The sequence below is a fragment of the Rhizobium sp. BT04 genome, assembly GCF_030053135.1.
Taxonomy (GTDB): Bacteria; Pseudomonadota; Alphaproteobacteria; order Rhizobiales; family Rhizobiaceae; genus Rhizobium; species Rhizobium binxianense.
Genome location: NZ_CP125652.1, coordinates 2,192,090 through 2,247,521, shown reverse-complemented (window position 1 = coordinate 2,247,521; position 55,432 = coordinate 2,192,090). Strand labels below are relative to the sequence as shown.

56 protein-coding genes and 1 pseudogene (2 of these 57 cut by a window edge) are annotated in these 55,432 nt (G+C 62.0%); 25 read left to right on the top strand and 32 right to left on the bottom strand.

The genetic code is table 11. The annotated features are described in order from the left end of the window. A protein-coding gene (locus QMO82_RS19555) for an SGNH family hydrolase (protein ID WP_183609524.1) crosses the window boundary here: on the bottom strand, positions 1 to 39 show its start. It extends 1,197 nt beyond the left edge of the window; only the first 39 of its 1,236 coding nucleotides appear in the window; it begins with the start codon at positions 37 to 39; the stop codon falls past the left edge of the window. Between the two features lie 92 nt (positions 40 to 131). After that, positions 132 to 1,355, bottom strand: a complete 1,224-nt coding sequence (locus QMO82_RS19550) for a lytic murein transglycosylase (protein ID WP_183609525.1) — start codon at positions 1,353 to 1,355, stop codon at positions 132 to 134. Positions 1,356 to 1,559: 204 nt separating this feature from the next. Between QMO82_RS19550 and galU the strand changes: the two genes are divergently transcribed. Beyond that, positions 1,560 to 2,447, top strand: a complete 888-nt coding sequence (gene galU / locus QMO82_RS19545; RefSeq protein ID WP_183609526.1) for a UTP--glucose-1-phosphate uridylyltransferase GalU — start codon at positions 1,560 to 1,562, stop codon at positions 2,445 to 2,447. 121 nt (positions 2,448 to 2,568) lie between these two features. Here galU and QMO82_RS19540 read toward each other — a convergent pair whose 3' ends face one another. After that, a complete protein-coding gene (locus QMO82_RS19540; RefSeq protein WP_183609527.1) occupies positions 2,569 to 4,107 on the bottom strand; it encodes an outer membrane beta-barrel protein in 1,539 nt (512 codons plus the stop codon). Positions 4,108 to 4,250: 143 nt separating this feature from the next. Between QMO82_RS19540 and QMO82_RS19535 the strand changes: the two genes are divergently transcribed. Continuing rightward, the gene (locus tag QMO82_RS19535) at positions 4,251 to 5,246 is read left to right on the top strand and encodes an SIS domain-containing protein (RefSeq protein ID WP_183609528.1); all 996 of its coding nucleotides are present in this window, start codon (positions 4,251 to 4,253) and stop codon (positions 5,244 to 5,246) included. Between the two features lie 14 nt (positions 5,247 to 5,260). Here the strand turns inward: QMO82_RS19535 and QMO82_RS19530 are convergent, their stop codons facing one another. From QMO82_RS19530 to QMO82_RS19480, 11 genes and pseudogenes are all read right to left on the bottom strand, one after another. Next, the gene (locus QMO82_RS19530; protein ID WP_126827131.1) at positions 5,261 to 5,716 is read right to left on the bottom strand and encodes an NfeD family protein; all 456 of its coding nucleotides are present in this window, start codon (positions 5,714 to 5,716) and stop codon (positions 5,261 to 5,263) included. A 3-nt stretch (positions 5,717 to 5,719) separates the two neighbouring features. Further along, positions 5,720 to 6,760, bottom strand: coding sequence for an SPFH domain-containing protein (locus tag QMO82_RS19525; protein ID WP_183609529.1), 1,041 nt, complete (start codon positions 6,758 to 6,760; stop codon positions 5,720 to 5,722). A gap of 181 nt (positions 6,761 to 6,941) precedes the next feature. After that, a complete protein-coding gene (hemH, locus tag QMO82_RS19520; protein WP_183609530.1) occupies positions 6,942 to 7,976 on the bottom strand; it encodes a ferrochelatase in 1,035 nt (344 codons plus the stop codon). A gap of 124 nt (positions 7,977 to 8,100) precedes the next feature. Further along, the gene (locus QMO82_RS19515) at positions 8,101 to 10,044 is read right to left on the bottom strand and encodes a bifunctional UDP-sugar hydrolase/5'-nucleotidase (protein ID WP_183609531.1); all 1,944 of its coding nucleotides are present in this window, start codon (positions 10,042 to 10,044) and stop codon (positions 8,101 to 8,103) included. Positions 10,045 to 10,216: 172 nt separating this feature from the next. After that, a pseudogene (locus QMO82_RS19510) lies at positions 10,217 to 10,536 on the bottom strand (hypothetical protein). Positions 10,537 to 10,574: 38 nt separating this feature from the next. After that, complete coding sequence (locus tag QMO82_RS19505; RefSeq protein ID WP_183609532.1) at positions 10,575 to 10,949, bottom strand: hypothetical protein; 375 nt, start codon at positions 10,947 to 10,949, stop codon at positions 10,575 to 10,577. A gap of 171 nt (positions 10,950 to 11,120) precedes the next feature. Further along, entirely contained in the window at positions 11,121 to 12,572 is a 1,452-nt protein-coding gene (locus tag QMO82_RS19500; protein WP_183609533.1) for a homospermidine synthase, read from the bottom strand. Between the two features lie 172 nt (positions 12,573 to 12,744). Then, positions 12,745 to 13,029: a YciI family protein gene (locus QMO82_RS19495; protein WP_183609534.1), complete on the bottom strand. Its 285-nt coding sequence runs from the start codon at positions 13,027 to 13,029 to the stop codon at positions 12,745 to 12,747. Between the two features lie 2 nt (positions 13,030 to 13,031). Next, positions 13,032 to 13,661 (bottom strand): aminotransferase class IV family protein, encoded by a 630-nt coding sequence (locus QMO82_RS19490; RefSeq protein WP_183609535.1) that lies wholly within the window; start codon positions 13,659 to 13,661, stop codon positions 13,032 to 13,034. Continuing rightward, positions 13,658 to 14,764 (bottom strand): aminodeoxychorismate synthase component I, encoded by a 1,107-nt coding sequence (locus tag QMO82_RS19485; RefSeq protein ID WP_210305865.1) that lies wholly within the window; start codon positions 14,762 to 14,764, stop codon positions 13,658 to 13,660. The genes QMO82_RS19490 and QMO82_RS19485 overlap by 4 nt, the downstream gene beginning before the upstream one ends. A gap of 266 nt (positions 14,765 to 15,030) precedes the next feature. Then, positions 15,031 to 16,884 carry a M3 family oligoendopeptidase gene (locus QMO82_RS19480; RefSeq protein WP_183609537.1) on the bottom strand — a complete coding sequence of 618 codons (1,854 nt, stop codon included), beginning with the start codon at positions 16,882 to 16,884 and terminating at the stop codon, positions 15,031 to 15,033. A gap of 207 nt (positions 16,885 to 17,091) precedes the next feature. Here QMO82_RS19480 and QMO82_RS19475 point away from each other — a divergent pair, with 207 nt between their 5' ends. Next, positions 17,092 to 18,636, top strand: a complete 1,545-nt coding sequence (locus QMO82_RS19475) for a sigma-54 dependent transcriptional regulator (RefSeq protein ID WP_183610899.1) — start codon at positions 17,092 to 17,094, stop codon at positions 18,634 to 18,636. A gap of 178 nt (positions 18,637 to 18,814) precedes the next feature. After that, positions 18,815 to 20,677, top strand: a complete 1,863-nt coding sequence (locus QMO82_RS19470; RefSeq protein WP_183609539.1) for a DUF882 domain-containing protein — start codon at positions 18,815 to 18,817, stop codon at positions 20,675 to 20,677. Between the two features lie 138 nt (positions 20,678 to 20,815). On the opposite strand, the gene QMO82_RS19465 is transcribed toward QMO82_RS19470, so the two are convergent. The 3 genes from QMO82_RS19465 to QMO82_RS19455 all read right to left on the bottom strand — a co-directional run bounded on the left by QMO82_RS19465 (position 20,816) and on the right by QMO82_RS19455 (position 22,297). Further along, on the bottom strand, positions 20,816 to 21,079 hold the full coding sequence (locus QMO82_RS19465; RefSeq protein WP_003585771.1) for a DUF2312 domain-containing protein: 264 nt from the start codon (positions 21,077 to 21,079) through the stop codon (positions 20,816 to 20,818). A 91-nt stretch (positions 21,080 to 21,170) separates the two neighbouring features. Then, positions 21,171 to 21,476, bottom strand: coding sequence for a DUF1244 domain-containing protein (locus QMO82_RS19460; protein WP_183609540.1), 306 nt, complete (start codon positions 21,474 to 21,476; stop codon positions 21,171 to 21,173). Between the two features lie 32 nt (positions 21,477 to 21,508). Continuing rightward, a complete protein-coding gene (locus QMO82_RS19455; protein ID WP_183609541.1) occupies positions 21,509 to 22,297 on the bottom strand; it encodes an N-formylglutamate amidohydrolase in 789 nt (262 codons plus the stop codon). 200 nt (positions 22,298 to 22,497) lie between these two features. On the opposite strand from QMO82_RS19455, the gene QMO82_RS19450 reads away from it, so the two are divergent. The 3 genes from QMO82_RS19450 (at position 22,498) to QMO82_RS19440 (ending at position 25,243) form a co-directional block, all read left to right on the top strand. After that, on the top strand, positions 22,498 to 22,983 hold the full coding sequence (locus QMO82_RS19450; RefSeq protein WP_089152718.1) for a DUF1036 domain-containing protein: 486 nt from the start codon (positions 22,498 to 22,500) through the stop codon (positions 22,981 to 22,983). Beyond that, positions 22,983 to 24,422, top strand: a complete 1,440-nt coding sequence (gene pyk, locus QMO82_RS19445; protein ID WP_183609542.1) for a pyruvate kinase — start codon at positions 22,983 to 22,985, stop codon at positions 24,420 to 24,422. Before QMO82_RS19450 ends, pyk begins: the two co-directional genes overlap by 1 nt. Before the next feature lie 185 nt (positions 24,423 to 24,607). Next, complete coding sequence (locus tag QMO82_RS19440; protein WP_183609543.1) at positions 24,608 to 25,243, top strand: LysE family translocator; 636 nt, start codon at positions 24,608 to 24,610, stop codon at positions 25,241 to 25,243. 2 nt (positions 25,244 to 25,245) lie between these two features. Here QMO82_RS19440 and QMO82_RS19435 read toward each other — a convergent pair whose 3' ends face one another. Genes QMO82_RS19435 through QMO82_RS19425 form a run of 3 tightly spaced genes read right to left on the bottom strand, consistent with a single transcriptional unit; the run spans position 25,246 to position 26,617 of the window. Further along, positions 25,246 to 25,803 (bottom strand): DUF4865 family protein, encoded by a 558-nt coding sequence (locus QMO82_RS19435; RefSeq protein ID WP_183609544.1) that lies wholly within the window; start codon positions 25,801 to 25,803, stop codon positions 25,246 to 25,248. Beyond that, complete coding sequence (locus QMO82_RS19430) at positions 25,800 to 26,201, bottom strand: cupin domain-containing protein (protein ID WP_183609545.1); 402 nt, start codon at positions 26,199 to 26,201, stop codon at positions 25,800 to 25,802. Before QMO82_RS19430 ends, QMO82_RS19435 begins: the two co-directional genes overlap by 4 nt. Then, positions 26,198 to 26,617, bottom strand: a complete 420-nt coding sequence (locus tag QMO82_RS19425) for a tautomerase family protein (RefSeq protein ID WP_183609546.1) — start codon at positions 26,615 to 26,617, stop codon at positions 26,198 to 26,200. Before QMO82_RS19425 ends, QMO82_RS19430 begins: the two co-directional genes overlap by 4 nt. 117 nt (positions 26,618 to 26,734) lie before the next feature. Here QMO82_RS19425 and QMO82_RS19420 point away from each other — a divergent pair, with 117 nt between their 5' ends. Then, positions 26,735 to 27,631 (top strand): LysR substrate-binding domain-containing protein, encoded by an 897-nt coding sequence (locus QMO82_RS19420; RefSeq protein WP_183609547.1) that lies wholly within the window; start codon positions 26,735 to 26,737, stop codon positions 27,629 to 27,631. 230 nt (positions 27,632 to 27,861) lie between these two features. Beyond that, positions 27,862 to 28,668, top strand: coding sequence for a phytanoyl-CoA dioxygenase family protein (locus QMO82_RS19415; protein WP_183609548.1), 807 nt, complete (start codon positions 27,862 to 27,864; stop codon positions 28,666 to 28,668). Positions 28,669 to 28,705: 37 nt separating this feature from the next. Here QMO82_RS19415 and QMO82_RS19410 read toward each other — a convergent pair whose 3' ends face one another. Beyond that, the gene (locus tag QMO82_RS19410; protein WP_183609549.1) at positions 28,706 to 29,641 is read right to left on the bottom strand and encodes a GlxA family transcriptional regulator; all 936 of its coding nucleotides are present in this window, start codon (positions 29,639 to 29,641) and stop codon (positions 28,706 to 28,708) included. Between the two features lie 116 nt (positions 29,642 to 29,757). Here QMO82_RS19410 and QMO82_RS19405 point away from each other — a divergent pair, with 116 nt between their 5' ends. After that, positions 29,758 to 30,555, top strand: coding sequence for an SDR family oxidoreductase (locus tag QMO82_RS19405; protein ID WP_183609550.1), 798 nt, complete (start codon positions 29,758 to 29,760; stop codon positions 30,553 to 30,555). 57 nt (positions 30,556 to 30,612) lie between these two features. Here QMO82_RS19405 and QMO82_RS19400 read toward each other — a convergent pair whose 3' ends face one another. The 8 genes from QMO82_RS19400 to QMO82_RS19365 form a co-directional block, all read right to left on the bottom strand. Next, positions 30,613 to 31,587: a threonine/serine dehydratase gene (locus QMO82_RS19400; protein WP_183609551.1), complete on the bottom strand. Its 975-nt coding sequence runs from the start codon at positions 31,585 to 31,587 to the stop codon at positions 30,613 to 30,615. A 108-nt stretch (positions 31,588 to 31,695) separates the two neighbouring features. Continuing rightward, positions 31,696 to 33,432, bottom strand: coding sequence for a gamma-glutamyltransferase (ggt, locus tag QMO82_RS19395; RefSeq protein ID WP_183609552.1), 1,737 nt, complete (start codon positions 33,430 to 33,432; stop codon positions 31,696 to 31,698). A gap of 107 nt (positions 33,433 to 33,539) precedes the next feature. Continuing rightward, positions 33,540 to 34,592: an alpha/beta fold hydrolase gene (locus QMO82_RS19390; RefSeq protein ID WP_183609553.1), complete on the bottom strand. Its 1,053-nt coding sequence runs from the start codon at positions 34,590 to 34,592 to the stop codon at positions 33,540 to 33,542. A gap of 116 nt (positions 34,593 to 34,708) precedes the next feature. Then, positions 34,709 to 35,323 carry a hypothetical protein gene (locus QMO82_RS19385; protein WP_183609554.1) on the bottom strand — a complete coding sequence of 205 codons (615 nt, stop codon included), beginning with the start codon at positions 35,321 to 35,323 and terminating at the stop codon, positions 34,709 to 34,711. 111 nt (positions 35,324 to 35,434) lie between these two features. Next, positions 35,435 to 35,560, bottom strand: a complete 126-nt coding sequence (gene ykgO / locus QMO82_RS19380) for a type B 50S ribosomal protein L36 (protein ID WP_003582204.1) — start codon at positions 35,558 to 35,560, stop codon at positions 35,435 to 35,437. Between the two features lie 163 nt (positions 35,561 to 35,723). Beyond that, a complete protein-coding gene (locus QMO82_RS19375) occupies positions 35,724 to 36,800 on the bottom strand; it encodes a 5-(carboxyamino)imidazole ribonucleotide synthase (RefSeq protein WP_183609555.1) in 1,077 nt (358 codons plus the stop codon). Next, positions 36,797 to 37,291: a 5-(carboxyamino)imidazole ribonucleotide mutase gene (purE, locus tag QMO82_RS19370; protein ID WP_097618312.1), complete on the bottom strand. Its 495-nt coding sequence runs from the start codon at positions 37,289 to 37,291 to the stop codon at positions 36,797 to 36,799. Before purE ends, QMO82_RS19375 begins: the two co-directional genes overlap by 4 nt. Before the next feature lie 17 nt (positions 37,292 to 37,308). Continuing rightward, complete coding sequence (locus QMO82_RS19365; protein WP_003566445.1) at positions 37,309 to 37,512, bottom strand: YdcH family protein; 204 nt, start codon at positions 37,510 to 37,512, stop codon at positions 37,309 to 37,311. A 227-nt stretch (positions 37,513 to 37,739) separates the two neighbouring features. Between QMO82_RS19365 and QMO82_RS19360 the strand changes: the two genes are divergently transcribed. Then, the gene (locus tag QMO82_RS19360) at positions 37,740 to 37,913 is read left to right on the top strand and encodes a YdcH family protein (protein ID WP_097618313.1); all 174 of its coding nucleotides are present in this window, start codon (positions 37,740 to 37,742) and stop codon (positions 37,911 to 37,913) included. Between the two features lie 207 nt (positions 37,914 to 38,120). On the opposite strand, the gene QMO82_RS19355 is transcribed toward QMO82_RS19360, so the two are convergent. Together QMO82_RS19355 and QMO82_RS19350 are read right to left on the bottom strand one after the other, a co-directional pair. Continuing rightward, the gene (locus QMO82_RS19355) at positions 38,121 to 38,381 is read right to left on the bottom strand and encodes a helix-turn-helix transcriptional regulator (RefSeq protein WP_003542830.1); all 261 of its coding nucleotides are present in this window, start codon (positions 38,379 to 38,381) and stop codon (positions 38,121 to 38,123) included. Positions 38,382 to 38,448: 67 nt separating this feature from the next. Then, the gene (locus QMO82_RS19350) at positions 38,449 to 39,213 is read right to left on the bottom strand and encodes a sulfite exporter TauE/SafE family protein (RefSeq protein ID WP_183609556.1); all 765 of its coding nucleotides are present in this window, start codon (positions 39,211 to 39,213) and stop codon (positions 38,449 to 38,451) included. A gap of 107 nt (positions 39,214 to 39,320) precedes the next feature. Here QMO82_RS19350 and QMO82_RS19345 point away from each other — a divergent pair, with 107 nt between their 5' ends. Together QMO82_RS19345 and QMO82_RS19340 are read left to right on the top strand one after the other, a co-directional pair. Next, positions 39,321 to 39,974, top strand: coding sequence for a thiamine phosphate synthase (locus QMO82_RS19345; RefSeq protein ID WP_183609557.1), 654 nt, complete (start codon positions 39,321 to 39,323; stop codon positions 39,972 to 39,974). 10 nt (positions 39,975 to 39,984) lie between these two features. Further along, complete coding sequence (locus tag QMO82_RS19340; RefSeq protein ID WP_183609558.1) at positions 39,985 to 41,067, top strand: tetratricopeptide repeat protein; 1,083 nt, start codon at positions 39,985 to 39,987, stop codon at positions 41,065 to 41,067. A 32-nt stretch (positions 41,068 to 41,099) separates the two neighbouring features. Here the strand turns inward: QMO82_RS19340 and QMO82_RS19335 are convergent, their stop codons facing one another. Beyond that, entirely contained in the window at positions 41,100 to 42,842 is a 1,743-nt protein-coding gene (locus QMO82_RS19335) for a chemotaxis protein (RefSeq protein WP_183609660.1), read from the bottom strand. A gap of 342 nt (positions 42,843 to 43,184) precedes the next feature. Between QMO82_RS19335 and QMO82_RS19330 the strand changes: the two genes are divergently transcribed. The 12 genes from QMO82_RS19330 to QMO82_RS19275 form a co-directional block, all read left to right on the top strand. After that, the gene (locus QMO82_RS19330; RefSeq protein ID WP_183609559.1) at positions 43,185 to 43,514 is read left to right on the top strand and encodes an STAS domain-containing protein; all 330 of its coding nucleotides are present in this window, start codon (positions 43,185 to 43,187) and stop codon (positions 43,512 to 43,514) included. Next, complete coding sequence (locus QMO82_RS19325) at positions 43,511 to 43,879, top strand: response regulator (protein ID WP_183609560.1); 369 nt, start codon at positions 43,511 to 43,513, stop codon at positions 43,877 to 43,879. Before QMO82_RS19330 ends, QMO82_RS19325 begins: the two co-directional genes overlap by 4 nt. Next, entirely contained in the window at positions 43,876 to 45,927 is a 2,052-nt protein-coding gene (locus tag QMO82_RS19320) for a chemotaxis protein CheA (RefSeq protein WP_183609561.1), read from the top strand. The genes QMO82_RS19325 and QMO82_RS19320 overlap by 4 nt, the downstream gene beginning before the upstream one ends. Next, the gene (locus tag QMO82_RS19315; RefSeq protein WP_183609562.1) at positions 45,924 to 46,433 is read left to right on the top strand and encodes a chemotaxis protein CheW; all 510 of its coding nucleotides are present in this window, start codon (positions 45,924 to 45,926) and stop codon (positions 46,431 to 46,433) included. Before QMO82_RS19320 ends, QMO82_RS19315 begins: the two co-directional genes overlap by 4 nt. 31 nt (positions 46,434 to 46,464) lie before the next feature. Continuing rightward, positions 46,465 to 48,162 (top strand): methyl-accepting chemotaxis protein, encoded by a 1,698-nt coding sequence (locus QMO82_RS19310; RefSeq protein ID WP_183609563.1) that lies wholly within the window; start codon positions 46,465 to 46,467, stop codon positions 48,160 to 48,162. Positions 48,163 to 48,380: 218 nt separating this feature from the next. After that, a complete protein-coding gene (locus QMO82_RS19305; protein WP_183609564.1) occupies positions 48,381 to 50,189 on the top strand; it encodes a methyl-accepting chemotaxis protein in 1,809 nt (602 codons plus the stop codon). 2 nt (positions 50,190 to 50,191) lie between these two features. Next, positions 50,192 to 50,668: a chemotaxis protein CheW gene (locus tag QMO82_RS19300; protein WP_183609565.1), complete on the top strand. Its 477-nt coding sequence runs from the start codon at positions 50,192 to 50,194 to the stop codon at positions 50,666 to 50,668. 29 nt (positions 50,669 to 50,697) lie between these two features. After that, complete coding sequence (locus QMO82_RS19295; RefSeq protein WP_183609566.1) at positions 50,698 to 51,555, top strand: protein-glutamate O-methyltransferase CheR; 858 nt, start codon at positions 50,698 to 50,700, stop codon at positions 51,553 to 51,555. A 173-nt stretch (positions 51,556 to 51,728) separates the two neighbouring features. Further along, positions 51,729 to 52,826, top strand: coding sequence for a chemotaxis response regulator protein-glutamate methylesterase (locus tag QMO82_RS19290; RefSeq protein ID WP_183609567.1), 1,098 nt, complete (start codon positions 51,729 to 51,731; stop codon positions 52,824 to 52,826). Between the two features lie 245 nt (positions 52,827 to 53,071). Beyond that, positions 53,072 to 53,872, top strand: a complete 801-nt coding sequence (locus QMO82_RS19285; RefSeq protein WP_183609568.1) for an inositol monophosphatase family protein — start codon at positions 53,072 to 53,074, stop codon at positions 53,870 to 53,872. Between the two features lie 112 nt (positions 53,873 to 53,984). Next, the gene (locus QMO82_RS19280; RefSeq protein WP_183609569.1) at positions 53,985 to 55,097 is read left to right on the top strand and encodes a flagellar motor protein MotA; all 1,113 of its coding nucleotides are present in this window, start codon (positions 53,985 to 53,987) and stop codon (positions 55,095 to 55,097) included. Between the two features lie 3 nt (positions 55,098 to 55,100). Further along, positions 55,101 to 55,432, top strand: partial view of a peptidoglycan -binding protein gene (locus QMO82_RS19275; protein ID WP_183609570.1) — the beginning only. The gene runs 700 nt beyond the window's last position; the window shows 332 of its 1,032 coding nt (coding positions 1-332); its start codon is at positions 55,101 to 55,103; the stop codon falls past the right edge of the window.

Sequence of the window (55,432 nt, the reverse complement as noted above, 5' to 3'; positions counted from 1 at the left end):
TGTTTTCGTCGTCATGGGCAGTTCCGCATCTGCCGGCATCTTGCACGCGGGGTAGGCCAGCGTCCACTCCCGCTACTATCTAGGTCACGGTTCTGCCGCTTCCAATCCGCACTTGCTTTTTGGCGTGTATTCTAGCGACGAAGTGCGTTCAGCAGCGGCAGCGACGGCTCGCCGTCCGGCTGCATGCCGATGCGCGACTGCACGGCCGATATCGCCGCCTTCGAACCCGAGCCGAAATTGCCGTCGACCTCGCCATCGTAATAGCCGAGCGTCTTCAAACGGGTCTGCAGCTCGAATTTCTCGGTGATATCAAGCGCGCCGTCCGGGCGCGGCCAGCGCTGCTGCATGCCGCCGTAGCCGGCGATCTGGTCGGCGAGCAGGCCGACGGCAAGCGCATAGCTGTCCGAGGCATTGTAGTTCTTGATGGTGAAGAAGTTGGCGGTCATCAGGAAGCCCGGGCCGCTGGGTCCAGCCGGCATCTTCAGCACGGCTTTGCTGGCGCTTTCGCGGAAGGCCTTGCCATTCGGGCGTGTCAGGCCGAGTGCCGCCCATTGGGCCAGGGTGTGCGTCTTGCCGACCAGCTTGGCGGCTGTGGCGGGAACGACGACCTCGTAGCCCCAGGTCTTGCCGGTGTCCCAGCCGTTCTTCATCAGCAGATTGGCCGAGGTCGCCAGCGCATCGGGCACCGAGTTCCAGATGTCGCGATGGCCGTTGCCGTCGGCATCGACAGCATAAAGCAGATAGCTTGTCGGGATGAACTGGGTGTGGCCCATGGCGCCGGCCCAGGAGCCGGTCATTTCGCGGGCCGGCACGTCGCCGTTCTGCAGGATCTTCAACGCGGCGACCAGCTGCTTCTTGGCGAATTTGGCGCGGCTCGGATCGGCATAGGCCAGCGTTGCCAGCGCGCGCGGCACGTAGTGCAGCCGGTCGTCCTTGTCGAGGATTGCGCCATAATTCGATTCCATCGACCAGATGGCGAGCAGAATGGTCTTGTCGACGCCGAATCGCCGCTCGATCGCATCGAGCGTTCTTGCGTGTTTGATGGCCATCTGGCGGCCGATCTTGACCGTATAGGGATTGACGCGGGAATCGACATAGTCCCAGATCTTCGAGGTGAATTCCGGCTGGTAGGCGGCCTTTTCGAGTACGGTCGGATCAGGCTCGCTCACCCCGGAAAAGGCCTTTTGATAGGTTGCCTTACTGATGCCACTCTGAGCGGCTGTTTGGTAAAAATCCGCGATCCATTTCTGGAACCGGGAATCAGCTCTAGCGTTGTCGGGGACCAGCCCCACCTGGGCGGCGACAATGAGGGCGAGAGCAAGACCACGAAGGGAGTTTTTGTGATTCTGGGTCATCGACAGTCGTATCCGTCATCTTCAGTTTCCGGGGACAGCGAGGCATCATGTCCGCGCCAGAACCAAGACTACAGGAACGGAGTCAACAAATTCTTTACCATAGCGAACCGCTGCGGTCACCATTGCAAAACAGTAGCAATTCTATACTAGTTAAGGCTAAAAAGCCCTATTTCCAAAGCGATATGATCGAAGCAGGAGGCCGGTGTGGCTCAACACAACAAAGTTCGTAAAGCAGTATTTCCGGTGGCCGGATTGGGGACGCGATTCCTGCCGGCGACAAAGGCTGTTCCGAAGGAAATGTTGACCGTCGTCGACAAGCCAATCATTCAGTATGTCGTCGATGAGGCGATCGAAGCCGGGATCGAACATCTGGTTTTCGTTACCGGGCGCAACAAGCACGTCATCGAAGATTATTTCGACATCCATTTTGAGCTGGAACAGACGCTGCGCGAGCGCGCCAAGAAGGCGGAGATAACCCTTCTCGCCCAGCAACTGCCGAAGGCAGGCACGGTGAGCTTCACCCGCCAGCAGGAGCCGCTCGGCCTCGGCCACGCCGTCTGGTGCGCCCGCGAGATCGTCGGTGACGAGCCCTTCGCGCTGCTGCTGCCCGATATGATCATGAAGGGCGACAAGGGCTGCATGAAGGGCATGATCGACCTTTATGCCCACAGCGGCGGCAACATCATCGCCGTGGAGGAATGCGCGCCCGACCAGGCGCATAAATACGGCATCGTCGGCGTCGGCGAGGCGATCGGTGAAGGCTTCCGCATCACCGGCATGGTGGAAAAGCCTGCCAAGGGGACGGCGCCGTCCAACTTCTTCATCAACGGTCGCTACATCCTGCAGCCGGAGATCTTCAAGATCCTCGAAACCCAGGAGCGCGGTGCCGGCAACGAGATCCAGCTCACCGACGGCATGCTGAAGCTGCTGAAGGAACAGGATTTCGCCGGTTACCACTTCCGGGGCACGACCTACGACTGTGGCGCCAAGGACGGCTTCATCCTGGCAAACGTCGCCTTCGCCCTCGAACGTGCCGATATCCGTCCAACCGTCGAAGACGGCTTCAAGGAATTGCTGGCCGGTCTGAGGTAAGCTTCCCGCACAGCATGTAAATGATAAAGCGCCGCGTATCCTGCCAGATGCGCGGCGTCTTGGTTCTTTGTTTTATGCCTATCGTTGCCCCAAACCGCTTCGCACTTTTGGGCGACATGCATCAGCGTTTCAGCTTGAGGCCGACGCCGGCCCGCCATTGCTGCGAATCGGTCCCTTCCTTCCGCGTCGTCAGCTCGTAGCCGAGCGTGCTGGTCAGATCGAGATAACGGTTGATATTCCAGGTCAGTCCGGTCGACGCGGTATAGACGAGTTCGTCGTTGATGGTGCTGTCGGTGGGATAATCGCGCCACGTCACCCCGCCGATCATCGTCCCGACCAGATTGTCGCGCAGCTGATGGGTGACCGTCGTCGTCAGCGCGTGCGAGACGTAGCCGCTTTCGCCTGCTGTGGTCGAGGGCTGGATGCTCGTCTGCAGGTCGAGATTGACGTCGGTGCCCCGGATCGGCGACCAGAGCAGGCTCGCATCGAGCGTGGCCGTGTCGATCGACGACAGGCGGCTGTCTTCGAAATTTGCCATCTCGTAGCCGACACCGACTTCACCCTTCAGTTTTTCGCCGAGATCGACCTCGACGCCCGCCTTGGCGCCATAGCTATGGCCGGAACGTTCATAACCGGCGGAGTCGCGCGTTTCGTCATAGACGGTACGGCCGATCGAGGCTTCGATGAAGGGGATGAGCGCGGGTGACAGCTCATAGCCGACGCGGCCGCGCAGCGTGCCCGTCGTCTGGTCTCGGTCGCTGAGGGCAACGGTCGTGCCGTTCGAAAGCGTGGCATCGGAATAGATCGAGCGGCTCAGCGCCAGGGCCGTCGTGCCGCGCAGGATGCCGAAATCGCGTTGGACGGAGGCGCCGGCGGTGAACTCCTGCACGTCGGATTGCTGCGAGGCATCGGCAATGGCGTCGGGGTCGTCTGTATCTTCCCGGTAGAAATTATAACCGGCGGTAAGATGGGCAACCGTATCGTCGGGAAGGTCCAACCTGAGGTCGCCATTGACCTTGAAGGACGGCTGCTCTTCGCCTTCGCCGCTGATATTCCGCTGCCAGGCGCCTTCCGAGGTTACGGTCAGCTGGTGCCGGCCCCAGTCGGAGGTCAGGGTCGCGGCCGCATCGGTTTCGAGGAAGGCGCGCCGCTGCCTGGTATTTCCGTCCTTGGTGGTCTCGGTGTTGATGCTCTCGGTGACGCTCGGGCGGAGCACGAACGTGCCGATCGGAATGCCCGGCGTCTCGGCTGCCGAGGCGCTTTCGGCAGCCCTGCGGCGCGGCAGCGTCTCGTCGATCGGCGCTTCGCGGGTGTTCAGCCGGCGGATGTCCTCGTCGAGGATGGAGCCGGTAATGTCGTCGCCGGATTGCGCGTCGGGTATGGCGGGCCTCTGGGCATCGTCCGCATTCGCGGTCGTGCCGTTTGCCGTGGGAATGGCGGTATCGCCGGTCTCGTCATCGAAACCGGCGGCGGATGCGGCGTTGTTCGTGGCGCGATCGTTCTCGGAGGCGGCGGCGCGGCTGTTTGCCGTGCCTGCCGAGGCGGACTGCGCTAGGGCTGCCGTCTGGCTGAGAAGCAAGCAGCCGAACGCAGCAAAAGAGACGGCACGGCTCATGGCGCGGAGCGGCGTCACACTGCTCGTCTGTTTTGGCTGGCCCATGCAATTCGCGCCTGACATGCTTTCGGTTCTTACCCAAAGGTAAAGCCTCGTGGTTAATCATTCGTTGCCGGCGGCGGGCACTGTTCACAATTCGGAAAGAGTGCGGGGTGGACTTGGAAAGTGAAAAGGTCTAACGCAACTTCATGAACAGAAGAGCGATCAACCTCGTCGAAAACAGCGTGCTTGAATCGGCAAAACGCACGATAGAGACCGAAAGACGCGGTCTTGAAGCGCTCGAACAGGCTTTTGACAATGGATTGGCCGGTCCTTTCACGCGGGCCGTCGAAGTCGTCGGCGACATCTCCGGACGGGTTATCGTCACCGGCGTCGGCAAGAGCGGGCATATCGGCGCCAAGCTCGCAGCGACATTCGCTTCAACAGGAACTCCCGCCTTTTTCGTGCATGCGGCTGAAGCCAATCACGGTGATCTCGGCATGATCGCGCAGGACGACGTCGTCCTGGCGATTTCCAAGGGCGGCGAGAGCGCCGAGCTCAAGAGCATCATCTCCTATACCAGGCGCTTCTCCATTCCGCTGATCGCGATCACCTGCAGCGAACGTTCTTCGCTTGCGACCGCCGCCGATATCATCCTGCTCGTGCCGAACGAGCAGGAGGCCTGTCCCAACGGCTTGGCGCCGACGACATCGACGCTGATGCAGCTTGCGATCGGCGACGCGCTGGCGGTGGCGCTGCTCGAAGCACGCGGCTTTACCGCCACGGATTTCTACGTCTTCCATCCCGGCGGCAAACTCGGCGCCAGCCTGATGCATGTCGCCGATGTCATGCATACCGGCGAGCGGCTGCCGCTCGTCGCCAAGGGCACGCCGATGCCGGAGGCGATCACGGTGCTGTCGCGCAAGCATTTCGGCTGCGTCGCCGTGCTGGATGAAGATGGGCGGCTCTGCGGCATCGTCACCGAGGGCGACATGGCGCGCAACCTGACACGCAATCTGGCCGAGCTTGCCGTCGACGATATCATGACGAAGACGCCGAAGACGGTGAAGCCGACGGTGCTGGCGACGGCGGCGCTGGCGCTGCTCAACCAGCATCATATCGGCGCGCTGATCGTCGTCGACGAAGAGCGCCGGCCGGTCGGGCTGGTGCATTTCCACGACCTGCTGCGGATCGGCGTCGCCTGATCGGGCTTGTCCGATCAGATCGGCTCGACCCTCAAGTCGCGGCCGTGACACGAAACCACCTTCACCTGCGTTCCCACAGGAAGATCGGGTCCCATCACCTGCCATAACGTATCGTCGAGGCGAATGCGGCCGCGGCCCTCGCGGATCGGCTCGTGCAGCGTTGCCGTGCGGCCGACGAGGCTCTCGCCGCGCTGATTGAGGAAAGGCTCGTCGGTTTCGGCATTGCGCAGCGTCAGGCGGCGGCCGGCGAAGGTCGTGGCGACGGCAAGCAGCGCAAAGAGGATGGCCTGCAACTCCCAGACCCAGAAGGCACTGTCCCAGAAGAGCAGCGACAGTGCGCCGACGATCAGGGCGGCAAGACCGATCCAGACCAGGAAGAAGCCGGGAACGATCATTTCCGCGGCGAGCAGCACGAGGCCGGCGACCCACCAGCTCCACGGTCCGAGTTCGGCGATGATCTTCGCCAGCATGGCCTATCGCTCCGGATCGGGGTTGAAAGGGTTGGGGTTCGGCGGATTGATCGGCGGCGTCGAACGGACGGGTGCGGGGCGCGGACGCGGCGGCAGGGGCGGCGGCGCTGCCTGGTTGTTGCCAGCATCGCCGAAGACTTCGCGGGCAATGGCGCCGATGCCGCCGAGCGAACTCAGGATGGAAGAGGCTTCCATCGGCATCATCACGATCTTCGAATTCGGCGCCGAACCGATCGAGGTCAGCGCCTCGGTGTATTTCTGGGCGACGAAATAGTTGATCGCCTGGATGTCGCCGGCGGCGATCGCCTCGGAAACCATCTTCGTTGCCTTGGCTTCGGCCTCGGCCAAGCGTTCGCGGGCTTCGGCGTTGCGGAAGGCGGCTTCGCGCTGGCCTTCGGCCTGCAGGATGGCGGATTGCTTGGCGCCTTCGGCTCTCAAGATCTGCGCGTTGCGCGAGCCTTCAGCCTCCAGCACCTGGGCGCGCTTCTCGCGCTCGGCCTTCATCTGGCGGGCCATCGCATCGACGAGGTCGCGCGGCGGCTGGATGTCCTTGATCTCGACGCGGGTGACCTTGATGCCCCAGGGATGCACGGCCTCGTCGACGACGCGCAGTAGCCGGTCGTTGATTGCATCACGGTTGGAGAGCAGTTCGTCGAGATCCATCGAGCCCATGACTGAGCGGATGTTGGTCATGGTGAGATTGAGGATGGCGTTTTCGAGGTTGGAGACCTGATAGGCAGCCTGGGCGGCGTTCAGCACCTGATAGAAGGAGACGGCATCAGCCGAAACCGAGGCATTGTCCTTGGTGATCACCTCCTGGGTCGGCACGTTCAGCACCTGCTCCATGACGTTCAACTTGGCGCCGACGCGTTCGATGAAGGGGGTGATCAGGTTGAGGCCTGGCTCCAGCGTGCGGGTGTAACGCCCGAAGCGCTCGATCGTATAGCGGTAGCCCTGCGGCACTGTCTTGATCCCGGCAAAGAGCACCAGGATGACGAAGATGACAAGCACGATCACGACGATGTCGAAGCCGCCGAACAGCATGAAGAATTCCTCCTATCGGCGCATGCGCCCATACACTGATGTGGTGGGGTAGCATGTTCTTTGCGAGGAAGAAATGCCACACGGATGCCACACATCCGTGTGAGGCGGAGGTTTCGTCTCGGTTGGGTTATTCGGGGCTTCGCCAGCTATCCGTGCGGCGCTGCTTTCTGAAAAAAATTTCTCAGACCCAGCCCTGCAATTCGCGGCGAACGACCGTTTCCAGCACTTTCATGCCGTCCTCGCCGTCGTTGAGGCAGGGAATATGCGCGAACTTCTCGCCGCCGTTCTCATGGAAGGAATGGGCAGCCTGTTCGGCGATCTCCTCCAGCGTCTCCAGACAGTCGGAGACGAAACCGGGATTGATGACGGCGATGCGCTTGACGCCGTCCTTGGCGAGCTTCTCCACCGTCTTGTCGGTATAGGGCTGCAGCCATTCCTCCGGCCCGAAGCGCGACTGGAAGGTGACCATGAAGTTATCCTTGCTGAGCCCGAGCCGTTCGCGCAGCAGCCGGCCGGTCTTCTGGCATTGACAGTAGTAGGGGTCGCCCTGCTTGAAATAGGACATCGGAATGCCGTGGAAGGAAGCAAGCAGCATCTCCGGCTTCCAGTCGAGCGTCGACAGATGCCGTTCCACCGACTTGGCCAGCGCTTCGATATAGGCCTCATCGTCATGATAGTCAGGCACGGTGCGCAGCGCCGGCTGCCAGCGCATCGAGAGCAGCTTCTGGAACGCCTTGTCGTTGACGGTGGCGGTGGTCGCCGCCGCATATTGCGGATAGAGCGGGAAGAGCACGATACGGTCGCAGCCCTCTTGCTTCAGTGTCTCAATGCGCGCGGCGATCGACGGCGTGCCATAGCGCATCGCCCAGTCGACCTTGACGTTGTCAATATCCTTCAGGCGCTCGGCCATCAGTTCCGACTGGTTGCGGGTGTAGGTGCGGAGATAACTTTCGTTCTTCTCCTTGTTCCAGATCAGCTCATAGGCCTTGCCGACCTTCTGCGGGCGGGTGTTGAGCACAATGCCGAACAGGATCGGATACCATTTCCACGGCGACCATTCGATGACGCGTCGATCGGTCAGGAATTCCCGGAGATAGCGGCGCATCGACGTGTAATCGGTGCCGTCGGGCGTGCCGAGATTGACCAGCAGGACACCGATCTTGCCTGACTTGACGGCCGGATGGTCCGCCGGGCGGAGTGAAATATCTGCTGTCATTCTGGTCCAACGCTCTTTTTGTCCCGCCGGCTCATACGCAGCCTCGAGATCGTGGTTCACCCTATAGAAAGAAAAGCCGGCCCGGGAAACCCCGGACCGGCCAGCGGCATCGGGACAAATCGTCTTACTTGGCGGGGACCTCGATCTCCTTGCCGACCGTCAGGTGATGCGGGTTCGGCTTGCCGTTGGCATCCGAAAGCTTTCGCCACAGCGTGCCGTCGCCGTAGAAGGTCACGGCGAGATCCCAGAAGGTGTCGCCGGCGGCGATGACATGGGTGGACGGTGTTGTCGCGGCAGGGGCGGAGGCTGCCGGTGCCGGTTCCGCAGCGGGTGCGGGAGCTGCTGGTGCCGGTGCAGCGGGTGCGGGAGCCGGTGCTGGTGCAGCGGGTGCCGCGGGGGCAGGAGCGGGCTCGGTTGTCGGCGCAGGTGCTGCGGGTTCGGCAGCGGGCGCCTGTGCTACAGTCGCGCCCATTTCTGTGACGCGGCCATCGGTATAGGGCTTATAGGGTGAATGGGCGGCCAGATATTCCGCGGTCACATCGGCAAGATCCGGGCCGAAGTCATAGGCGTTCAGGCCCTCTTTAAAGATCGAATAGCCGTCGCCGCCGGCCCGCATGAAGTTGTTGGTGGCGACCTTGTAGGTCTTGGCCGGATCGATCGGCGCGAAATTGGCGCCGTCCTTGACCTGTACCTCGCTGACGCGGCTGCCGACGGGCTTCGACTGGTCGAAGGAGAATTTCAGGCCGGCGACCTGCGGGAAGCGGCCGGCGCCCTGGTCTATCTGGCTGACGCCGTTTTCGAGCGCCTTGACGACATCGGCGCCGGTCAACTCGAACGTCGCGAGCGTGTTCTGGAACGGCAGGACGGTAATGACCTCGCCCTGGGTGACCTCGCCGCCGTCGATCGAAGCGCGCAGGCCGCCGCCATTCTGGACGGCGATGGTAACGCCCTGGTTCTTAGTGCGGTCGAGCATGGCGTCGGCCACCAGATTGCCCATCGAGCATTCCTTGACGCGGCAGACCTTGCGGTCGCCTTCGATCGGGCTGTCGGAGGAGCCAATCACCTTCTTGCGCAATTCCTCGATCGGTTTGGCCAGTTCGGCGATGCGGGCAACGACGGCCGGATCGGGCGTAAAGGTGGAATCGATCAGGATCGGATCGCCCTTGGCATCCTTGACGACGCCGTTGTCGTCGAAATTGACGACGAAATCGCCGAGATACTTGCTGTAGGAGGCGGCCTGAACGACCGGCACCTTGTAGCCGCCGGGATTATCGACCATCGTCGGGTAGGGGCCTTCAGCCTTCGGGTCGGTATTGGAGAGCAGGCTATGGGAGTGGCCGCCGACGACGACATCGACATCCGGTATCTTGGCGATCAAAGCGAGATCGCGGGGATAACCGACGTGGGTGAGCGCGATGATCTTGTTGACGCCCTGGCCCTTCAGATCCTGGATGGCTGACGTGATGCTCTGGACGTCATCGGCGATGGTGACGTTCGGACCGGGGGAGGACAGCTCGGGGGTATCATTGGTGACGGCGCCGACGATGCCGATCTTCTGGCCGCCGACATCGAGCACCAGCGAGGGTTTGATGCGGTCGCCGAGCTTGGAGGCGGCCGTCGCCTTGACGTTCGCCGTCACGACGGGGAATTGCACCTTGTCGAGGAAAGTCGCAAGCCCGTCTTCACTGTCGTCGAATTCGTGGTTGCCAACGGTCATGGCGTCGAACTTCATCAGGTTCAGGAATTCGGCTTCGGCGGCGCCCTTATAGGTCGTGTAGAACAGCGAGCCCTGGAAATTGTCGCCGGCATTCAGCAGGAGAACGTTCTTGCCGGATAGCGCCTGACGGCGCTGGTCGATCGCGGTCTTCAGGCGGGCAGCGCCGCCGAAGCATTCCTTCTTGCCTTCCTCCTCGGCCGAGCAGGTGGAGTCGAACTTGTTGATCGATTCGATGCGCGAATGGAAATCGTTGATATGAAGAATATTGAGTTCGTAATCGGCAAAGGCGGCGCCCGCGCTCAGCGCCAGCATGGACGCGGTCAAAAGACCGAAGCTGAAAGACTTCGTCATCCCTGTTCTCCTGATTGAGGCGAGAGATCCCCCGATCCTCGCCGATCCCTTCCACAATCCGCCGGGGCAGTTTCCCGGCGTGCGGATGTTCCATCAGACGATGGGCGACCGCAAGAGAAAGCTGGGCCAGACCGGGCGCTTTCCAAGGGGGCAGGGCAAAAAAGCCAGAGGGTTAACCCTGGCATTCGCCATCGGCGGCGTTTCGGTAGAGTTCGTGCACGGCCTCTGCAATATTCGGACCGTGGCGAGCGCGACGATCAGGCAGAGAAGGGAAACGACGCGGTGAAAGCGCCGGCCGGCCCGATGGGCAAGGAATGCGCCTGCGCCATAAATCAGGATGGCGGGTACGGCGAAGATCAGCACCTGCAGCGGCCCGTCGCAATCGGGAGCGGCAATACCCTGGGCACGATAGACGTTGGCCGGCGAGATGAGGGCAAGTGCCGCGGGCGGCATTGCAAGCAGCAGGAGGAGGTAAAAGGCGAAGGCCCGCATGGTATTTATCCGCGCAAACCCAACCCCATTCGCTCGTCTTAGCCGCGGCGTGAAAGCGTGAACTGCGAACCGGTTGCTGTCGTACAATTCAGCTGGCTTGATCCGATCAAAGCGCAATTAACAAGCGAGCTTGTTCTTTTGATATTCGAGTACAGATTTATCTGAATAATCCCATCTGGGCTGGTCGTATATGTCCCCGATGCCATCTGTGTATTTGTTCCATCGTTCGTGCGGGTTACGAACTGTCCGCTTGTGAAGGTAGACGTTAAGCCGTTGGCGTCTGACCACGCACCTTCAACTGAATTTGTAGTGGCCGGTGCGGTTGCAACCGGCAGACGACGCGGCTCGGATGAAACGCAGGCGGCAAGAGCGGCGGCTGCGCCGACAAGAACGAGACCAGTTCTGATTTTCATAAGGCTTCTCCCGGCGAATCGGCGCGGCGGACAGCCGCCAAGTTCGGGCAAAACATGGCGCGCGCCCGCTGTGAAGGCAAGCCTTGGAGGGGCGGCGGGCGGCATTTAGACAGCAGGCGTTACAAAAATGCCCGCCTTGCGGCGGGCATCTTCGAGGTTGTGCGGGCGATCTTAGCGAACCAGGATGTTCCTGAACTGCCAGGGATCCTTGGTGTCGATATCCTCCGGGAAGAGGCCTGGACGGCCGTCAAGCGGGGTCCAGTCGGTGTAGTGGCCTTCGACCGGGCCGAGATAGGGCATCTGCACTTCGAGGCAGCGCTTGTAGTCGATTTCGTCGGCTTCGACGATGCCGGCAGTCGGGTTCTCAAGCGCCCAGACCATGCCGGCAAGAACGGCTGATGTGACCTGCAGGCCGGTGGCGTTCTGGTAGGGGGCGATGCGGCGGGTTTCTTCCAGCGACAGGCGCGAGCCATACCAGTAAGCGTTCTTCTCATGGCCGTAGAGCAGGACGCCGAGTTCGTCGATGCCGTCCTCCAACTCGTCCTCGTCGAGAACGTGATGGACCGGCTGCGACGTACCGCCATTGCCGAACATCTCGTGCAGCGAGAGCACGGCGTCATTGGCCGGATGGTAGGCATAGTGGCAGGTCGGGCGGAAGGTCACTTCGCCGTCCTTGTCGCGAACCGTGAAGTAATCGGCAATCGAGATCGACTCGTTGTGGGTGACGAGGAAACCATATTGCGGGCCGGGCGTCGGGCACCAGGTCCGCACGCGGGTGTTGGCGCCCGGCTGCTCCAGGTAGATCGCCGCCTTGTTGCCCTTCTTGTGCTTCTTGGCGTTTTTCGGCATCCACTCTTCATGCGTGCCCCAGCCGAGTTCGGCCGGCTGCAGGCCTTCGGAGATGAAGCCTTCGACGGACCAGGTGTTCCAGAAGACGTTCAGCGGTTTCGGATGCTTGGTGCGCTGGGTGTCGCGCTCGGCAATGTGGACGCCCTTGACGCCGAGCTTCTTCATCAGCTTTGCCCAGCCTTCGCGATCGTGCTGGTCCGGCTCGTCGAACTTCAGGCCGGTGTCGTTTGCGAGGTTGACAAGCGCCTGCTTGACGAACCAGGAGACCATGCCCGGATTGGCGCCGCAGGTGGAGACGGCGGTGGCGCCGCCCGGGTTCTTCGCCTTTTCCTTGCGCATGGTTTCGCGCAGCGCATAGTTGGTGCGATCGGCATTGCTCATGCCCTTGTCGAAATAGAAGCCGAGCCAGGGTTCGACGACGGTGTCGATGTAGAGCACGTCATGCTTGCGGCAGAGCTTGATAATATCGAGCGAGGAGGTGTCGACCGAGAGGTTGACGCAGAAACCCTGGCCTTCGCCTTCGGTCAGCAGCGGCTTCAGCAGCTCCTTGTAATTGTCCTTGGTGACATATTCCTTGATGTGGCGAACGCCGTGCTTCTTCAGGATCTCCATGTCGGAGGGCTCTTCGCGCGGGTCGATGACGACCATCCGGCTCTTGTCGAATTTGAAATGGCGCTCGATCAGGGGCAGGGTGCCGCGGCCGATGGAGCCAAAGCCGATCATCACGATCGGGCCGGTGATTTCGGCATATACCGGATAGTTTTGTTCCGTCATTCTTTTCTCCTGTGGAAGGGGACGAAGGTGCTCGGCCTGAAGATTTCTTTTGAAATTGCCGCAGAGATGCGAAGTGACCGGCTCTAACCATAAAACCGCGTCACAATAAAGAGCGTTGACGGGGAAAGGGCAAATATCGGGCGGACGGATGTCCGACCGGCTCCCGCAAAAATCAGCGTTTCAGGATTTCCAGTCCTTCGGCCGTCGTCGTCACCGCAAGTTCGGTGATGTCGTATTCGGCGACGCCGTGGATGGTGAAGGGATCGGCGGCGACATAGGCCTCGATTGCGGCGCGGTCGCCGATCGCCAGGATCGCACCGCCGGTGCGCGGCACCTTGCGGCCGGACGCCAGGAACCAGCCCTTGGCATAACCCTCTCTGACCCAGGCCATGTGGGGCTCCATGTGCCTGTCGGCTTCATCGTTGGATTTGAGATAGGTGAGGGAGAGAATGAACATGGTCAGTTCCTCAGAAGGTTTGCGCGGATCAGGCCGCGAAGCGAGTTGCCGACATAAAGTGCGCCGGCATCGAGATCGGCAAGCGTGAGGCGGCCGACGCGCGCCTTGCGCGCGCAGATGAGTTCGGTGCGCAACACGCCAGCGAGCAGGCCGCAGGAAATCGGCGGGGTGCGCAGCATACCGGTCCCGTCATCCAGGAAGATCGAGGTGATGGTGCCCTCGCAGACGTCGCCGCGCTCGTTCAACAGGATGACTTCGTCGGCCTCGGCAGACGTATATTCGGCGCGCGCGGCCTCGTAGACGGCGCGGCGGGTAGTCTTGACGCGCAGCAGCTTATCGGCGGAATCGAGACGGGTCCCGGCGAGGCGCACGGTCCAGGTGGTATCGGGCGCGAGCGGCGCGAAAGCGGCGCTCGTCACCGCGATGCGGCCTTGCGGGTCGAAGGTCAGGCGGATGCGTAACGGACGGACAGCGCCTGCAACGGCGTCGTCGAGCTTGGCCGCCGCGTCGATCGGTAGCGGGAAGCCAAGACGGCGGGCGGAGCGGGAAAGTCGGGCGAGATGCAGCTTCAAGCGGATGAAGCCTTCCCCGGGCTGCCAGCGCAGCGTCTCGATCAGTGAAAAATCGATCATCGTGCGATCCATTGGTCGCCGACGGCGAAGCGGGCCTTGAGCAGGCATTCCTCATATTCGGCCTCGGCGGTGGAATCGAAGACGATGCCGCCGCCGACATTGAAGACGGCCCTGCCGCCGTCAAAAAGCGTGATGGTGCGGATGGCGACGGAAAACCGCATGGCGCCGGTCGGCGAGATCATGCCGATCGCGCCGCAATAGGCGTCGCGCGGGACATCCTCGAGCGCATGGAGAATCTCCATTGCCCTGATCTTCGGCGCACCGGTGATCGAGCCGCAGGGAAAGAGTGCGGAAAAGATGTCTCGGATCGAAAGGCCGGGGCGCAACCTTGCCTGCACATGGCTCACCATCTGGTGGACCGTCGGATAGGTCTCGATGTCGAAGAGTTTCGGGACGTCGAGTGTGCCGACCTCGGTGATGCGGGAGATGTCGTTGCGTAGGAGATCGACGATCATGCGGTTTTCCGCTTGCGTCTTGATATCGCGGCGCATGGCCTCGATGATTTCGACATCCTCGGCGGCGGTGGCGCCGCGTTTTGCCGTGCCCTTCATCGGATGCGTCTCGATCCAGCCCTGTTCGTCGGTACGGAAGAAGAGTTCGGGCGAACGCGACAGAATGACCGGACCGGCGAGATCGACCAGCGCGCCGTATTTGACCGGCTGGCGTTCGATCAGCGACCAGAAGGCGGCGCGGGGATCGCCGCTCCAACGGGCCTCGACCGGCATGGTGAGGTTCGCCTGATAGGCGTCGCCGAGCCGCAGGTGATTGTGGAGGCGGTCGAAGCGCTCTTTATATATAGGGAAATCCCAGGCGGCTTTCGGGGCGGTGAGGAATTCCTCGTTCTCGAAGCGCTGTTTTGGCTGGGCGAGCGGATGCGCATCCGGCTGCGGAGCGTCGAAGACGCCGAAACAGAGCAGCGGGGTTTCGCGGTGTTCCCCGGCGAAGGGGGCGAGTTTGTCTTCGAAGAAGTATCCGGCCTCGTAGGCCATGTAGCCGGCAAGCCATTTGCTCTCGGCCTTGGCCTGCTCCATGCGGGAAAGGCCCGCAAAGAATTCGGCGCGCGTTCGCGCGACGATGATCTCGGCCGGTTCGGCGAAAAGCATCACCTGTCCTGATGTGTCGTCGCGGAAGAGAATGTAGGGTTGGTCAGCCACGCAACGCTTTCAGTTTGTTCTGCTCCTCATTGCTCAAGGTGCGATGGGGAAAGTGAGATATCTTCCGCCTCTCCCCTCGGGGGAGAAGAGGCCCGAAGGGCAGATGAGGGAGTGGAGCGAAGCGACCTGGGCATATGCGAAGGATATTCCTGCCGTGTGGCCCCCTCATCCGCCTGCCGGCACCTTCTCCCCGAGAGGAGAAGGGACGCGCGCTCTCAGCCCCTGTCCAAAGCCTCCAACTCGTCGATCAGCCCCTCGATCATCGACAGGCCCTGGCTCCAGAACGACGGATCGGTGGCGTCGAGGCCGAAAGGTTTCAAGAGTTCCGAGTGATGCTTGGTGCCGCCGGCCCTCAGCAGTTCGAAATACTTCTCCTGGAAGCCCTGCTCGGCCTTCTGGTAGACGGCATAGAGCGAATTCACCAGGCAGTCGCCGAAAGCGTAGGCGTAGACATAGAAGGGCGAGTGGATGAAGTGGGGGATATAGGCCCAATAAGTCTCGTAACCTTCAGAAATGTTGATCGCCGGCCCGAGGCTTTCCGACTGGACCGAGAGCCAGAGTTCGCCGATGTCGTCGGCGGTGAGTTCACCTGATTTGCGGGCGGTGTGGAGCTGGCGCTCGAATTCGTAGAAGGCGATCTGGCGCACGACGGTATTGATCATGTCCTCGACCTTCTGGGCGAGCATCGCCTTGCGCTCGCGTTTGTCGCTGGTCTTTTCCAGAAGCGCGCGGAAGGTCAGCATCTCGCCGAAGACGGACGCGGTTTCGGCGAGCGTCAGCGGCGTCTGGCACATCAGCGCGCCTTGCGCGCCGGCGAGAACCTGATGCACGCCATGGCCAAGCTCGTGAGCAAGCGTCATCACGTCGCGCGGCTTGCCCATGTAATTGACGAGCACGTAAGGGTGGGCCGAGGGAACCGTCGGATGGGCGAAGGCGCCAGGCGCCTTGCCGGGGCGGACCGGGGCGTCGATCCACTGCTCGTCGAAGAAGCGCCTGGCAATATCCGCCATCTCGGGGGCGAAATTGCCGTAGGCCGAAAGCACCGTATCCTTCGCTTCGGGCCAGGAAATGATGGCGTTGGAAGTCTCCGGAAGCGGCGCGTTGCGGTCCCAGAAATTCATCTGCTCCATGCCGAGCCATTTCGCCTTCATCTTGTAATAGCGATGCGAAAGGCGGGGATAGGCTTCGCGGACGGCGGCTGCCAGCGCATCGACGACCTCGCGCTCGACGCGGTTTGCCAGGTGCCTGGAGTCGGCGATGTCCTCGAAGCCGCGCCAGCGGTCGGCGATCTCCTTGTCCTTGGCAAGCGTGTTGGTGATCAGCGTGAAGGTGCGGATATTTGCCTTGAAGGTTTCGGCGAGCGCCACGGCTGCCTTGCGGCGGACTTCCGGATCCTTTTCCTGCAGCCGGTTCAGCGCCACTTCGAGCGGCACTTTCTCGCCATCGATGTCGAAGCGAAGCTCCGCCATGGTTTCATCGAAGAGGCGGTTGAAGGCAGCGGCGGATGTCATTGACTTCTCGAGGAAGAGCTGTTCCAGCCGGTCGTCGAGCTGATAGGGCTTGTCTTTCCTGAGGTCGATGAGCCAGGGGCGGTAATGTCCTGCGGCCGGATCATTGGCCATGCAGGCGTCGATCACTGCGTCGTCGATGCGGTTGAGTTCGAGCGCGAAGAACAGCAGGTGGCCGGAAAATTCGGTGATCTTGGCCTGCACGTCGCCGTAGAGCTTGCCGTTCGCCGGGTTGGTGGTGTCGGAGAAATAGGTGAGGCCGGCAAAGGAGCCGAGGCGGCCGATGATATCATCAAGCGCCTCATATTCCTTCAGCGCCGCGCCGATGCCCTCAGCGCCGGTCTTCGTCGCGGCGTCGGCGAGTTTGCCCTTCCACTTCCCTTCAAAGGCAATCGCGGCCTTGCCGGCCTTTTCCATGTCGGCGACGAAAGCGGTTGAGGTGGCGGAGGGATAAAGATCCTGCAGCCTCCAGACCGGCAGATCACCGAGCGCCGGATCGGCGGCTCCAGCCGGCGCTGCTGGCGACAAAAGAAAGCCGGCGTGCGGGAGCTTGATTTTCATGGGCGCAATTCCTCTCCACTTTCATAACAGTCTGCTTGAATAAGCGTGAGAAGGTCCCGTATCAAGGGCCATTCAGCGCATGAAAGGCGTCGCTTCGGCACGAAAACGACCCGTTGCAATCGTTAAAATGCAATTATTTCTCAAAACTGGATGTTCAAGCCTTTCTGTCAGAGTGCGCTTCATGGTTTCGCATGAAGTGGAGCGACAATGACCGGTTACAATGAGCTCAAGGGAGCAGGGCAAATCCTCGTGGTCGAGGACGACCCGGTGCAGCGCCGTCTGCTCAAGAACGCAATCGAGCGCCACGGCCATGTCGTGCACCAGGCGGAAAACGGCCGCATCGGCCTGGAAATGGTCAAACGCGACAGCGGCCTTTTCAACGTCATCGTGCTCGACCTGATGATGCCGGAGATGACTGGCCTCGAATTTCTCGACGCGCTGCACGAATTCGGCACGCAGATCCCGGTCATCGTCCAGACGGGGCAGGGCGGCATTGAAACGGTGGTGCAGGCGATGCGCGCCGGCGCCTTCGATTTCGTCGTCAAGCCGGTCTCGCCCGAACGCATCGCCACCTCGATCTCGAACGCGATGAAGCTCGACCAGCGCGAGGTCAAGGCGCGGGCCGGACGCCGATCTCGCTCAGGCGCGGTCGGTTTCGACGACATCGTCTCGGCAAGCCCGGCGATGATCCGCGTCATCGATCTGGCGCAGCGGGCGGCCCAGTCCAACATTCCCGTCGTGCTCGAAGGCGAATCCGGCGTCGGCAAGGAGCTGGTGGCGCGTGCCATCCAGTCCGGCGGCGACCGCTCGAACAAGCCGTTCGTCACCGTCAATTGCGGGGCGATCCCGCATAATCTTGTCGAGAGCATCCTCTTCGGTCACGAGAAGGGCGCGTTTACCGGCGCGACCGAGCGCCATATCGGCAAATTCATGGAAGCCGACGGCGGCACAATCTTCCTCGACGAGATCGGCGACCTGCCGCTCGAGGTGCAGGTGAAGCTGTTGCGCGCCGTGCAGCAAGGCGAGATCGAGACCGTCGGTGCGCGCACCGCACACAAGGTCAATGTCCGGCTGATCTCGGCGACCAACAAGGATCTGATCGAGGAGGTCAAGAACGGCCATTTCCGCGAGGATCTCTACTATCGCCTCAACGTCTTCCCGATCACCATTCCAGCACTTCGCAAGCGCAAGGAGGACATTCCGCATCTGGTGCGCGTCTTTGCAGACCGCTTCTCCAGCGAGCAGAAGAACGGTCGGCGCATGACGGTGAACGCAGGCGCGCTGGCGTTGCTGACCGCCTATGACTGGCCGGGCAATATCCGCCAGCTCGAAAACGCGATCTTCCGTGCGGTCGTTCTGGCCGAGGGGGCGGAGCTGACCGAGGGGGACTTCCCGCAGATCGCCGCCCAGCTTCCGGAATACGAAGTCGTGGATCACCTGGCGCTGGTTGCCGACAATACCGGCCTCGATCCCGACGACAATTATGGTGAGGACTTCAGGGCATCGATCGCAGGAGAAGTACACCACCGCCTGTCGGAAGCCTCCGAAAACGCGATCGCTAGCGTCAATCCTGCCGGCGACGTGCGCAAGCTTGCCGATGTCGAGGAGGAACTCATCCGATTCGCGCTCAAATTCTATCGCGGACAGATGAGTCAAGTAGCCCGCAAGCTTGGCATCGGTCGGTCCACACTTTATCGCAAGCTCAAGGACTACGGTATCGACCCCGACAATCCCCAGAAAGATGCGGCTTAAGCGCTTTTTGTTAAGACTAAGGCAACCACGATTTGTTACTGATCATAAACCACTTGTTAGTGGCTCGTTCACTATGTAAAGAAAAGGTTGATCATGTGTGGCATTTTTGCCATCGTGTGACCGCATTTGACAGTCATCTGAGACAGTACGGGACATTGTCTGTCTGACGGGGATCGAGTTGCCGAATCTGAATGGGAATTCCAAGCCTTCGCGCTTGAGCTGGCGTGCTTTGTGCGCCGACATCTGCGGAAAGGCAGTAAGGACGGCAGCGGCCGCCCTTCTGGCGCTCGCGGTTTCCTCACCGGTATTCGTCAGTACACCTTCGCAGGCAGCGGGCGACACCCGCAGCCTCAAGCTCTATTTCATCCATACCGGCGAAAAAGCCGTCATCACCTACAAGCGCAACGGCAAGTTCGACCCCAAGGGTCTGGAGCAGCTGAACCGCTTCCTGCGTGACTGGCGCAAGAACCAGCCGACGAAGATGGACCCGCGCCTGTTCGACCTGATCTGGGAAGTCTATCGCCAGAGCGGTTCGAGGGACTATATCAACGTCGTCTGCGGTTTCCGTTCGCCGGGTACCAACGAGATGCTGCGCGGCCGCTCGCGCAACTCGGGCGTCGCCGAAAAGAGCCAGCATATGCTCGGCAAGGCGATGGACTTCTTCATTCCGGACGTCAAGCTGGCGACCCTGCGCGGTATCGGCATGAAGATGCAGGTCGGCGGCGTCGGCTTCTATCCGAAGTCGGGTTCGCCCTTCGTGCACATGGATGTCGGCGGCGTTCGCGCCTGGCCGCGCATGAGCCGCGACGAGCTGGTCCGGCTTTTCCCGAACGGCAACACCATCCATATTCCGGCCGACGGCAAACCGCTGCCGGGTTATCAGCAGGCGATGGCCGACTACAAGCGCCGCGTCAGCGGCACGCAGATCGAGATCGCCAGCGCTTCCGAATCGGCGCCGAAGCATAAGACGCTGTTCGAAGCACTCTTCGGCGGCGGAGCGGACCAGCAGGAAGACGAGAACGACGATTCGGCGCCTGTCGCCGTCGCCAAGGCGACGCCGCCGAAGGCCGAACCCGCGCCTGCCGAGCCGCAGCAGACCGAAGTTGCCGATCTCAATGCGCCGGTGCCGCAGGTTCGCCCGGCCTTCAGCAACCAGCCGGCCGGCAGCGAAGTGGCAAGTGCGCTGGTGGCGCCGTCTTCGGGTAATGCCGCGCAGCAGGCTCTTGCCGCAGCGCTTCCGGCCGATCAGGCCCAGCCGCAGCAGTTTGCCGATCTCAGCGCCTACAGCATCCCGGTTCCCTCGCTCCTTGGCCAGCGCCGCGCACCCGGCGACGCCGAACTTGCTTCGGCCGATCCCAACATGCTGACGGGCGCGAACGGACTGCCGGTTCCGACGCCGATCGAACGCCCCGCCGTTGCCGAGAACCTTCTTGCCGCGGCCGATGCGGATCCGGAAGCAGAGGCCGACGAAGCCGATCAGGACGCGCTGTCTCCCGCGGTTGCCGATGCGCTCGATCAGCAGAATAAGGGCCAGCAGAACAAGGGTGTAGAAAACCAGGTCGCCTCGCACGCGCCTGAGATGACGGTAGAGCAGGCGATCAACGCCGCGATGCCGCAAAAGGCGCCCGCCGCAAAGCCGCCGCTCGAGCTCGCAGCTCTAGCGCCGATGACCAAATCGGCAAGCTTTGGCGACGGCTTCGACGAACCGGCTGCCGAAAGCGCCGTGGCCCAGGGCCTTCCTGCCAAGGGCGGCCGCCCGACGCAGAAGGAAGCCGCCGCGGCCGATGCCAGCCGCACGACGGTCCGTACCGAGCCGAAGCTGACGCAGAAGATGATTTCGCAGTGGGCGCTGACCAATGCCCGCCTCGAAATGGCCTCCAAGCAGGTCAAGGCGCCGCGTTTCGTCAGCCAGACGATGCGCGCCCAGCCGACCGCGGTCTATGCCGAGGGCTTCAACATCAAGACCGCTTCGGTCGATCCCGCCCGCTTCAGCGGCACGGCAGTGAACTTCATGGAAGTGCGCAAGTTCAACACGAACTGAGCCAGCCAATCATGGAATATCAAAAACCGCCGGAGCGATCCGGCGGTTTTTCTTTTTAGATATTGTGCAATCCATGGCGCGCAAAAGAAAAGCCGCCGGAAGGCCCGACGGCTTGTCGACATCGGCAATGTCGGCCGATCAGCCTTCCGGCGGCGACTCGATCATGCCGAGCGCGTGCAGGTAGGTGTCGAGGATGGCTTCCTCTTCCATGCGCTCCTGCTCGTCCTTCTTGCGCAGCGCCACGACCTTCTTCAGGATCTTGGTGTCGAAGCCCATTCCCTTGGCTTCGCCATAGACGTCCTTAATGTCGTCGGCGATGGTCTTCTTTTCTTCTTCCAGCCGTTCAATGCGCTCGATGAAAGCGCGAAGCTGGTCGCGGGCGACGCCATGAGCATCAGACATCGTGTTCTCCTGATTTTTCGGTGATCAATTTGGGATGCACGTGACTGCCGCGAAGCGGCGTCACGGTCAAGCCTGTTGTCGGCCAGCCGGGCTATTTGTGTGGGTTGTTCAGGTCAAAAGCAGCCTTTTGCACAGGCGAGGCCTCGTTCTGGTGAAGATTCTTCCAGTCTTCATACGGCATGCCATAGACCATCTCGCGCGATTCGTCCCTGCTGACCGTGACACCTTCGGCCTCGGCGGCTTCACGATACCAGTTCGACAGGCAGTTGCGGCAGAAGCCGGCGAGATTCATCAGATCGATGTTCTGAACGTCGCTGCGTTCCCTGAGATGGGCGAGGAGGCGGCGGAAGGCGGCGGCCTCGGCTTCGGTCTGCTGTTCCTTGCTGAGCGCGGTCATCTCGCTTTCCTTCCGTTCAATGGGGCTTTCGTTCAATAGGGGCCGGTGCGCGACAGGTGCACGTCATATGTGTGCAAGGCGGGGTCGGCATTCATCGCCGCAAAGATCGGCGCCAGGCGCTCGGCCCATGCGGATATGCCGGTCTCGTCGGCGATCAGGTCTTGGCGCACCTCGAGCAGCGCATGCGGAATGCCTGTGATCATGCAGTGGCGGTACATGGTATCGCCCTTCAGTGCGCCGTCATAGGGTTCGTTGTCGCCGACGATGAGATCGGGATCGGCGCGCAGCATGTCAAGCAACGGGCCGACGGCGCGACGGTCGCTATCCCAAAGTACGGCGGCGTGCCAGGGGCGGGGAATACCTTTCCAGGCCGGGGTGAAGGAATGCAGCGACAGCACCAGCGGCGCCCGGCCGGTGGCGTTCGCCACGCTATCGATCGTTGCGGCGACGGCATTGTGATAGGGGCGGTGGAAGGTTTTGATGCGGTCGTCCCATTCCTGCGGCGTGATCGGATGATTGCCCGATATGACGGCGCCATCTGATATTTTCATGATCAGCGTCGGATCGTCTTCGCCGCGGTTCGGGTCGATCAGCAGGCGGGAAAAGCCGCCGAGCACCGCGGGCACGCCGAGCCTCGCCGAAAGCTGGCGCGTCAGCCCCTCGATGCCGATGTCATAGGCAATGTGGCGGGCAAAGGCCGCGTCGGGCAGTCCGAGCCGTCCATATCGGGCGGGAAGACGGTTCATCGCGTGATCTGCGAGGATCACCATGCCTTTGTCATGTTTGCCGGATAGGATTTCGAAGGATTGGAAGTCGTCCATCAGGAATTGCCGTTCGTCATTGTGCAGTCGGGCGCAGTGATCGCATGCGTCCGCGGCAGGTTCAAGCGCCGCAGGCGGTCAGAGGTTGGACCGGTCCTCGACGGATGGTTTGTGAAAGGAAATATAATCGATTAGCATTGCGTTGACTTTCGCTTGACGGCGGCGCAAGAAGACACGGATACGAATAACCGTGGAGCTATTTGGGAGCCGTGTTGATCCAAGCCGCGCCAAGTTTCCTCACGCGGTCCGGACCGCTGGTCCGTCTCGCTCTGTTCGCTCTTGCAGCCATCATGCCGTTTTTCATCGCAGATGCCGCACGCGCCGATTTTCGCGTCTGCAACGGAACGCAAAACCTCGTCGGCGTCGCGATCGGCTATCGGGCCAAGGATGGCTGGATGACGGAGGGCTGGTGGCAGGTGCCGGCAACGACCTGCGCGACGTTGATCGAGGGAGAATTGCAGTCGCGTTATTATTACCTCTACGCAGAGGACGCTGCCCGCGGAGGACGATGGACGGGTGACGTGCAGATGTGCGTGGCGGAAAACGAGTTCAAGATCACGGGTGTGCAGGATTGTTATGCCCGCGGTTATCAGAAGATGGGATTCAAGGAATATGATACGGGCCGCCAGGGTAGCTGGATGGTTCAGCTCTCCGACACCCCAGGGACGCAAGAAAGCCAGAATTGATGAAGCGTAATCGCAAAATTAAAATCCTCGCCACCCTCGGGCCCGCCTCCTCCGAGGAATCGATGATCGAGAAGCTGCATCAGGCCGGTGCGGATGTCTTCCGCATCAATATGAGCCATGCGAGCCACGACCTGATGCGTACGCTTATTGAGCGCATCCGCTCGGTCGAAGCGCGCTCCGGCCGGCCGATCGGCATTCTGGCCGACCTGCAGGGACCGAAACTGCGTGTCGGCAAATTCGCAGACAGCAAAGTCGACCTGAAACCCGGCCAGACCTTCACGCTCGACAACAACGAAGCGCTCGGCGACCAGAACCGCGTCTATCTGCCGCATCCCGAGATTCTGGAATCGGTGCAGCCCGGCCACCGCCTGCTGATCGACGACGGCAAGCTCGCGCTCCGCGCAGAAAAATGTGATGGCAAGAGCATCGTCACCACCGTTATTTCGGGTACGCGCATCTCCGACCGCAAGGGCGTCAGCCTTCCCGACACGTTGCTCGGCGTCGGCGCACTGACGGATAAGGACCGCGCCGATCTCGACGCCGTGCTCGCTACCGACGATGTCGACTGGGTGGCGCTGTCCTTCGTCCAGCGTCCCGACGACCTTGCCGAAGTGCGCAAGATCGCCCGGGGCCGCGTCGGCCTGATGTCGAAGATCGAAAAGCCTCAAGCGCTTGAGCGCATTGAGGAAATCATCGAGCTTTCCGACGCCTTGATGGTCGCCCGCGGCGATCTCGGCGTCGAAATGCCGCTTGAATCGGTTCCCGGCATCCAGAAGCAGTTGATCCGCGCCTGCCGCCGTTCGGGCAAACCGGTGGTCGTCGCCACGCAGATGCTGGAATCGATGATCTCAGCACCCGTGCCGACACGCGCCGAAGTTTCCGACGTCGCGACCGCCGTCTTCGAAGGTGCCGATGCCGTCATGCTCTCCGCCGAATCGGCCTCGGGCGACTATCCGGTCGAAGCCGTCTCGACCATGGCGTCGATTGCCACTGCCATTGAGCGCGAGCCTCATTATCCCGGCATCATCTATGCCCAGCGCGCCCAGCCGGAAGCGACCGGCGCCGATGCGATCTCGCTTGCTGCCCGCCAGATCGCCGAGACGCTGAAGCTGTCGGCGATCGTCTGTTACACCTCGTCGGGCACCACAGGCCTTCGCGCCTCGCGCGAGCGTCCGCAGGTGCCGATCCTGGCACTGTCGCCGATCATCAAGACGGCGCGCCGCCTTGCCATCGTCTGGGGTCTGCATTGCGTCGTCACCCATGACGCGACCGATCTCGACGACATGGTCAACCGCGCCTGCCGCATCGTTGCCGACGAAGGCTTCGGCAAGCCGGGCGACCGTATCATCATCTCGGCCGGCGTGCCGCTCGGTACGCCTGGCGCCACCAACATGATCCGCATCGCCTATATCGGCTCCGACGGCCAGAGCGGCATCTGATCCGATCGCATCCTTTCAAAAGCCCGCTGCCTCAAAAAGAGGTGGCGGGTTTTTCGTTGGCGGGCCGGCATTGCAAAGGCTAGCGACGCATGCAAGTTTCGATTTCCATCAAAAAATTGAGCATAATGTCGCCCGCAAACCGCTGACACTTTTCGGCATCATGCACTGGTTCTGGGAGGGGCATCATGGATCTCGTCACGCTTCTGGCTTTTGCAGCCGTTTCCTTCGTCGGCATCGCGACGCCGGGGCCGACGGTGCTGCTGGCGCTGACCAACGGTTCGCGACACGGTCTGCGCCGGGCGATTGCCGGCATGATCGGCGCGGTGCTTTCCGATTTCCTGCTGATCGGCGCCGTCGCGATCGGGCTCGGCGCGCTGCTGGCCGCGTCGGAATTCTGGTTCTCGGTGTTGAAATGGGCAGGTGCCGCCTATCTCGCCTTTCTCGGCATCATGCTGCTGCGCTCGAAGGGCACGATCGATGCGGCGCTGAAGTCCGGGGCGCCTGCCAGTGCGACATCGCCGTTCTCGATCGGACTGAAGAGCTTCATGGTCGCGGCGACCAACCCGAAGGGCTATTTGTTCTTCTCGGCCTTCCTGCCGCAGTTCATCGACCCGACCCTGCCGCAGGCAACGCAATATGCGCTGCTGGCGCTGGTTTTTGCCGTGCTCGATTTCCTCATCATGTTCGGCTACGCCTTCTTCGGTTCGCAGGCAGTGCGTTTCCTGAAAACCTCAGGCGCCATGTGGCTGGAGCGGGCCTGCGGCGGCGCGCTGCTGGCGCTTGCCGGCTCGCTCGCCTTCTATCGCCGGGCAACCGTCTGAGTTCAGGGTTGAGGCAGGGATAGGTGACCGACGCGATAGGCCTGCGTGTGTCCGCCGATCTCGGGAATTTCTCCCCACAGTCTGAAGCGCACCCGCGTCCAGGTCGTCGGTTCGAAGCCGGAGACGGAGGCGAGTGCGTCGCCTGTCGCGACGTCGGCGCCAGCCTCTGCGCTTTCGGCACGACGGATGTCGGCGAGCGGCGCATAAGGCTCTGTCTGCAGGACATCGCGTGTGGCGAACCTGGCTGAGGCGATATCAGGCGAGATTTCTGCCTGCCAGACAATCCAGGTCCTTACCTGTGGCAAGCCGAAGGCGCTGGTGAGAGCCTCGAAACCTGGGCCGCAGAGGAAGTCGCTTGCTCCTTCCGGCCTCTGCCAGAGATAGAAGGGCGCATAGAGATTGTCGTGGCTGCCGAACTCTCCCTTGCGGGCGCTGAGATAGGCTTTGAAACCGAGATTGGGAAAGCCGTCGAGCAACGGACCCTTGTCGCGGATGCGGCGGTCGACGATCGACATGTCATAATCGGCGGGCAGGGTGAAGCTGTACTGCATGGTGATCATGACTGTGCCACCGGTTCCAGCCATTTGACGATGCTGCCGTTTTCCACCGGCTGGATGCTGATATAGCTGAAGGGGCTGTCATCGGCTGCGCCATGCCAGTGGCACTCACCCGGCGCAAACCAGACGGCGTCGCCGGCCCGCAATGCTTCGATCGGGCCGCCCTCGTTCTGCGCCAACCCATGGCCCGAAAGCACATAGAGCAACTGGCCTCTGGGATGCGTGTGCCAGCGCGTAATGGTGCCGGGATCGAGCGCGGCGCGCATTGCGGTGTTCTCGCCATCGGCGCTGCCTTCGAGCAGCATCTCGACCCAGAAGGGCGCAGTCGCGACGCTCTCCGGCGAACGGATTGCCTTGCCGGGGCGCCTGATGGTCATGGTCTTCGGGTTCGAAGCGCTCATTGCCGGCCTCCAGCCACACGTAGCCGCCAGTCTGGGTCGATCATCTGGGCCATGCCGTCGCCGAAGGACCAGTCTTCCGGTGCGCTGGTGCTGATGACGATCATCACATCCTCAGGCCGGAGGCCCGGCGATTGCGCCAGGAGATCGGCGATCCGCCGATAGAGCGCCGCCTTCATCTCGCCGGTGCGAGGCCTGCCTGTTGTGATCGAGATATAGACGAAATTGTCGGAGCGCGGGCCGGCGAGATAGTTGCGGTCGAAGATCAACTCATTCTCGTCATGTTGATGGATGGCCTGGAAACGGTCGTTTTCGGGCACGTCGAAGGTGTCCATCAGGGCGCGCTGGATGTTGTCGGCGATTGCGCCAAGATAGTCCGGCGACTTGCCTTTGCGAAGGGAAATTCGAACGAAGGGCATCGGGGTCTCCATGGTTCAGGCCGTCTGTCGGCCTTGACAGCAGAACCATCGCACGGCACGATGATGCTGAAAATCAGAATTTTATGGATTAATTATCCTGAAAAATGGGATTATATGATGCGGCGGACGATCTTCGATCTCGATGTGCTTCGCACCTTTTCGACCGGCATGGAGCTCGGCAATTTTGCCAAGGCGGCCGAGCGGCTCGGGCGTTCGACCTCGGCGGTCAGCGCACAGCTGAAGAAGCTGGAGGAGCAGGCGGGTACGCCGATCTTCCGCAAGGCGGGGCGCGGGTTGGCGCTGACCGACGCCGGCGAGACGATGCTCGGCTATGCCAGGCGGCTGCTGGAACTCAACGACGAGGCGGCTGCGGCCGTCAACAGCGTCGAGCTGGAGGGCTGGGTAAGACTCGGCCTGCAGGAGGATTTCGGTGAGACCCTGCTGCCCGAAGTGCTCGGCCGCTTCGCGCGTGCCCATCCGAAGGTCCGGATCGAGGCGCGGGTGGTCCGCAATGCCGAACTGCTCGAGCGCGTCACATCGGGCAAGCTCGATCTGGCGCTTGCCTGGAGCGACGGCACGCTGACCACCCATTGCGAGCGGATCGGCGAAGTGCCGATGCGCTGGATCGGGCCTGCCGAGGGGCCGCCCGCATGGCAAGCGGCTAGCGGCGAGCCGATGCCGCTCGCCTCGCTGGAGGCGCCGTGCCTGTTGCGCAGTGCGGCGACCCGGGCGCTTGACGAGGCCGGTATTTCCTGGCGGCTCGCCTTCGTCAGCCCCAGTCTCGGCGGTCTCTGGGCGGCGACGGCGGCAGGCCTCGGCCTCACCATCCGCACGCCGATCGGGCTGCCGGCGAAGGTGCGGCCGCTGGTGCCCGGGACTGTCGGCCTGCCCGATTTGCCGAAGCTCGGTCTGGTCCTGCATCGGGCGGAAGCCGAACCGCAGCCGGCTGCGGCGCGCCTTGGCGAACTGGTGCTGCAATCGGTGCATGGTGCGTTGCGCGAGGTGCCGGCCTGACATCTCCGCGTTGACCCCTCGAGCGCGTGCCTGTAGCTTCGGACCGCTATGAAGATGATCACCCTCAATATCGCGACAGTCTTCTTCTTGAGCCTCTAGAGGCTCTGCCTTCGGGCATCAGAAGACGCGGCCGCTGACCAGCCTTCGCGGTTGGCGCGTTGCCGCGAACTGCAACCACCTGCATCTGGCCAAGGAAAGAGCCGGCAGGTTTGGCGATAGAGAGATATTTAATGACACCAACTGTTTACCCGCCGGCGCTGAACGCCGCGCAGATCGAACAATTTATCGAGCATGGCTTCATCAGGATCGACGATGCTTTTCCTCAGGAGCTGGCCGAGGAGGCGCGCGTCATCATGTGGCGCGACATTCCCTTCGCTGCGGATGATCCAAACACGTGGACGCAGCCGGTCGTGCGGCTTGCCGGCTATGGCGGTGGGCCGTTCGAAAAGGCCGTCAACACGCCTGTCTTGCATTCAGCCTTCGACCAGCTCGTCGGCAAAGGGCGCTGGGAGCCGCGTAATGGGCTCGGCAGCTTTCCGGTGCGCTTTCCTCATCCCGACGATCCCGGCGATGCCGGTTGGCATGTCGACCTCAGCTTTCCCGGCGAGGATTGCGATCCGAACGAACAACGGGACTTTTCGGCCTGGCGGGTGAACATCACCTCGCGCGGGCGGGCGCTGCTGATGCTGTTCCTGTTCTCGGATGTCGGGGAGCAGGACGCGCCGACCCGCATCCGCGTCGGGTCGCATAAGGATATCGCCCGCCTTCTGGCGCCCGCGGGCGAAGCGGGGATGGCGCATCTCTGGCTGGAGCATGTCGGGGAAGACCGGCTGCTGGCGTTAGCGACGGGCCTGGCGGGCACGGTCTATCTGTGCCATCCGTTCCTCATCCACGCAGCGCAGATGCATCGCGGCAGGGAGCCGCGCTTTATGGCGCAGCCCGGCCTTGCCCCTTCCGAACCGCTTCGGCTCGAACGGCAGGACGGCGCCTATTCACCGGTCGAGATCGCAATCCGCCGGGCGCTTCAGGACCGGTAGCGAGGACAGAAAGCACCCGGCCGTTGCAGGCCGGGTGCTACATCTGCTGGGCGTTGCGGCGGATTGCCTGCGGCGGCTGGCCGAAAGCGCGTAGGAAAGCGCGGCGCATGCGCTCGCGGTCGGCAAAGCCGGTCTCGTCGGCGACGACGTCGATCGGATGGCGGCTCTGCTCCATCATCAGCCGGGCGGCTTCGAGTCTCAGATTTTCCACCGCTTTGGCAGGCGACTGTCCGGTTTCGGCGCGGAAGGCTCGGCTGAACTGGCGTGGGCTGAGATGGGCGGCTTCCGCCAGTTCTTCGACCGAAAGCTGCGATTTCAGATTGCCGCGGGCAAAGTCGAGCGCCTTCTGAATGCGGTCGGATTTCGGTTCCAGCTCCAGCAGCGCGGAAAATTGCGACTGGCCGCCGGACCGGCGGTGATAGACGACAAGCATTCGGGCCACTGCGCGGGCGACCTCTATGCCGTGGTCCTTCTCGACCATGGCGAGTGCCAGATCGATCCCGGCCGTCATGCCGGCCGATGTCCAGACCGAGCCGTCGATAATGAAGATGCGGTCCTCTTCCACCTTGATCGCTGGATACCGCGTCCTCATTTCGCGGGCGAGACACCAGTGCGTCGTCGCGCGTCGGCCGTCGAGAATACCGGCTTCGGCGAGAAAGAATGTGCCGGTGCAAATCGAAGCGACGCGGCGAGAGGCGCCAAGAGCCGCGCGAACGAAGTCGCTTTCGCCGGGGCTTGGCAATGCAATGCCGGGCGCGCCGGTGACGATCAGCGTATCGAATCCGGGATCGCCGAAGGGCTCGGTCTCGATCGCCATCCCGAGCGAGGTGCGCAGCGAACCGCCGGCTTCCGAGAGGTAGCGGATGTCGTAGACCTTCTCGTGGAAATGCAGATTGGTGAATTCGAAGGCCGACACAGCCGCCAGGCCCATAATCTGGAAGCCGGGGTAGAGCAGGAAAGCGATGGTCTGCATGACTAAGCTCCGATGTCCTGAAAGGTGGTATATATGACATTCAGGACGCTGACAATCCGGGGTATGGTTCTCCTCAGGCGCAGGGCAGAGGCCGGCGCAATTGAAGGAGATGGATCATGACACAGGAATACAAGGGTACTGCGCTTGTCACCGGCGCATCCTCGGGCATCGGCGCAGTCTATGCGCACAGGCTGGCCAAGCAGGGTTACGACCTTATCATCGTCGCCCGCAACGGCGAGCGGCTGAAGGCCTTGGCAACCGGGCTGACCGAGGAGACGGGCAGAACAGTCGAGACCGTCGTGGCCGACCTCGGCAACACGGCCGACCTCGCCCGTGTTGAAGGCGTGCTGAAGCAGGACCGGAGCATCACGCTTCTGGTCAACAATGCCGGCGTCGGCGGAACGGCGCCGCTGCTTGCCGCCGATGTCGACAAGATGCAGAAGATGATCGACCTCAACGTCACGGCGCTGATGCGGCTGACCTATGCCGCCGTTCCCGGTTTCGTTGCCCGCGGCGGCGGCACGATCATCAACATTGCTTCGATCGTCGCGATCGCGCCCGAGCGCCTGAATGGCGTCTATGGCGCCACGAAAGCCTTCGTGCTCGCCTTCAGCCAGTCGCTGAAACATGAACTGACGGAGAAGAATATCCGTATCCAGGCCGTGCTACCGGGCGCCACGGCGACGGAATTCTGGGGCATTGCCGGCACGCCGATCGAGCATCTGCCGAACGAGATCGTAATGTCGGCCGATGACATGGTCGATGCATCGCTGGCCGGACTTGAGCAGGGTGAGTTCGCAACGATTCCGGCGCTGGAGGATGCCGGCTTGCTTTCGGCCTACGAGCAGGCGCGCCAGGCATTGATGCCGAACCTGTCTCGCAGCACGCCGGCCAAGCGTTACGAGCTGGCATGATGGTTTACCGACGAAAACCATCCGCGGCATATGCTGCGGATGGTTGGGGCACTTACCTCAACCGAAGCGTTCCAGGGCGGTGGAGAAAATATCGGAATCGACGTTGCCGCCCGATGTGACGACAACGATTGTGTCGCTTTCCAGATCCTTATCATGGAAGAGGGCGGCGGCAAGCGCCACTGCAGCACCGGGCTCGACGACGATCTTCAGCCTGACGAAAGCGAGCGCCATGGCGCGCAGCGCCTCCTCGTCGGTGACAACGATGCCAGGGCCGGCGAGGCGCTTCAGGATCGGAAAGGTGATATTACCAGGCTGCGGCGTGAGGATCGCATCGCAGATCGAGCCCGACATCGAGGCATTGCGCTCGATCCTGCCCGAGACGAGCGAGCGGGTGGTATCGTCGAAGTCACTGGGTTCGCAGGGACGGACGCGAAAACCGGGGGCGCTGGCTTCGAGGGCAAGGGCGATGCCGGAGGTCAGTCCGCCGCCGCCGCAGGGAACCAGGACCTCCGCAGACGTAACACCTTCCTCTTCCGCCTGCTCGGAGATTTCGAGGCCGGTCGTGCCTTGGCCGGCAATGACGAGCGGCTCGTCGAAAGGCTTGATCAGCGTCAGGCCGCGTTCTGCAGAAAGCCTCGCGCCGATCTCGTCGCGATCCTCGTTGGCGCGGTCGTATAGCACAACTTCGGCGCCGAAGGCGCGGGTGTTGGCGATCTTCAGCTTTGGCGCGTCGCTCGGCATGATGATGACGGCGGGCACGCCATGCAGCTTGGCGGCAAGGGCAACGCCCTGGGCGTGGTTGCCGGAGGAGAAGGCGATGACGCCTCTCGCACGCACGGCCGGATCGAGGCCGGAGACCGCGGACCAACCGCCGCGGAACTTGAACGAACCGGAATGCTGCAGACATTCCGCCTTCACGAACAGGCGCCGGCCGGCGATCTCGTTCAGGAAGGGAGAGGAGAGAAGCGGTGTGCGCCTGATATGACCGCGCAGGCGGGCGCGGGCGGCGACGATCATTTCAATGCTGGCCATTCGGGAATCGTCCTGCTTGGAATTTAATCATGCATAGGGTCGGGCAAGCTCTTTGTGAACGGCGACTTTGTCACCGTGACATGAATGGTGTTGCGCTCGTTGCCGAGGTTAATAGCCGTTGGCCGAACCTTCCGCCGCACGGCTGTCCATGGCGCCATTGTAGCGGGCGCCGCTGCCCTTGGCGATGGCGGCGAGGCTTTTGCCGCCGACGAGGATGCCGGCGGCCTGGCCCCATTGCGGCGCGTCATTGCCGCCATCGAAGCTGTAGCCCATGGCGGCGAGGGTCTTTTCCGTATCCGGCGAAATGGCATAGGGTTCGAGAAAGACCTTGTCGGGCTGCCATTGGTGGTGGAGACGCGGCGCGTTCACCGCCTGGCTGATATCCATGCCGAAATCGACGACGTTGAGGATCGTCTCCAGCGTGATGGTGATGATGCGCGAGCCGCCGGGGCTGCCGATCACCATGAAGGGTTTGCCGTCCCGGGTGACGATCGTCGGGCTCATCGAGGAGAGCGGCGTCTTCTTCGGCGCGATGGCATTGGCTTCGCCCTGCACCAATCCGTAGAGGTTCGGCACGCCTGTTTTGGAGGTGAAATCGTCCATCTCGTTGTTGAGCAGGATGCCGGTGCCGGGTGCCACGACCGCGGCGCCGAAGGAGCCGTTCAGCGTATAGGTGACGGCGACGGCATTGCCCGCGTCGTCGATGATCGAATAATGCGTCGTCTCGGTGCTTTCCTTGCCGCCGAGCGGTTTCAGGTTCGCCGAGGTGCCGGCCTTGTAAGGGTCGATCTTGGCGGCGATCTCCGAGGCATATTTCTTGTCGAGCAGTTTCTCGACCGGGTTCTCGACGAAATCGGGATCGCCGAGTGCGGCATTGCGGTCGACATAGGCATAGCGCATCGCCTCGACCATGATGTGCACGGTTTCAGCCGAGTTGTAGCCGAGATAGGAGAGCGGATAACCTTCGAGAACATTGAGGATCTCGCAGATGATGATGCCGCCGGAGGAGGGCGGCGGCGAGGAGATGATGTCGTAGCCGCGGTAATTGCACTCGATCGGCTTCAACTCGCGCACGGCATATTGCTCGAAATCTTGCCTGGCGAGGATGCCGCCTTTGGTCTGGCTCGCCTTGACGATCTCTTCGGCCGGCGCGCCTTTGTAGAAGGCGTCGGGACCTTTTTCGGAGATGCCGGCCAAAACCGCGGCGAGGTCAGGCTGCTGGAGTTTTTCGCCCGATGTATAGGGCTTTCCGTCCGGCTTCAGGAAAATTTTCGCCGCCGCCTCGTCCTTGGCGAGACGCTTGGCGTTGCCGGCGAGGCTTGCGGCGTCGCCCTGTTCCAACGTGAAGCCGTCTTTGGCGAAGCGGAGCGCCGGTGCGATCAGATCCTGGCGCGATTTCGTGCCGTATTTCTCGCGTGCGGTTTCGAAGCCCATGACGGAGCCGGGAACGCCGACGGCGAGATAGCCGTCGAGGCTGGCGCGCGGCACGATATCGCCCTTGGCATCGAGATACATGGTCTTCGTGGCGGCAAGCGGCGCGCGTTCGCGGAAATCGAGAAAGGTCTTGGTGCCGTCTTTCAGGCGGATGGTCATGAAACCGCCGCCGCCGAGATTGCCGGCCGAGGGATAGACGACCGCCAGCGCATAACCGACGGCGACCGCCGCATCGACGGCATTGCCGCCGCTTTTCAACACCTCGACGCCGACATCGGTCGCCAGATGCTGGGCGGTAACGACCATGCCGTGCTCGGCTTCGACTGGTGCGGGCGATGCGGCGAAAGCCGAGGTCAGGCTCAGCGACAGTGCCGATATGACGGAGATCGTCCCGATATGCAGGCGGCCCATGATTTCCCCTCCTATGGACAATGATGGAAACATATGGGGCCGCTGCGGCCCGAGACAATGCAGGCGACTGGCTTTAGGCAAGGAGCTCGGTTTTGCAGCCGGAGACGTCAGGCGCCGCGCAAAGCGTCCGGCGTCAGCGACGACAGGGTTGCGCGCGTCTGCTGGCGCGAAGCGGCGAGCCTCTCCTCGGCCCTCCGAGCCGCCGCCTGCAGGTCGCGCGGCTTGCCTGATATCTTTTCCATGGCTGCGATGGCGACATCGGTTGCCAGATAGTCCGGCTTATGGCCGACGCCTCGTATGGTGATAAGTTCGGAACCTGAAATATCGCGGGCAAGGCCGCGCGAATGCAGATGCTCCCAGACGACCTCGTCGCTGTCGCCTGTGATGATGACGGTCGGGGCGGTGATCTGCGAATAGAGCGGTGAGTGTGCCTTCACATAGGCGAGCAGCCTTTTGAAATCGGCGGCGTTGTTGTGGAAAGCGCTCGGCCGCAGCACCAGCGACGGACCGGTCTTTTCGATGTAGTCGGCCGGGCGTGGATTGGGACGAAAGACGTTCAGCGTGCCGCGCTCCAGCCGACGCAGCCCGAGCGGCACGACGACCGCATGGTTGAAGAGCCAGCCGATAACAGGCGCGGTGGCGACATGATAGTACCAGTCGATGCCGCCCGGCCAGGGATGGGTGGCGGGTGCGAGAAAAAGCAGGCCTGATGTCTTATCGGGATGGCGCAGGCCGAAGGCGGCAGTGATCGCGCCGCCGAAGGAATGGCCGACGATAACAGCCTTTTCGATACCGCGCTTTTCCATCAGCCTGGCGATGGCATCGGCCTGGCCGGAGGGAAAAGCGTTCTCAGGGCCGCCGCGCTCGGAATAACCGTGACCGGGTCGATCGACGAAGAGCATTTCCGCTCGGCCTTCGAGTGCGGCGCGAAAGGCGACGACCTGATCGAGGAGATTGCCGCTGGCGCCGTGAATGAAGACGAGGGCGGGCAGGTCGGCATTTTCGGGACGCGCGATATGGACGGCATTCATGCGGTAGCCGCCGACATCCGTCAGTTCGCCGATATTCGGATAGGTGTGTTCGAATTGCCGCGCCTTGTAGGAAGAGTAACCGATGGCGGCGGCGAGCGGGATGAGAAGGGCGGAAACTTCTGCAAGCATGATCTTAACGAGCGATAATTGCGGGATGACCTGCGGGCGGACAAACCGCTACATCGTTTCCCTCTGTATTCCAAAATTGCGCGGCGTGATCCGACGTCAAGATGTCAGCCCGGGAATCAGGTGCGGTTGCCGGCGAGTTTTTCGGCAAGCGTGTTGACCTGTTCCTGCGCGGTGCGTTCGGCGGGATAGACATCGAGGAAACGCTCCCAAGCCTTCAAGGTCAGCTGGTCGTTGCCGGAATTGCTGAGGATCGCCGCCATGCCGGACAGCGCGCCGAAATGGCGCGGCTCGAGATCGAGCACACGCTCGATGTCGGACATCGACTTGCGATAATTGCCCATGACGAAATTCAGCGTGGCGCGACGGTTCCAGCTTTCGGCATAATCGGGCTTCAGCGCGATCGCTTCATCGAGGAAGTCTAGGGCGGCGGGATTGCGCTTTTCCTCGATCGCCTTGTCGGCCCATTGCATCAAGAGATTGATGGTGGCGCTGCCGGAATCGTTCCATTCCATGCGGATCTCATTGGCGATGCTGCTGGCCTTGTCGGGGTCGCGCTCACGCTTCAGCTGGCTGAACAGCTGGTCGAGGTGCTGCTTTGGTGAAGAGTTGACATCCGTCTGCTCGACGATGACGTCTTTTTCCGCGGCGGTGGCCGGAAAAGTGGCGGAGAGGAGGATGAGGGCGAGCGGCAGCGCCGCTGATGTCAAAGCAAAAAAGCGCATGGCGGACATATTAGCCCGCCAACGCCGAAGATCAAACAAATTTGACGTGATCACCGTAGCGACCCACCGGATATATCTGCCGGCGCAAACTGCGCGGCAAGGCGATCCGGACGCGCGAAATCAGCCCTGGCGAGCCTTGTAGCGCGGGTTCAGCTTGTTGATGATGTAGATGCGGCCCTTGCGGCGAACCAGACGGTTGTCACGGTGACGAGCCTTGAGCGACTTGAGCGAATTCTTGATCTTCATTTTTCTGATCCGCGATCTCTATGGGGGAATTCACATTCGCCCGTATCTTTAACAATCAAAAGCGCGCCATCGGGCGCGCTCTTAGGTGGGGGAGCAGATACCTCTTCACCTTTTCCATGTCAACCGCATGAAGGTGTTTTTCCCAAGGCGCTGCGGTGTTTTCTCAGGTTAAAACCGGCGATTTCCGCGTCAAGGTGGTGATATGGCCCATCTTGCGGCCGGGGCGCCATTCGGTCTTGCCGTAGAGATGAACCAGCGTATCAGGACGCCGCAGCCAGTCGGGAACGGCAAGGATATCGTCACCGATCAGGTTCTGCATGACACAGTCGGAATGGCGCTCGGCATTGCCGAGCGGCAGATTGGCAACGGCGCGAATGTGCTGCTCGAACTGGCTGACGACGCAGGCGGCCTCGGTCCAGTGACCGGAGTTGTGGACACGCGGCGCCATCTCGTTGGCAATCAGACCGCCATCGGGAAGCACGAAGAATTCGATGCCGATGACGCCGACATAGTTCAACGCGGCAAGAATTTTCTCGGCCGATCGGCGCGCGGCGTCCGACGTCGTTGGCGAGATCGTAGCGGGAACCGTCGAGGTGTGGAGGATGCCGTTGCGATGGACGTTCTCGGCGGGATCGAAGCAGACGACCGTACCGTCGGTGGCGCGGGCGGCGATGATCGAGACCTCGCGCTCGAAGGCGACGAAACTTTCGAGGATGAGCGGCACGCTGCCCAACGCGGCATAGGCGCCATCAGCGCTGTCGGCCGTCGAGCGGAAAACCTTCTGGCCCTTGCCGTCATAACCGAGACGGCGGGTTTTCAGCACGCCCTGGCCGCCGAAATCCTTCAGTGCCGTATCGAGATCGGCCTGGCTGTCGACCGTGTGGAAGCGGGCGGTCGAGATGCCGCAGTCGTTGAGAAAGCGCTTTTCGACGAGGCGATCCTGTGCTGCTTCCAGCGCCTTCGGCGGCGGATAGACTGGCACGCTTGCCGAGAGCGTCTCGGCGGCTATGACGGGCACGTTTTCGAATTCGTAGGTGACGAGATCGCAGATATCAGCCAGTTCGGCCAGTGCCGCCGGATCGTCATAGGCAGCGGTAATCTGCCGGTTGGCGAGTTGGGCGGCCGGGCAGTCCGTCTGCGGCTCGAGAATGACCGTGCGAAAATTCAATCTGGCGGCGGCAATGGCCAGCATGCGGCCGAGTTGGCCGCCGCCGATGATGCCGATCGTTGTTGCCGTCATAGGTCGTCCATCGGGTATTCGGCGACGGCAGCACTTTGGCGCTCGCGCCACTCGTCGAGCCGATCGGCGATTTCTTCGTCGGAAAGGGCGAGGACGGCGGCGGCGAGCAGGGCGGCGTTGACCGCGCCGGCCTTGCCGATGGCAAGCGTTCCCACAGGAATGCCGGCCGGCATCTGTACGATGGAAAGAAGGCTGTCCTGGCCGGAGAGGGCTTTGGACTGAACCGGCACGCCGAAAACCGGCAGCGGCGTCATCGATGCGGTCATGCCCGGCAGGTGGGCGGCGCCGCCGGCGCCGGCGATGATGACCTTGAAGCCCTCTGCTCGCGCGCCCTTGGCAAAATTGACCAGCCGGTCGACTGTGCGGTGCGCCGAAATGATGCGCGCATCATAAGGGATCTCCAGCGCCTCCAGCGTGTCGGCGGCGTTCTTCATAGTCTCCCAGTCGGACTGGCTGCCCATGATGATGGCGACGAGCGGTCTGTCTGTCATCGTTGCTGCTATTCCTCTCAGGCGATGATGTCAGGGATGATCTGATCTTCCAGCTTGGAGAGCCTGTCCTTGATGACGAGCTTCTTCTTCTTCATGCGCTGGATCCGCAGAGCATCGCATCCGATCTGGATCATGGCATTGATCGCGGCGTCGAAATCCTCGTGCTCCTGGCGCAGCCGCGCCACCGTGAGCCTGATTTCCGCCTGTTCCTGATCGGCCATATGCATTCCCCGTTATCGTCTTCGGATCTTGTCCGATCTGCCGATGATTTCCGCAAGCTCCTATCACCAAATACAGGTAACGGCTAGTTAGTCTTGATCATGAAATTGCCATCTAGTCTTCATCTTTTGGCCTTCGACAAGCCTTCAAAAATATGTCACAGTCCGGCCGTTGACACCTTGATCCCCGACGATGATGGCCGGGGAGGGTAAGAGGAAGGAAGGGTCAAATGACAGTTCAAGCTCATCTTGAATCACTCCAGAAAAAGCATGTCGCTCTCGAGGAAGAGTTGCATACGCTCAGAACAGCTCCCTCTATCTCCGATACGGAAATTGCCGAATGCAAGCGCCGCAAGTTGCGCATCAAGGACGAGATTCAGCGTCTCAAGTCATCCGTCCACTGATCTTCCCAAGGGTCGCCGGTCGATCATCTTGCGAAAGAAAAGGTAAATCCATCCATTCCGCCTAGAATCAGCAAGACCCGGTGATTTCACACCAGATTTGCGCCAGCCCGATGCCTGCCAGCATCGCGGCTGGCGCTTTTGGGTCGCAGGCGTCGGGCGGCGCTGCATCATATGCATCGTGTCCCACTAGGCTTTGGCGAACACGCCTTAAGCCCAGAACTGATCCAGCCATAAATTGAGCTTGTCGAAACCGCGGTTGTTGACCGTGTAGATGCGTTTCGTGCCTTCAGATGTCACCGAGACGAGGTTGCTGTCGAGCAGCGCCTTCAGGTGTTGCGACACAGCAGGACGGCTGATCGGCAGGCCTTCGGCAAGTTCGTTGACCGTCCGCGGAGCGCGGCGCAACTCCTCCAGCAGAAACCGCCGGTTCGGATCGGCAATCGCAGAGAAGGGGTCCGTGTTCGACATACCGGGAACGCTACGTCAAACCGGCCGCCGCAGCAAGGAAATTGTGCAATGCAGCGTGGGGGAATCCTTACCAGCCAAGGCCCTCGCGCACGATCAGCAAGGCGGCGATCAGGGCCATCGCATACATGAACGGATAGAAGATCGCCGGCTTCATGCGGCGCACGCACCAGGCGCCGGCAAGGGTGGCGAGCGGGGCGAAGGGCAGAAGCGTCGCGGAGGTCGCAAGGTTCTGGGTGTCGAGCTGGCCGAGCGCGAAATAGGGGATCAGCTTGATGGCGTTGAGGATGGCAAAGAAGCGCACACTGGTGCCGGTATATTCGCGCGGCTGTAGCTTCAGCGGCAGGGCATAGATCTGAAAGGGCGCGCCGCCCGCATGGGCGACGAAGCTGCCGTAACCGGAAAACGTGCCCCAGAGGCCGGCGGCCACCGGCCGCTGGCCGCGCGGCGGAATGATCTTGCCGGCACCCGGGCCGTAATTGTTCCAGAAATAGCGCAGGCAGAAGAGGATAGTCACCGCGCCGATGACGATGCGCAGCATATTGCCCGGAACGAGCGCCGAGGTCGCCCAGCCGAGCGCAATGCCGAAGACCGCGCCGGGCAGCATGATCTTCAGCGTCGCCCAGTCGCCGTGTTTGCGCCAGATGACGAGCGAGATCATGTCCATGAAGACCAGGATCGGCAACAGGATCGCCGCCGCCTCGACCGGCGAGACGACGAGGGCGAGGAACGGCAGGCCGATCAGCGACAAAGCGTCGCCCATGCCGCCCTTTGCGAGGCCCACGAGCAGAACGGCGGGCACGGCGGCGTAGTAGAATGACAAATCCTGCGGCATGCTTTCGGCGTCCTCCTCTTGCAAGCCTCGTCTAACGGAACTACTCACACAAAACGAGTGCGGATCCCCGATTTCGAGGGGGAATTCGCAGGAAACGGAAAGACCTCATGACCGAACCGGAAAACCGCTGCCGCCTGGTGCTCATCGCACCCGATATTGCCGATGCCGATGAACAGGCGAGGATCGTCGCCGACGCGCTGAAGGGCGGCGATGTCGCTTCGGTGATCGTGCCGCAATATGGGCTCGACGACGGCACCTTCCAGAAACATGCGGAGAAGCTGGTGCCGCTGATCCAGGATGCCGGAGCGGCTGCGCTGATATCAGGCGACAGCCGTGTTGCAGGCCGGGCGAAGGCCGATGGCCTGCATCTTTCCGGCAATGCGGAGGCGCTTTCGGAAGCGATCGACAAACATGCGCCGAAGCTGATCGTCGGCGGCGGTAACGCGGCCGACCGGCACAAAGCGCTTGAGATCGGCGAAGTCAGGCCGGACTATATCTTCTTCGGCAAGCTCGACGGCGACATCAAGCCGGAGGCGCATCCGAAGAACCTTGCGCTCGGCGAATGGTGGGCCTCGATGATCGAAATCCCCTGCATCGTCATGGGCGGCACCGATCCGGCTTCGGCGCTTGCCGTCGCCGAGACCGGAGCGGAGTTCGTGGCCCTGCGGCTGGCAGTCTTCGGCGAGCCCACCCGGGCGCCATCCATCGTCGCCGAAGTCAACGCGTTGCTTGACGAAAAAGCGCCACGGTTTGAGGATTGAAATCGCGCTCATGCCGATCCAGACCGCCCGCCTGTTGAAATTTATCCTTGCCAGCATGGCCGCCGTCGTTGCGGCCGGGCCGGATGTCGCCTTGGCGCAAGCAACGGATAGTGTCGTAAACCAGCCAGGCTCCGGGCCGACTTCGACTTTCCGCACCGACCGGCCCACCGGCCCGGTCGTGCGGCCCTCCGATGGTGTCGGCGTGTTCGATCGCATGGGTGCGAAGCTGCCGGACCTGCCGCCGGAAAAGGATTATAAGGGACCTGTCGACGAGGCTTACGGCGCCTTCCAGCGCGGTTACTACCTGACGGCAATGGACAAGGCGCTGCCGCGCGCCCAACTCGGTGATGCGGCGGCGCAGACGCTGATCGGCGAAATCCTGTCGCAGGGTCTCGGCGTCAAGAAGGACGTCAAGAATGCGGCCTTCTGGTACGGCAAGGCGGCCGAAGGCGGCGATGCGGCGGCCATGTTCAAATATGCGCTGATGCTGATGGAAGGCGAGGGCGTGCCGCGTGACAAGGTCAAGGCCGACGACTATATGCACAAGGCGGCCGAGGCCGGCAATCCTTCGGCGGAATTCAACTGGGCGCAGATCGTCGTCGCCGATAATCCCGGCGAGAAGGGACTGAAGTTGGCGCTGCCGTTCTACGAGAAATCGGCCGAGCAGGGCATTGCCGATTCGCAATATGCCGTGGCGCAGATCTACGCGACGCTGAAGGACTTGCCTGAGGAAAAGAAGCAGCTCGCCCGCGAGTGGATGGCGCGTGCTGCGCGCGCCGGCTTCGATACGGCCCAGCTCGATCTCGGCATCTGGCTCGTCAACGGCGTCGGCGGGCCGAAGGATTACGTCAAGGGCTTCGAATGGCTGAAACTTGCCGCCAATGGCGGCAACGTTGCGGCCCAGAACAAGCTCGCCCATCTCTACATCAACGCCATCGGCACGCCGCCCGACCCGGTCGAGGCGGCGAAATGGTATGTGCTGTCGCGCCGGGCCGGGCTTGCCGATCCGTCACTCGAGGATTTCTATCTCGGCATCGAGGACGATCAGCAGAAGGCGGCGATCGAGGCCGCCAACAAGTTCCGGCGGCGATAATTGGCTGCCGGGCCTCCCGACCGGGAGAGGCTTTAAAAAAGCGCGTCGGCGAAAAGATCCTCGTCGGTTTCGGCTTTGGGGGTCTCGGCGGGAGCGGGGGCGCTGTCTTCGCAGGTCGGGAATATGTCGCGATGGATGTTGCGCTCCTGGACCATCGTGTAGGCCTTGAAGATCTTGTGGTCGAGCGGGGCGATCGCCTCGGCGAGATCGGAGATATCGGCGACCTCAGTGCCGGCGGCGCTTTCGAGCAGATCGGCGCAGCGGGCAAAGACTTCGCCGAGATCCCGCTGGAAATCGAGCTTGCCGATCAGCAGGCTGATCTTGGTGGCCACCTCGCGGCCGGCCTCGGCGAGCACCTTCAGCTCGCTTTCCATCACATTGGCTGCGGAGCGGATGTTGCCGACTGCCGACGTCAGGCTTTCTCCCAGACCGCCGGCCCCGACATCGGTGGCGGGGGCAACACGCCCAGCCGCGGCTTCGAGCGCCGGCAGGCCGGTGACGATGGCATCGGCGGATTCGTCGAGCTTGCCGGCGAAGATGCGCAGCTCGGCGGTGACGACGTTGATCGACCTGCCTTCCTCGCCCAGGCGGCTGCAGCGCAGGTTGGTGTTCAAAGCCATGTAATGGATGTCGGTCTTGACGGCGCGGATGTTGGCGATCGATTCAGACAGCTTGGCGGCTGTGCCGATCGTCGACTGGCTCACCTGGTCGGCCTGCCGGCTTGCCGTGTCGACCTGCCGGACAATTTCGTGGGCCGCCGAAACACTGGATTCCAGCGCGCGCATGAAATTGCCGCCGTCCTCGCCGCTCTCACCGCTCATCTGGTCGCGCAGCTTTAGGATTTCCCGCATGTCGTGGTCGAAACTGGCGATCGTCGTGACGACGTTCTCCGAATCCCGCTGGAAATTGGCGCACATGTCGCTCATCTGCGCTGCGGTCAAATGGTGGATGACGTTCTGCAAGCGCTTGCGCGCGTCGGCGTCGAGCTTTGCGCCCTCCACGCCGGCAAAGAATTCCTCAAGCAGTGAAAGGGTGGCCTGCACATGCTCGATGCGCTGACGGGTGATGTCGCCGATCTGCAGGGCAGAGAGCGTCGACGCGACCTTGCTCTGGACGCCGCGGGCAATCGCGCCGACCTCACGGGCGACGACGCCGAGATGCTTGCGGTGTTGGGCGATCTTGGCGGCGTCGTCGCGCAGGGCTGCCGCGACGGCCGGAACGGTATCGGCGTAACCCTTAGAGACACTGGCGCCAAAGGAGGCGGCGAGTTTGACCTCCTTGTCGAGGCTGTCGAGATGCGTGGCGAAACGGTTGACCTCATCGGTGCCGGAATAGATTCGCTCCAGGATCTCCTGTGCGAAGCCGGCGAATTCGGCAAGGCCGGCGCCGGTGATCTTCACGGTCACGGCGAAGGTTCTGAGATAGCGCATCGTCTCCTGCATGTCGGAGACGTATTTGCGCAGCTCCCTGCCGGTCTGCGCCAGCGAGACGAGTGCCTGTTGACGATTTTCTTCGGTGACCGGCAGCGCCGTCAGGCTCTCCACCGTGGCACGGAGATCGGCGCCGGTATCGCTCGACTCGCCATTGTCGAGCGCCGCGGTGACGCTCTCAAGAGAATTCAACAGGCGGTTGAGAACATCCATCACCGAGAGCAGCACGGTACCGCCTTCGAGGAAACGTTCTTCGACCCGGCTGCGGGCGGATTCCAGGGTCCGGCCGATATCCCGCCCGGATATGTAGGCTGCAGCGGTCGGCGATACCAGAGCGTGTGCCAACATTTATACCTTTTCTTAAAACACAGGCTAATCTGACTCTATTTCTACGGGCAGGATGGAAACGTCCGGTAAACGCGCCAGACTCGTCTGCGTTGTGATTAACGAAAGATGGATGGAGGCGCCGCTCGAATCGTATGGTTGGTTAATGTTGCTTAACCTGCTGCTTTTATTTTATTTGTTTCTAAATTTTGAGAGGAAAATACAACTTATTCCGGATGAGAATTGGGGAGTCTCAGGACTCGTTATACGGTAGTTTCATACAACCGCTGTTTACCCTGCATTAACGCTGTCGTGAGAGTCCTCTTAAGGGCATCAAGTATTTCTCTGGCCGAGGGGGCTGCGTTGGATACTCCAAAACAATATTACGAATCTATAAAGTTATCGGATTTGCTGAGTATCCGCTGCGTCTCCGAATTATATTCAAAGATTACAGATGAATTTCACGGCCGTGATGTAATCATCATCGAGATTCCCGAAAGTGCTGAAGCGGATCTGAGTTTCATTCAGCTCATCGAATCCGCTCGTCGCCAAGCAAAAGCCAAGGGAAAGACGTTCAAACTTTCTTCGCCGGCCAGCGGCGCGGTTCTGAAGGTACTTGAGCGCGCAGGTTTCATCGAATCCTTCGACAAAGAAGACGAAAATTTCTGGTTGCATAAAAAGGTGACATTATGACTGCAAATATCCTGACCGTTGACGATTCCGCCAGCATTCGCCTGACCACCAATGTCACGCTGACCAATGCCGGTTACACCGTCACCGAGGCCGCCGACGGGGCAGAAGGCCTTGCGAAGGCCAAGAGCAGCAGCTTCGATCTGATCGTGACCGATCTCAACATGCCCGTCATGGACGGGCTGACGATGATCGAGGAGTTGCGCAAGCTGCCGGCCCAGGCCGGTGTTCCGATTATCTTTCTGACGACGGAATCGGACGCCGATCTCAAGGCTCGTGCCAAGGCGGCGGGCGCAACGGGCTGGCTGACCAAGCCGTTCGACCCGGAAAATCTCGTGAAGATCGTCAAAAAGGTCCTCGGAAGATGAGTATGCTCGATCCGGTCGCCGTATTCCGCATGGAAGCAGCCGAATGCCTCGAAGCGATCGAGGCCGGTCTTCTCGATCTGACCCACGAGCTCGACAATAAGGATCTCGTCGACGCCGTGTTCCGCGGGCTGCACACGCTCAAGGGCTCCGGCGCGATGTTCGGTTTCGAGGCGCTCGCTGCCTTCACCCATCATTGCGAAACGGCCTTCGACCGCGTTCGAAAGGGCGAGGTTGCGGCGACCAGCGAACTGGTCGCCGCCGTTCTCGCCGCCCAGGACCATATGCGCGCCCTCGTCGATCAGCCGGACGCCGATCACGGCGATACCGGCCAGAAACTTCTGGCGCAGCTGCAGGCTGCCGTCGGCGGCAAGGCGCCCGCTCAAGCAGCGGCTGCTGTTTCCGCACCCGCAGCGGTGTGCGAAGCTCCGGCAAAGAAGAGGAACAGCTGGCGCATCCGCTTCAGCCTGCCGGCCAATTCGATGGCCAACGGCACCAATCCACTCGGCCTGCTGGACGAGCTGCGCGATCTCGGCGAATGTACCGTACGCGCCAACAGATCGGCCATTCCGCCTCTCGACGAGCTCACTCCGACGGAACTCCATATTTCCTGGGACGTGACGCTGACCAGTGAGCAGGATCGCTCGGCGATCGACGACGTCTTCATCTTCGTGCTCGATGATATGGAACTCAGCGTCGAGGAGATTCACGGCGCGGCAGCTGCAACCGCCGCTCCGATCGAAGCAAAGCCGACACCTGCCCCTATTGCCGCGGTATCGGCGGCGCCGGTTCCGCCGGCTGCCGTCCCGGAATTCCGTCCCGTCGAGGCGGTTCCGGCCAGGCGCGAGGCGCCCGTCGCCGTCAGCCAGGCGAAGGCAGCCGAGAATGTCCGCGTTCCGGCCGAACGTCTCGACGAGCTGATGGACCGCGTCGGCGAGCTCGTCATCGCGCAGTCGCGCCTCAGCCAGCTCGCCAGCGCCAGCGCCGATATCGCGCTACGCTCCGTCTCGGAAGAAATCGAACGCCTCTCCGGCGAGTTGCGCGACACGATGATGGTGCTGCGCATGGTACCGGTCGCCACTCTCTTCTCCCGCTTCCGCCGCCTCGTCCACGATCTCGCCCGCGAGACCGGCAAGGTGATCGAGCTGGTAACGGAGGGCGAGACGACCGAAGTCGACAAAACAGTCATCGAGCGCCTAGCCGATCCGCTGGTGCATCTGGTGCGCAACTCGATCGACCACGGCCTCGAGACGCCCGCCGACCGCCTTGCCGCCGGCAAGACCGAAGCCGGCACGGTGACGCTTTCGGCCCGCCAGGCCGGCGGCGAAGTGATCATCTCGATCAAGGACGACGGCCGCGGCATCAATCGTGAAAGGGTCCGTGCCAAGGCGGAATCCTCCGGCCTCATCCATCCAGGCCAGGCGCTTTCCGACTCCGAGCTGCTGCAGCTGATCTTCGCTCCCGGCTTTTCGACGGCAGCAGCGATCACCAATCTTTCCGGCCGCGGCGTCGGCATGGACGTGGTCAAGAAGACGGTCGAAGCGCTTCGCGGCGCGATCGACATCGTCAGCGTACCGGGACAGGGTTCGGAAGTGTCGCTGCGCATCCCGCTGACGCTTGCGATTATCGACGGCCTGCTGGTGCGCGTCGGCTCCGGCCGCTACGTCATCCCGCTCTCGGCGGTCGAAGAATGTCTCGAATTGTCGCTTGAGGAAGATCTCCGCTCGCGCGGCCGCAGCTTCATCTCGCTGCGCGACAGCCTGGTGCCGTTTCTGCGCCTGCGCGACCTCTTCCGCACCGGCACCAAGCCGGATGTGCACCAGAAGGTCGTCGTCATCTCCACAGGGACGGAGCGCGTCGGTCTCGTCGTCGACCAGATCATCGGCGACCACCAGACGGTCATCAAGTCGATGTCGAAATTGCACAACGACGTGGCGACCTTTTCGGGCGCCACCATTCTCGGCGACGGCAGCGTCGCCCTCATTCTCGACGTCGGGCATCTGGTTGCCGCGGGTCAGCAACAGGAGGCGCAATTGCGGGTAGCAGGATGAGTGCAACAGCAGCAGTCGAACGCTTCGACAATCATTGGAGCTATGCCGAGGAAGTCGAGGTCCTGACCTTCGATCTCAACGGCGAGACCTTCGCGCTGGAAGCGGTCATCGTCCAGGAAATCCTGGACCTGCTTCCGGAAACCGCGGTGCCGGGTAGCCAGCCCTTCGTTGCCAGCGTCATCAATTTCCGCGGCAAGGTCATTCCGCTCGCAGACCTGCGTCTGGCCTTCGGCATGGAGGCGGCAGAGGCGACGATCGACAGCCGCTTCATCGTCATCGAGATCGATCTGCAGGGCGAGCAGACCCTGGTCGGCCTCAGAACCGACAAGGTGAACGAGGTGACGACGCTTGCAAAATCCGCGAGCGAGGCGCCGCCGAGCGTCGGCATGCGCTGGCGCGCCGACTACATCAACTGCCTGGTGAAGAGGGGCGGAGAGTTCATCATTCTCCCCAACCTGCAGGCGATTTTTTCATCGAGGCACAATACGGCGCGCGCCGTCACTTGACGCTGGATGAATTCAACATGGGGGTTTGACGATGCGACTGACAATCAAGACCAAACTGGTGACTGCGTTCACCTTCATCATTCTGATGCTCATGGGCACCGCCGCTTACGGTGTCTTCAGCCTTGGATCGCTAAACGACACGATCGACAGGCTTCTCGCCGGCCCGGCAGCCCGCCTCGATCTCGCACAGCAGATCAATATTGCCCAGCTCGAGGCGATCCGCCAACAGAAGAACCTGCTCACGGCGCGCAGCGCTGACGAGACGACCGGTGCAATCGCGAAGGGCGATCAGGCTCGCAAGGACTTCGCCAGTGCGTTCAGCCAGGTTCTGGCGTTGGCAACGGAAGAAGGCAAGGCGCGCTGGGCGCGCATTGCCGAACTTTCCAAGACCTTCGATGCGGCCGATGATCAGATCCGTGATCTGGTGAAGGCCGGTAATGCGGAAGGTGCAAACACCATCTCCGTCACGACGGCGCGGGCGGCTGCCAACGGTATCGACTCGACGCTCAGCGAAATCCTGACGCTTGAAAAGCAGCGCATGAAGGCTGCCGACGATGGCGCCCAGAACCAGTATGAGACGACGCGCATGACGATGGTTGTGGTCGCCGCCGTCGCTCTGCTGATCGCTGCCCTCACCGCTTTATGGATCGCCAACACGATCAGCAAGGGCCTTGGCCGCGCCAACACCGTGGTTCGCGAAGTGTCGGAAGGCGATCTGACGAAGATGGCCGAGATCACCGGCCACGACGAAATCGGCGAGCTTCTGGGCAACGTCAACATCATGATCGAGCGTCTGCGCGGCGTCGTCGCCGACGCACTGTCGGCTGCCGAAAACGTTTCGTCGGGCAGCCAGCAGCTTTCGGCAAGCTCCGAGCAGGTGTCGCAGGGCGCCACGGAGCAGGCAGCTTCGGCTGAAGAGGCTTCCGCTTCGATGGAGGAGATGGCCGCCAATATCAAGCAGAACGCCGACAATGCGGCACAGACCGAAAAGATCGCCCGTCAGTCGGCCAAGGACGCGGAGATGAGCGGTGAAGCGGTGACGCGTGCCGTCGACGCCATGCGCACGATCGCCCAGAAGATCGGCATCGTCCAGGAAATCGCCCGTCAGACCGATCTCTTGGCGCTCAACGCCGCGGTCGAAGCGGCGCGTGCCGGCGAGCACGGCAAGGGGTTTGCGGTGGTCGCCTCGGAGGTCCGCAAGCTTGCCGAGCGCAGCCAGTCGGCCGCTGCCGAAATCAGCTCGATGTCGAGCGATACGGTCAAGGCTGCCGCCGATGCCGGCGACATGCTCGGCCGCCTGGTGCCCGACATTCGCAAGACCGCCGAGCTGGTCTCCGAGATCAGCGCGGCCTGCCGCGAACAGGATATCGGCGCTTCGCAGATCAACGAGGCGATCCAGCAGCTCGACAAGGTGACGCAGCAGAATGCCGGCGCCTCCGAACAGATGTCGGCGACTTCCGAGGAGCTCGCTTCCCAGGCCGAAGAACTGCAGACGTCGATCGCCTTCTTCAAGGTCGATGCAGCCGGCAGCACGCGGCCCGGCGCCCACAAGGCGCAGCCGAAAACTGCGGCCAAGGTGCTCAAAACCCCGGCCGCAGCCCGTAAACCGGCGCCGCAGGGCCGCGGCCAGACGGTTTCGGCGCAGCAGCAGCGTCTCAAGGGCTTTGCTCTCGACATGTCGATGGGCGGTCCTGATGCCGGCGACGACGATTTTCGGGAGAGTGCATAGCGCTCCCCTGGGGAAGCTCATGAGCGCTATCCCCGTTTGCAACCGTCGCGGGCCGGCCAGCCTGGCTCGCGACACATAGTTCCGGCCCGGGGAGCCGGCGCTGAAAGTATATTTACTTCCTTCCGTGGCATGTTTTCGCCCACCGGAATTTCTTTGCTGCATGATGCAGCGCCGCCTGGACCATATTTATCGCCTCGCTCTCAGAGAGGAATATTGAGATGCGTATTACGATCAAACTTAAACTCGCAGCCGCTTTCGGCTTTGTTATCCTGTTACTGGTGGGCAGCGCGGTCTATGGAATCATCAGCCTCAGTTCACTGAACGACGCTGTCGGCGACCTTGTTTCCGGGCCTGCAAAAAGGCTGGAAATGGCTCTGGAGGCGCAAACTGCCGAGCTTGATGCGGTCCGCTGGCAGAAGAACGCGCTTCTGGAAGCGGATTCCGAAATCGTCAAAAAGGACTATCAGAATTCGGCGAAAAGCGTGGATGAAATGCTCGGCTTCGCGACAAGCGGCCTGCAGCTCGCAACGGCAGAAGGCAAGCCCCTCTGGGACAGGCTGATCGATTTGGCCAAGCGTTTTGATGAAGGCTCTAACAAAGTAGCTTCCATTCAGCAAAGCGGCGACAGAGCAGGGGCCGTGGCGCTTTCCTCAGGGGAGGTTCGCGCCCTCGTCACGGAAATGGAAGAGGTTTTCGGAAGACTCGTTGCTCTTCAGCAGAAGTCGATGGCGCAAGCCGATAGCGATACCGATGCTCTTTATAGCTCAACCAGGAACATGCTGGTCGGTCTCGCAATCGGGGCTTCCCTCATCGCTTTCGCCGCTGCGCTGTGGATCGCGCTCGGCGTCAATAGCGGCCTGCGCAAGATCATGAACGTTGCCAGCGCGGTCGCCATCGGTGACTTGAACCAGAAGGTCGAGATCAGGAGCAATGACGAGATCAAGGATCTGGTCAACATGATCAACACCATGACGGGCAACCTTCGCACTACCGCGGAGATCGCCACGCAGATTGCCGACGGCGACCTGACGGTGTCCCCGAAGCCGCTTTCGCAGAAGGACACGCTCGGCATCGCGCTCGAGCAAATGGTCGAGCGCCTGCGCGGTGTGGTCGCCGATGCGGTCGCGGCTGCGGAAAATGTTTCGGCCGGCAGCCAGGAACTGTCCTCGAGTTCCGAACAAGTGTCGCAGGGCGCCAGCGAACAGGCGGCTTCCGCCGAGGAGGCTTCCGCTTCGATGGAGGAGATGGCCGCCAACATCAAGCAGAATGCCGACAATGCGGCACAGACCGAAAAGATCGCCCGCCAGTCGGCCAAGGATGCGGAGATGAGCGGTGAAGCGGTGTCGCGTGCCGTACAGGCGATGCGGACCATTGCCGAGAAAATCAGCGTCGTCCAGGAAATCGCCCGCCAGACCGATCTCCTGGCGCTCAACGCCGCTGTCGAAGCGGCGCGTGCCGGCGAACATGGTAAGGGTTTTGCGGTCGTCGCCTCTGAGGTCCGCAAGCTTGCCGAGCGCAGCCAGTCGGCCGCCTCCGAGATCAGCTCGATGTCGAGCGATACGGTCAAGGCCGCTCAGGACGCCGGCGACATGCTCGGCCGTCTGGTGCCCGACATCCGCAAGACCGCCGAGCTGGTCTCCGAAATCAGCGCGGCCTGCCGCGAACAGGATATCGGCGCTTCACAGATCAATGAAGCGATCCAGCAGCTCGACCGGGTGACGCAGCAGAATGCCGGCGCTTCCGAAGAGATGTCGGCGACCTCCGAGGAGCTTGCCTCCCAGGCCGAAGAACTGCAGGCTTCGATCGCCTTCTTCAAGGTCGATACGACAGGCGACCGCCAATCCCGCACGCCGGCTGCAAGAGTGACTGTCCGCAGCTCGGCTCCCATCGCCGGCCGCAAGCTCGGTGTCCGGAAACCGGCGGCCAACAGCGTCGCCGGCCAGCAGGCACGGGCAAAGGGTTTTGCTCTCGATCTCTCCATGGGCGGTCCCGATGATGGGGACGCCGAATTCAAGGAAAGCGCCTGATCATGGCTCCGACATCTCTGGAAGCGCAATTCGTGACCTTCAGCCTCGGCGAGGAAATCTTCGCCGTCCCGGTTGAGGTCGTCCGGGAAATTCTCGACTATGCGGAAGCTTTCAAGATTCCGAACGGTCCCGACTATCTGCTCGGCCTGCGCGACGTGCGCGGGCAGGGCGTGCCGACGATCGACCTTCGATTGAAGCTCGGCATGACGAAGACCTTGCCGACGCCGCATACGCGGGTGCTCGTCCTCGACGTGCCGCTGGAAAGCCGGCTGCTCACCCTCGGTCTCGTCGCCGATCGCGTCTTCGAGGTCACGCCGTTCCGGCGTGACCAGATCGAGACGGCGCCCGATATCGGCGTGCGCTGGCGCTCGGACTATATTGCCGGGGTCGTTCGCCGTGAAAATGGTTTCGTCGTCATCATCGATCTCGCGCGACTCTTGTCGCGCGAGGACGCCTCGGCACTGCAATCGGCGGCCTGACCGCGCGTCAATTTGGAGTACTGCGTTCTATGAGTATGGCAGCAGCGGTGGAAAGCCAATCGCCGGGCGACCGGATCAGCAAGCGCAATTTTGAAAAGCTTGCCCGGTTCATCTACGACTACAGCGGCATCAAGATGCCGCCAACCAAGCTGACGATGCTCGAAGGGCGGCTGAGGCGGCGCCTGCGCGCAACCAGCCATTCGACCTTCGACGATTACTGCGACTTCCTGTTCAACCACGATGGCCTCGCCCAGGAAACCGTCTACCTGATCGACGTAGTGACGACGAACAAGACCGACTTCTTCCGGGAAGCCAAGCATTTCGACTACTTGCAGAGCGTGGCGTTGCCTGTGATCGTCAGCAGCGGCGCGCGGACCATCCGCACCTGGAGTTCGGCCTGTTCGACGGGGGCGGAACCCTACACGATGGCGATGGTGCTGGCAGAATTCGCCGAGGGCCGCAAGGACGTCTCCTACAGCGTGCTGGCGACCGATCTTTCCACCGACGTGCTGCAGACGGCGCGCCGGGGCATCTATCCGGAAGATCTCATTGCGCCGGTGCCGCGCGACCTGCAGCGCAAATATGTGCTGACGGCCAAGCAGCCGGAGCGGCGGGAGGTGCGCATCACGCCGAAACTGCGCAGCAAGGTGGGTTTTGCCCGCATGAACCTGATGGATGAGAAATATCCGATCGGCGAGCCGATGCACGTCATCTTCTGCCGCAACGTGCTCATCTACTTCGACAAGCAGACCCAGGCCGGTGTGCTCAACCGCCTCTGCGATTGCCTGGCGAAGGGGGGGTACATATTCATCGGCCATTCCGAATCCATCACCGGCTTCGATCTGCCTTTGAAGCAGGTCTCGAACACGGTGTTTCAGCGTATCTAGAGCATTTTCGTTTTTCTTCGAATCACGAAAATGCTCTATCTCTTTGTTTTAACGCAATTCCGGACGCAAAACCGCTGCACACTTTTGCTGGAATTGCTCTAGCTAGAGCATGTCCGCTTTTCTTCGAATTGCCGGCATGCTCTATCTTTCGGCACCATGCTCCAGGAGCATTCATGCGTAAGAAAATCCGTGTTCTCATCATCGACGATTCCGCCAGTGTCCGCCAGACGCTGACCCATGTGCTGGAGCAGGATCCCGATATCGAGATCATGGCGGTCGCATCCGACCCCTTCGTGGCGGCGCGGAAGCTGCTGGAGGAGACCCCCGACGTCATTACGCTCGATGTGGAAATGCCGCGCATGGACGGCATCACCTTTCTTCGCAAGCTGATGTCGCAGCGGCCGATCCCCGTCGTGATGTGTTCGTCGCTGACGGAAGCGGGTTCCGAGACGCTGCTCCAGGCGCTGGAGGCCGGTGCCGTGGACGTCATCCTGAAATCGAAGATCGGCGCCGCCGACAGCCTCGCCGATGATGCCATGCGTATTCGCGAAGTCGTCAAGAGTGCCTCGCATGCGCGGCTTTCCACTGTGCGCCGCGCTGCCGGAACCATCCGCACGGCTTCGCCGGAAGGGCCGGCCAAGAAGCTGTCGGCGGATGTCATGCTGCCGCCGCCGACGGGGCGGGCCATGGCGAAGACGACGGAGATGGTCGTCTGCGTCGGCGCCTCCACTGGCGGCACCGAAGCGTTGCGCGAATTCCTGGAGGCATTGCCGGCCAATGCGCCTGGTATGGTGATCGTCCAGCATATGCCGGAGAAATTCACCGCCGCCTTCGCCAAGCGGCTGAACGGTCTCTGCGAGGTCGAGGTCAAGGAAGCCGTCGATGGCGATCCGGTGCTGCGCGGCCATGTGCTGATCGCGCCAGGCGACAAGCACATGCTGCTCGAGCGCCAGGGGGCGCGCTACCATGTGAGCGTGAAGACCGGACCGCTGGTGTCCCGCCATCGGCCTTCGGTCGACGTGCTGTTCCGCTCGGCAGCGCGCTCGGCCGGCTCGAATGCCATGGGAATCATCATGACCGGCATGGGCGACGACGGTGCGCTGGGCATGCTGGAAATGCATCAGGCCGGCGCCTATACGGTGGCGCAGGACGAGGCGAGCTCGATCGTGTTCGGCATGCCGAAGGAGGCGATCGCCAAGGGCGGCGTCGACCGTATCCTGCCGCTCGATCAGATCGCCCGCGAAGTGCTGATGACGCAGCAGAAGTTCTGAGATCGATGTCGAGGGAATCCAAGCCGGGCGGGTGGTCTCGGGCGATTGCGCCGGATTTGATCCATTCAGCATAATCGGCGGTTTCCGGCGCCGCAGGGCAGCCATGCATGCCTCCCCTTGAAATTTCCCCGATTTTGTGGTCTTGAGGCCGCCAATCTTTGCAGCGCTGTCTGTCATGCATGTTCAGGGACACTTCCCGCCCCTGGCAGCGCGCACCTCGTATCAGTCCCAAGGAAAATGCGCCGATGGCCCGTTCAGCTCTTCTCAATGTCATGGTTCAGGCTGCCCTCAAGGCAGGAAAATCGCTGGGACGTGATTTCGGCGAAGTGCAGAATCTGCAGGTTTCCGTGAAGGGGCCGGGCGACTTCGTTTCCACCGCCGATCGTAAGGCCGAGAAGATCGTCAGGGAAGAGCTCCTGAAGGCGCGGCCGACCTATGGCTTCCTCGGCGAGGAAAGCGAAGAGATCAAGGGCACGGACGGCGCGCATCGCTGGATCGTCGACCCGCTCGACGGCACGACGAACTTCCTGCACGGCATCCCGGCCTTCGCCGTCTCGATCGCGCTCGAACGCAACGGCGAAATCGTGGCCGCCGTCGTCTTCAATCCGGCAACCGACGAACTCTATACCGCCGAGCGCGGCGGCGGCGCCTTCCTCAACGACCGGCGCCTGCGGGTCGCCGCGCGCCGGACGCTGTCGGATTGCGTCATCGGCTGTGGCGTGCCGGCGCTCGGCAAGCGAAATCACGGCAAGTTCCTGGTCGAGCTTCGCCACGTGATGGGCGAAGTGGCGGGCATCCGCCGCCTGGGTTCGCCGACGCTCGATCTCGCCTATGTCGCGGCCGGGCGCTTCGACGGTTTCTGGGAAGCGGAACTTGCGCCCTGGGACATGGCAGCCGGCATCCTGCTCATCCGCGAAGCCGGCGGTTTCGCCACCGATTGGGACGGCGGCACGGCCATTCTGGACAGCGGCGCGATCGTCGCCGGCAACGAGATCATCCACAAGGCGCTGATAGAAGTCGTCAAGCGGCCGATTCCCGCCAAGTAAGCCAACGAAAATCCGGCTGTTGTAAAGTCACGCTTTTCGCCCCGGCATACTTCAATTCGGCACAATGTTGCTCTAGTCTCCGCCAGCAATGACTCCGGAGGCAGCGGACCCTATGGAAAATGTGAATGTGGCGGAGATCGGCTCCACCGAAAAGACGGCCAGCGGTTATGCCTACAGGCTTTCCAGCCCCATGCCCTTCCTCTGGACGATGCTGCTTTTCCTCGTCATCGTCGGCTTTATCGCCGCCATCCTCTTCCGGCAGACGCAGACCGCCTTCATGCACAATCCGGGCCTCAACGGCCTGATCGTCGGCGTTCTCGCAGTCGGAATCATTCTTGTTTTCAACCATGTACTGGCGCTTCGCCCCGAAGTGCGCTGGTTCAACTCGTTCCGCGCCGCCGGCAGTGCCGACAAGGTCAACCGCAATCCGCGGCTGCTTGCGCCGATGCGGGCGCTGATCGGCAGCCGCAAGACCTCCGTGGCGCTGTCGACGACGGCGCTGCGCTCGATCCTCGATTCGATTGCTACCCGCCTCGACGAATCACGCGACGTCTCGCGCTACCTGATCGGCCTGCTTGTCTTCCTCGGCCTGCTCGGCACCTTCTGGGGTCTCATCGGCACGATCGGCTCGATCAGCATCGTCATCCAGTCGCTCGATGCCAGTTCGAACGGCACGGGGGACGTGCTCTCGGCGCTGAAGGAAGGGCTCTCGATGCCGCTTTCGGGCATGGGCCAGGCCTTCTCCTCCTCGCTGCTCGGCCTTTCCGGTTCGCTCATTCTCGGCTTCCTCGACCTGCAGGCCGGCCGCGCGCAGAACCGCTTCTACATGGAGCTGGAAAACTGGCTCTCCTCGGTCACAGATGTCGGCTCCGACCTTGCCCCGGCCCTCGACGCCGTCGCCGGGGCTTCCTCGGACGACATGCGCGCGCTTTCCGATTATCTGCGCAAGGTCTCCGAAGAGGGCGGCACCGGCAACCAGCGCTCCGTCGCCGCCATGGCGAGCCTTGCCGAAGGCATTCAAGGCCTCGTCAAGAACATGCGCAACGAGCAGCAGATGTTGCGCGACTGGATCGAGGTGCAGCAGGACGAGGCGAAGGCAATGCGCCGGACGCTCGACCGGCTTGCCGAACGTATCGGCGTGCAGGAGCGGGCAGGCGATCGCGGCGACCGTGGCGAGCGTTTGCGCGACCGCGCCAGCCAGACAGAAACGAGCGAGGGCAAGTAAGCCATGGCTCTTGCCCGCAATCGGCGCCGCGAACGCACGGTGGATTACTGGCCGGGCTTCGTCGATGCGCTGTCGACGCTGCTCATCTCGATCATGTTCCTGCTGACGGTCTTTGTCGTCGGGCAGTTCATCCTCAGTCGCGAGATCACTGGGCGTGATGAGGTGCTCAGTCGCCTCAACAGCCAGATCAACGAACTGACGCAGCTTCTGGCACTCGAAAAGGGCAGCAACCAGGATCTCCAGGATTCGGTCGCCAACCTGCAGGCCTCGCTTGCCAGTGCCGAAGGCGATCGCTCGCGGCTGCAGGCGCTGCTGAGCGCCGGTTCCGGCGGTCA

Bases quoted from the DNA above. Each gene is read 5' to 3' on its own strand.
- QMO82_RS19550 (WP_183609525.1), bottom strand. From the start codon at position 1,355: ATGACCCAGAATCACAAAAACTCCCTTCGTGGTCTTGCTCTCGCCCTC.
- QMO82_RS19540 (WP_183609527.1), bottom strand. From the start codon at position 4,107: ATGGGCCAGCCAAAACAGACGAGCAGTGTGACGCCGCTCCGCGCCATG.
- QMO82_RS19535 (WP_183609528.1), top strand. From the start codon at position 4,251: ATGAACAGAAGAGCGATCAACCTCGTCGAAAACAGCGTGCTTGAATCG.
- QMO82_RS19530 (WP_126827131.1), bottom strand. From the start codon at position 5,716: ATGCTGGCGAAGATCATCGCCGAACTCGGACCGTGGAGCTGGTGGGTC.
- QMO82_RS19525 (WP_183609529.1), bottom strand. From the start codon at position 6,760: ATGCTGTTCGGCGGCTTCGACATCGTCGTGATCGTGCTTGTCATCTTC.
- hemH (WP_183609530.1), bottom strand. From the start codon at position 7,976: ATGACAGCAGATATTTCACTCCGCCCGGCGGACCATCCGGCCGTCAAG.
- QMO82_RS19515 (WP_183609531.1), bottom strand. From the start codon at position 10,044: ATGACGAAGTCTTTCAGCTTCGGTCTTTTGACCGCGTCCATGCTGGCG.
- QMO82_RS19505 (WP_183609532.1), bottom strand. From the start codon at position 10,949: ATGAAAATCAGAACTGGTCTCGTTCTTGTCGGCGCAGCCGCCGCTCTT.
- QMO82_RS19500 (WP_183609533.1), bottom strand. From the start codon at position 12,572: ATGACGGAACAAAACTATCCGGTATATGCCGAAATCACCGGCCCGATC.
- QMO82_RS19495 (WP_183609534.1), bottom strand. From the start codon at position 13,029: ATGTTCATTCTCTCCCTCACCTATCTCAAATCCAACGATGAAGCCGAC.
- QMO82_RS19490 (WP_183609535.1), bottom strand. From the start codon at position 13,661: ATGATCGATTTTTCACTGATCGAGACGCTGCGCTGGCAGCCCGGGGAA.
- QMO82_RS19485 (WP_210305865.1), bottom strand. From the start codon at position 14,764: ATGCTTTTCGCCGAACCGGCCGAGATCATCGTCGCGCGAACGCGCGCC.
- QMO82_RS19480 (WP_183609537.1), bottom strand. From the start codon at position 16,884: ATGAAAATCAAGCTCCCGCACGCCGGCTTTCTTTTGTCGCCAGCAGCG.
- QMO82_RS19475 (WP_183610899.1), top strand. From the start codon at position 17,092: ATGACCGGTTACAATGAGCTCAAGGGAGCAGGGCAAATCCTCGTGGTC.
- QMO82_RS19465 (WP_003585771.1), bottom strand. From the start codon at position 21,079: ATGTCTGATGCTCATGGCGTCGCCCGCGACCAGCTTCGCGCTTTCATC.
- QMO82_RS19460 (WP_183609540.1), bottom strand. From the start codon at position 21,476: ATGACCGCGCTCAGCAAGGAACAGCAGACCGAAGCCGAGGCCGCCGCC.
- QMO82_RS19455 (WP_183609541.1), bottom strand. From the start codon at position 22,297: ATGGACGACTTCCAATCCTTCGAAATCCTATCCGGCAAACATGACAAA.
- pyk (WP_183609542.1), top strand. From the start codon at position 22,983: ATGAAGCGTAATCGCAAAATTAAAATCCTCGCCACCCTCGGGCCCGCC.
- QMO82_RS19440 (WP_183609543.1), top strand. From the start codon at position 24,608: ATGGATCTCGTCACGCTTCTGGCTTTTGCAGCCGTTTCCTTCGTCGGC.
- QMO82_RS19435 (WP_183609544.1), bottom strand. From the start codon at position 25,803: ATGATCACCATGCAGTACAGCTTCACCCTGCCCGCCGATTATGACATG.
- QMO82_RS19430 (WP_183609545.1), bottom strand. From the start codon at position 26,201: ATGAGCGCTTCGAACCCGAAGACCATGACCATCAGGCGCCCCGGCAAG.
- QMO82_RS19425 (WP_183609546.1), bottom strand. From the start codon at position 26,617: ATGCCCTTCGTTCGAATTTCCCTTCGCAAAGGCAAGTCGCCGGACTAT.
- QMO82_RS19420 (WP_183609547.1), top strand. From the start codon at position 26,735: ATGCGGCGGACGATCTTCGATCTCGATGTGCTTCGCACCTTTTCGACC.
- QMO82_RS19415 (WP_183609548.1), top strand. From the start codon at position 27,862: ATGACACCAACTGTTTACCCGCCGGCGCTGAACGCCGCGCAGATCGAA.
- QMO82_RS19410 (WP_183609549.1), bottom strand. From the start codon at position 29,641: ATGCAGACCATCGCTTTCCTGCTCTACCCCGGCTTCCAGATTATGGGC.
- QMO82_RS19405 (WP_183609550.1), top strand. From the start codon at position 29,758: ATGACACAGGAATACAAGGGTACTGCGCTTGTCACCGGCGCATCCTCG.
- QMO82_RS19400 (WP_183609551.1), bottom strand. From the start codon at position 31,587: ATGGCCAGCATTGAAATGATCGTCGCCGCCCGCGCCCGCCTGCGCGGT.
- ggt (WP_183609552.1), bottom strand. From the start codon at position 33,432: ATGGGCCGCCTGCATATCGGGACGATCTCCGTCATATCGGCACTGTCG.
- QMO82_RS19390 (WP_183609553.1), bottom strand. From the start codon at position 34,592: ATGCTTGCAGAAGTTTCCGCCCTTCTCATCCCGCTCGCCGCCGCCATC.
- QMO82_RS19385 (WP_183609554.1), bottom strand. From the start codon at position 35,323: ATGTCCGCCATGCGCTTTTTTGCTTTGACATCAGCGGCGCTGCCGCTC.
- ykgO (WP_003582204.1), bottom strand. From the start codon at position 35,560: ATGAAGATCAAGAATTCGCTCAAGTCGCTCAAGGCTCGTCACCGTGAC.
- QMO82_RS19375 (WP_183609555.1), bottom strand. From the start codon at position 36,800: ATGACGGCAACAACGATCGGCATCATCGGCGGCGGCCAACTCGGCCGC.
- purE (WP_097618312.1), bottom strand. From the start codon at position 37,291: ATGACAGACAGACCGCTCGTCGCCATCATCATGGGCAGCCAGTCCGAC.
- QMO82_RS19365 (WP_003566445.1), bottom strand. From the start codon at position 37,512: ATGGCCGATCAGGAACAGGCGGAAATCAGGCTCACGGTGGCGCGGCTG.
- QMO82_RS19360 (WP_097618313.1), top strand. From the start codon at position 37,740: ATGACAGTTCAAGCTCATCTTGAATCACTCCAGAAAAAGCATGTCGCT.
- QMO82_RS19355 (WP_003542830.1), bottom strand. From the start codon at position 38,381: ATGTCGAACACGGACCCCTTCTCTGCGATTGCCGATCCGAACCGGCGG.
- QMO82_RS19350 (WP_183609556.1), bottom strand. From the start codon at position 39,213: ATGCCGCAGGATTTGTCATTCTACTACGCCGCCGTGCCCGCCGTTCTG.
- QMO82_RS19345 (WP_183609557.1), top strand. From the start codon at position 39,321: ATGACCGAACCGGAAAACCGCTGCCGCCTGGTGCTCATCGCACCCGAT.
- QMO82_RS19340 (WP_183609558.1), top strand. From the start codon at position 39,985: ATGCCGATCCAGACCGCCCGCCTGTTGAAATTTATCCTTGCCAGCATG.
- QMO82_RS19325 (WP_183609560.1), top strand. From the start codon at position 43,511: ATGACTGCAAATATCCTGACCGTTGACGATTCCGCCAGCATTCGCCTG.
- QMO82_RS19320 (WP_183609561.1), top strand. From the start codon at position 43,876: ATGAGTATGCTCGATCCGGTCGCCGTATTCCGCATGGAAGCAGCCGAA.
- QMO82_RS19315 (WP_183609562.1), top strand. From the start codon at position 45,924: ATGAGTGCAACAGCAGCAGTCGAACGCTTCGACAATCATTGGAGCTAT.
- QMO82_RS19310 (WP_183609563.1), top strand. From the start codon at position 46,465: ATGCGACTGACAATCAAGACCAAACTGGTGACTGCGTTCACCTTCATC.
- QMO82_RS19305 (WP_183609564.1), top strand. From the start codon at position 48,381: ATGCGTATTACGATCAAACTTAAACTCGCAGCCGCTTTCGGCTTTGTT.
- QMO82_RS19300 (WP_183609565.1), top strand. From the start codon at position 50,192: ATGGCTCCGACATCTCTGGAAGCGCAATTCGTGACCTTCAGCCTCGGC.
- QMO82_RS19295 (WP_183609566.1), top strand. From the start codon at position 50,698: ATGAGTATGGCAGCAGCGGTGGAAAGCCAATCGCCGGGCGACCGGATC.
- QMO82_RS19290 (WP_183609567.1), top strand. From the start codon at position 51,729: ATGCGTAAGAAAATCCGTGTTCTCATCATCGACGATTCCGCCAGTGTC.
- QMO82_RS19285 (WP_183609568.1), top strand. From the start codon at position 53,072: ATGGCCCGTTCAGCTCTTCTCAATGTCATGGTTCAGGCTGCCCTCAAG.
- QMO82_RS19280 (WP_183609569.1), top strand. From the start codon at position 53,985: ATGGAAAATGTGAATGTGGCGGAGATCGGCTCCACCGAAAAGACGGCC.